The 57,671-nt window shown below is 71.1% G+C and carries 39 protein-coding genes (2 of these 39 running past the window's edge); 29 read left to right on the forward strand and 10 right to left on the reverse strand.

Annotated features, from left to right (window positions below; genetic code table 11):
* Positions 1 to 419, reverse strand: the 5' portion of a protein-coding gene (locus G4D86_RS28355) for a DUF4126 domain-containing protein (RefSeq protein ID WP_163997182.1). The gene continues 379 nt to the left of window position 1, outside the view; the window shows 419 of its 798 coding nt (coding positions 1-419); it begins with the start codon at positions 417 to 419; its stop codon lies off the left edge, out of view.
* 3 nt (positions 420 to 422) lie between these two features.
* Positions 423 to 1,121 (reverse strand): hypothetical protein, encoded by a 699-nt coding sequence (locus G4D86_RS28360; RefSeq protein ID WP_163997183.1) that lies wholly within the window; start codon positions 1,119 to 1,121, stop codon positions 423 to 425.
* Between the two features lie 225 nt (positions 1,122 to 1,346).
* On the opposite strand from G4D86_RS28360, the gene G4D86_RS28365 reads away from it, so the two are divergent.
* The gene (locus G4D86_RS28365; protein ID WP_205519774.1) at positions 1,347 to 3,134 is read left to right on the forward strand and encodes a sigma 54-interacting transcriptional regulator; all 1,788 of its coding nucleotides are present in this window, start codon (positions 1,347 to 1,349) and stop codon (positions 3,132 to 3,134) included.
* Between the two features lie 20 nt (positions 3,135 to 3,154).
* Here the strand turns inward: G4D86_RS28365 and G4D86_RS28370 are convergent, their stop codons facing one another.
* Entirely contained in the window at positions 3,155 to 4,555 is a 1,401-nt protein-coding gene (locus tag G4D86_RS28370) for an alpha/beta fold hydrolase (RefSeq protein WP_205519776.1), read from the reverse strand.
* A gap of 482 nt (positions 4,556 to 5,037) precedes the next feature.
* On the opposite strand from G4D86_RS28370, the gene G4D86_RS28375 reads away from it, so the two are divergent.
* The gene (locus G4D86_RS28375; RefSeq protein ID WP_163997184.1) at positions 5,038 to 5,868 is read left to right on the forward strand and encodes a ThiF family adenylyltransferase; all 831 of its coding nucleotides are present in this window, start codon (positions 5,038 to 5,040) and stop codon (positions 5,866 to 5,868) included.
* Here G4D86_RS28375 and G4D86_RS28380 read toward each other — a convergent pair.
* Together G4D86_RS28380 and G4D86_RS28385 are read right to left on the reverse strand one after the other, a co-directional pair.
* Positions 5,837 to 6,283, reverse strand: coding sequence for a DofA protein (locus tag G4D86_RS28380; protein WP_163997185.1), 447 nt, complete (start codon positions 6,281 to 6,283; stop codon positions 5,837 to 5,839). The two genes, G4D86_RS28375 and G4D86_RS28380, sit on opposite strands and share 32 nt — an antisense overlap.
* A 338-nt stretch (positions 6,284 to 6,621) precedes the next feature.
* Positions 6,622 to 9,123, reverse strand: coding sequence for an acylase (locus tag G4D86_RS28385; RefSeq protein WP_338050622.1), 2,502 nt, complete (start codon positions 9,121 to 9,123; stop codon positions 6,622 to 6,624).
* Between the two features lie 181 nt (positions 9,124 to 9,304).
* On the opposite strand from G4D86_RS28385, the gene G4D86_RS28390 reads away from it, so the two are divergent.
* The 13 genes from G4D86_RS28390 (at position 9,305) to G4D86_RS28450 (ending at position 29,360) form a co-directional block, all read left to right on the forward strand.
* Positions 9,305 to 9,949: a CDP-alcohol phosphatidyltransferase family protein gene (locus G4D86_RS28390; protein ID WP_163997187.1), complete on the forward strand. Its 645-nt coding sequence runs from the start codon at positions 9,305 to 9,307 to the stop codon at positions 9,947 to 9,949.
* 162 nt (positions 9,950 to 10,111) lie between these two features.
* Positions 10,112 to 13,078: a choice-of-anchor D domain-containing protein gene (locus G4D86_RS28395; RefSeq protein WP_163997188.1), complete on the forward strand. Its 2,967-nt coding sequence runs from the start codon at positions 10,112 to 10,114 to the stop codon at positions 13,076 to 13,078.
* A 134-nt stretch (positions 13,079 to 13,212) separates the two neighbouring features.
* Positions 13,213 to 13,599 carry a hypothetical protein gene (locus G4D86_RS28400; RefSeq protein ID WP_163997189.1) on the forward strand — a complete coding sequence of 129 codons (387 nt, stop codon included), beginning with the start codon at positions 13,213 to 13,215 and terminating at the stop codon, positions 13,597 to 13,599.
* A 132-nt stretch (positions 13,600 to 13,731) separates the two neighbouring features.
* A complete protein-coding gene (locus G4D86_RS28405; protein ID WP_205519784.1) occupies positions 13,732 to 16,227 on the forward strand; it encodes a serine/threonine-protein kinase in 2,496 nt (831 codons plus the stop codon).
* A gap of 20 nt (positions 16,228 to 16,247) precedes the next feature.
* The gene (locus G4D86_RS53900) at positions 16,248 to 18,608 is read left to right on the forward strand and encodes a serine/threonine protein kinase (protein WP_163997190.1); all 2,361 of its coding nucleotides are present in this window, start codon (positions 16,248 to 16,250) and stop codon (positions 18,606 to 18,608) included.
* 222 nt (positions 18,609 to 18,830) lie between these two features.
* A complete protein-coding gene (locus G4D86_RS28415) occupies positions 18,831 to 19,355 on the forward strand; it encodes a MerR family transcriptional regulator (protein WP_163997191.1) in 525 nt (174 codons plus the stop codon).
* Between the two features lie 45 nt (positions 19,356 to 19,400).
* Positions 19,401 to 19,892 carry a sigma factor-like helix-turn-helix DNA-binding protein gene (locus G4D86_RS28420; RefSeq protein WP_163997192.1) on the forward strand — a complete coding sequence of 164 codons (492 nt, stop codon included), beginning with the start codon at positions 19,401 to 19,403 and terminating at the stop codon, positions 19,890 to 19,892.
* Between the two features lie 105 nt (positions 19,893 to 19,997).
* On the forward strand, positions 19,998 to 21,542 hold the full coding sequence (purH, locus tag G4D86_RS28425) for a bifunctional phosphoribosylaminoimidazolecarboxamide formyltransferase/IMP cyclohydrolase (RefSeq protein ID WP_163997193.1): 1,545 nt from the start codon (positions 19,998 to 20,000) through the stop codon (positions 21,540 to 21,542).
* A gap of 3 nt (positions 21,543 to 21,545) precedes the next feature.
* Positions 21,546 to 24,569 carry a zinc-ribbon domain-containing protein gene (locus tag G4D86_RS28430; RefSeq protein ID WP_163997194.1) on the forward strand — a complete coding sequence of 1,008 codons (3,024 nt, stop codon included), beginning with the start codon at positions 21,546 to 21,548 and terminating at the stop codon, positions 24,567 to 24,569.
* A gap of 1 nt (position 24,570) precedes the next feature.
* Complete coding sequence (purD, locus tag G4D86_RS28435; protein ID WP_163997195.1) at positions 24,571 to 25,836, forward strand: phosphoribosylamine--glycine ligase; 1,266 nt, start codon at positions 24,571 to 24,573, stop codon at positions 25,834 to 25,836.
* Positions 25,833 to 26,942 (forward strand): LptF/LptG family permease, encoded by a 1,110-nt coding sequence (locus G4D86_RS28440; RefSeq protein WP_163997196.1) that lies wholly within the window; start codon positions 25,833 to 25,835, stop codon positions 26,940 to 26,942. Before purD ends, G4D86_RS28440 begins: the two co-directional genes overlap by 4 nt.
* Positions 26,939 to 28,054 carry an LptF/LptG family permease gene (locus G4D86_RS28445; protein ID WP_163997197.1) on the forward strand — a complete coding sequence of 372 codons (1,116 nt, stop codon included), beginning with the start codon at positions 26,939 to 26,941 and terminating at the stop codon, positions 28,052 to 28,054. Before G4D86_RS28440 ends, G4D86_RS28445 begins: the two co-directional genes overlap by 4 nt.
* A 1-nt stretch (position 28,055) precedes the next feature.
* Positions 28,056 to 29,360 (forward strand): O-antigen ligase family protein, encoded by a 1,305-nt coding sequence (locus G4D86_RS28450; protein ID WP_420821867.1) that lies wholly within the window; start codon positions 28,056 to 28,058, stop codon positions 29,358 to 29,360.
* Here G4D86_RS28450 and G4D86_RS28455 read toward each other — a convergent pair.
* Entirely contained in the window at positions 29,334 to 30,440 is a 1,107-nt protein-coding gene (locus G4D86_RS28455; protein WP_420821868.1) for a glycosyltransferase family 4 protein, read from the reverse strand. The genes G4D86_RS28450 and G4D86_RS28455 overlap by 27 nt on opposite strands.
* A gap of 103 nt (positions 30,441 to 30,543) precedes the next feature.
* On the opposite strand from G4D86_RS28455, the gene G4D86_RS28460 reads away from it, so the two are divergent.
* The 3 genes from G4D86_RS28460 (at position 30,544) to G4D86_RS53905 (ending at position 39,059) form a co-directional block, all read left to right on the forward strand.
* The gene (locus G4D86_RS28460; RefSeq protein ID WP_163997198.1) at positions 30,544 to 31,686 is read left to right on the forward strand and encodes a glycosyltransferase; all 1,143 of its coding nucleotides are present in this window, start codon (positions 30,544 to 30,546) and stop codon (positions 31,684 to 31,686) included.
* Between the two features lie 219 nt (positions 31,687 to 31,905).
* On the forward strand, positions 31,906 to 33,300 hold the full coding sequence (locus G4D86_RS28465) for an undecaprenyl-phosphate glucose phosphotransferase (protein ID WP_163997199.1): 1,395 nt from the start codon (positions 31,906 to 31,908) through the stop codon (positions 33,298 to 33,300).
* A gap of 218 nt (positions 33,301 to 33,518) precedes the next feature.
* Positions 33,519 to 39,059 (forward strand): GspE/PulE/PilB domain-containing protein, encoded by a 5,541-nt coding sequence (locus G4D86_RS53905; RefSeq protein ID WP_163997200.1) that lies wholly within the window; start codon positions 33,519 to 33,521, stop codon positions 39,057 to 39,059.
* 83 nt (positions 39,060 to 39,142) lie between these two features.
* Here G4D86_RS53905 and G4D86_RS28475 read toward each other — a convergent pair whose 3' ends face one another.
* Positions 39,143 to 41,929: a vitamin B12-dependent ribonucleotide reductase gene (locus G4D86_RS28475; RefSeq protein WP_163997201.1), complete on the reverse strand. Its 2,787-nt coding sequence runs from the start codon at positions 41,927 to 41,929 to the stop codon at positions 39,143 to 39,145.
* A gap of 605 nt (positions 41,930 to 42,534) precedes the next feature.
* Here G4D86_RS28475 and G4D86_RS28480 point away from each other — a divergent pair.
* The 6 genes from G4D86_RS28480 to G4D86_RS28505 all read left to right on the forward strand — a co-directional run bounded on the left by G4D86_RS28480 (position 42,535) and on the right by G4D86_RS28505 (position 48,826).
* Positions 42,535 to 42,876: a (2Fe-2S) ferredoxin domain-containing protein gene (locus G4D86_RS28480; RefSeq protein ID WP_163997202.1), complete on the forward strand. Its 342-nt coding sequence runs from the start codon at positions 42,535 to 42,537 to the stop codon at positions 42,874 to 42,876.
* A 180-nt stretch (positions 42,877 to 43,056) separates the two neighbouring features.
* The gene (locus G4D86_RS28485; protein WP_163997203.1) at positions 43,057 to 44,853 is read left to right on the forward strand and encodes a glycosyl hydrolase family 18 protein; all 1,797 of its coding nucleotides are present in this window, start codon (positions 43,057 to 43,059) and stop codon (positions 44,851 to 44,853) included.
* Positions 44,854 to 44,975: 122 nt separating this feature from the next.
* Positions 44,976 to 46,070 carry a hypothetical protein gene (locus G4D86_RS28490; protein WP_163997204.1) on the forward strand — a complete coding sequence of 365 codons (1,095 nt, stop codon included), beginning with the start codon at positions 44,976 to 44,978 and terminating at the stop codon, positions 46,068 to 46,070.
* Positions 46,071 to 46,104: 34 nt separating this feature from the next.
* A complete protein-coding gene (locus G4D86_RS28495; RefSeq protein ID WP_420821869.1) occupies positions 46,105 to 46,695 on the forward strand; it encodes an RNA polymerase sigma factor in 591 nt (196 codons plus the stop codon).
* The gene (locus G4D86_RS28500) at positions 46,692 to 47,567 is read left to right on the forward strand and encodes a tetratricopeptide repeat protein (protein WP_163997205.1); all 876 of its coding nucleotides are present in this window, start codon (positions 46,692 to 46,694) and stop codon (positions 47,565 to 47,567) included. The genes G4D86_RS28495 and G4D86_RS28500 overlap by 4 nt, the downstream gene beginning before the upstream one ends.
* The gene (locus tag G4D86_RS28505) at positions 47,564 to 48,826 is read left to right on the forward strand and encodes a DUF7305 domain-containing protein (RefSeq protein WP_163997206.1); all 1,263 of its coding nucleotides are present in this window, start codon (positions 47,564 to 47,566) and stop codon (positions 48,824 to 48,826) included. The genes G4D86_RS28500 and G4D86_RS28505 overlap by 4 nt, the downstream gene beginning before the upstream one ends.
* On the opposite strand, the gene G4D86_RS28510 is transcribed toward G4D86_RS28505, so the two are convergent.
* The 3 genes from G4D86_RS28510 to G4D86_RS28520 form a co-directional block, all read right to left on the reverse strand.
* The gene (locus G4D86_RS28510; RefSeq protein WP_163997207.1) at positions 48,778 to 49,656 is read right to left on the reverse strand and encodes a ferritin-like domain-containing protein; all 879 of its coding nucleotides are present in this window, start codon (positions 49,654 to 49,656) and stop codon (positions 48,778 to 48,780) included. The genes G4D86_RS28505 and G4D86_RS28510 overlap by 49 nt on opposite strands.
* A gap of 216 nt (positions 49,657 to 49,872) precedes the next feature.
* Entirely contained in the window at positions 49,873 to 50,583 is a 711-nt protein-coding gene (locus G4D86_RS28515; RefSeq protein WP_163997208.1) for a Bax inhibitor-1/YccA family protein, read from the reverse strand.
* Between the two features lie 98 nt (positions 50,584 to 50,681).
* The gene (locus G4D86_RS28520; RefSeq protein ID WP_163997209.1) at positions 50,682 to 52,154 is read right to left on the reverse strand and encodes a phosphonate C-P lyase system protein PhnG; all 1,473 of its coding nucleotides are present in this window, start codon (positions 52,152 to 52,154) and stop codon (positions 50,682 to 50,684) included.
* A 208-nt stretch (positions 52,155 to 52,362) separates the two neighbouring features.
* Between G4D86_RS28520 and G4D86_RS28525 the strand changes: the two genes are divergently transcribed.
* From G4D86_RS28525 to G4D86_RS28545, 5 genes are all read left to right on the forward strand, one after another.
* Entirely contained in the window at positions 52,363 to 54,015 is a 1,653-nt protein-coding gene (locus tag G4D86_RS28525) for a thiamine pyrophosphate-binding protein (protein ID WP_163997210.1), read from the forward strand.
* Between the two features lie 82 nt (positions 54,016 to 54,097).
* Positions 54,098 to 54,532 carry a hypothetical protein gene (locus G4D86_RS28530; protein ID WP_163997211.1) on the forward strand — a complete coding sequence of 145 codons (435 nt, stop codon included), beginning with the start codon at positions 54,098 to 54,100 and terminating at the stop codon, positions 54,530 to 54,532.
* Between the two features lie 275 nt (positions 54,533 to 54,807).
* The gene (locus tag G4D86_RS28535) at positions 54,808 to 55,305 is read left to right on the forward strand and encodes a hypothetical protein (RefSeq protein WP_163997212.1); all 498 of its coding nucleotides are present in this window, start codon (positions 54,808 to 54,810) and stop codon (positions 55,303 to 55,305) included.
* Positions 55,306 to 55,381: 76 nt separating this feature from the next.
* Positions 55,382 to 55,975, forward strand: a complete 594-nt coding sequence (locus tag G4D86_RS28540; RefSeq protein ID WP_163997213.1) for a hypothetical protein — start codon at positions 55,382 to 55,384, stop codon at positions 55,973 to 55,975.
* 10 nt (positions 55,976 to 55,985) lie between these two features.
* Positions 55,986 to 57,671, forward strand: the 5' portion of a protein-coding gene (locus tag G4D86_RS28545) for a tetratricopeptide repeat protein (RefSeq protein WP_163997214.1). The gene runs 48 nt beyond the window's last position; the window shows 1,686 of its 1,734 coding nt (coding positions 1-1,686); the start codon lies at positions 55,986 to 55,988; the stop codon falls past the right edge of the window.

Raw genomic sequence — 57,671 nt, forward strand, 5'->3', positions numbered from 1 at the left:
TACGGGTGGAACAGCTCGGACTCCAGTTGATCCACGCTCTGCTGCAGCCGCTGCCGCATCGACAGCGTGGCCACCGCGATGCCCGCGCCCACGGCGCCCACCGCCCACGGAGACAGCTGTCCCGTCTGCACGCCCATCGACGCGAGCGCCACCATCGCCCCGCTCCCGGCGCTCAGCGCGAGCTGCGCCGACCCCAGGAACATGCGCAGGTCCCCGTCCCGCTGGGTGTACATCTCGAAGGCGAGCAGAGTGACGAAGATGCCCATCGCCTCGGGGGTGGCCATCCAGGCCATGTCCGCGGGCAGCACGAGGAAGCGGAAGTGCGCGGCCAGCGCCAGCAGCAGCAGGCTTCCTCCCGCGCGCGTGCCGGATGCGCTGCTCAGCCCGATGAGCTGTGAAATCAGTGCGAACGAGAGCATGGCTCAGCTCCCCACCGGGGCAGCGAGGAACGACTGGAGGAGCCCCAGCTTCTGGAACACCCACCACAGCAGCGCCACCGAGGCGGCCGTGAAGGCGAGCAGCGTCAGCAGGAAGCCCACGAGCAGCGCCACCTCCCAGCCCGCCAGGGGGATGCCCCGGGCCTCGCGCTCCGTCTGCCAGCCCAGATAGCGGCGCGCGAAGATGCCGGCGGCGGCGACCTGGCCCGTGCTCAGCACCACCTTGGCCAGGGCTCCGAAGCCGGGGACGAACGTGAGCAGCTCACACAGCATGATGGACGCCGCGAGGAAACACGCCGCCGCCAGACGCAACGTCAGGCGCGACACCTGCCGGCGCTGGGGCGTGAGCAGCTGGAGCGCCGGCTGCACGAGCGTCGCGCGAATCCAGAAGAGCGCGGCCAGCAGCAGCAGGGACGTGAGCAGCGGGAACCAGCTCGCCGCCAGGCTGGCCACGGCGACCACGGCCACCGCGACCCACAGCCGCGCCGAGGCGCGCTCGGAGGCCAATTGGTGCAGCATCTCCCGGTCCGCAGGGCTCGGGAGCGTCTGTTCGCCGCACCCGGGACACGGCCTGCCTCGCAGCACGGCGCCGCCCGGGATTTTCTCGGCGCAGCGGCGGCAGCGGCCGCCCAACAGCAGCGCGAGCTCGTGCTCCTCGCCGCCGGAGACCGCGGTGGCACTCATCGTCACGGTGACTTCCCCCTCAATTCCAGCGCCTGCGAGGTGTAAACGCTACTGGCGGGGGATTGTCTCTCCAATGGGACACCCCGGCTGCCCCACCCACGCCGGGTGTCGGAAGCCCCGCCCGGTGAAGCGCGCCCTCACCCGGCGCGCGAGTGATAGGTGCTGAATCCTCTTTCGCGGCAATTTCCCGTCAGAGCTTCATCTTTGAAGTAGAGTACGTCAGCCATGACGCGGCCTGTGTCCGCCTACGCTCCTCGAAGCGAGCGCAAGCCGTTGTACGTGAAGGTGGTGACGCAGCCCGCGCTCCATGGGTGCTGGGCCGTCAACATCAGCGACACGGGCATTGGCCTCGTTGCCACTCCGCGTGACGTCTCGGAGGGGCCGCGCGAGGGCGAGGAGGTGGAACTGTCCTTCTCGCTGCCCGACTCGGGAGAGCACATCCGCGTGCTCGGGGACGTGCGGTGGCGGCATGACGCGTCCGGGATGGTGACGTCGCTCGGGGTGGTGTTCCGCGCCTTCGAGGGCTCGGACCGCGTGAAGCTGGCGCGCTACCTCACCACCACGCACATCCAGGTGGTGGTGGCGTTCGCCAGCGAGCTGGAGGCCCGCGGGGTGCGCGCGGCGATGGAAGGGCAGGCCACGCCCCACTTCGCCTCCCACGTCGACGAGGTCCACACGCTGCTGACGCGAGGCGATGCCGCCGCGCTGCTGGTGTGCGGGCACGACGAGGAGCAGGCGCTGGCGCTGGTGCAGTCGCTGGCCCTGCGCCGCGCGGAGCTGGATGTGTCCGGTGGCGGGCCGCCGAGCGACCTCGCCTCGCGCATCGTCTACTGCGCGCCCGCCGCCCCGGAGCGGCTGGTGGCCCTCTTCAACGCCGGCCGCATCTTCCGCGCCCCCGGGCCCCACCCCACGCCGGAGGCGCTGCGCCAGGCGGTGCTGGATGCGGGGCGCGAACACGGCGTGCGCACCGAGCAGTGGCGCATGGCGCTGGAATTGGAGCGCAACCTGCTGCGCGAGCGGGCGCTGAGCCAGGCGCTCCCAGCGGCCCCGGGCGGCCGGGGCGCGGACGAGGTGGGCTTTCGCAGCGGGGCCATGCAGCGGGTGATGGAGATGGTGCGCCTGGTGGCGCCCCACCGCGTGGCGGTGCTGCTGCAGGGCGAGACGGGCACCGGCAAGGAGGTGCTGGCGCGCATCCTCCACCGGCTCAGCGGGCGCGGGGACGTGTCGCTGGTGGCGCAGGACTGCGGTGCGCTGTCGGAGACGCTGCTGGAGAGCGAGCTGTTCGGCCACGTGAAGGGCGCCTTCACCGGCGCGGTGGCGGACCACCCGGGCCTGTTCGTGCTCGCCAACGGCGGCACCATCTTCCTGGACGAAATCGAGAACACCACCCCCAACCTCCAGGCGAAGCTCCTGCGCGTGCTGGAGACGGGGGACGTGCGCCCGGTGGGTGGTCCCCAGGTGCGCCACGTGGACGTGCGCGTGGTGGCCGCCAGCAACAAGGACCTGGGCGAGGAGGTGCGCGCCGGCCGCTTCCGCGCGGACCTCTTCTACCGGCTCAACAGCTTCACCATCGACATCCCGCCCCTGCGGGACCGGCCCGAGGACGTGCCCGAGCTGGCGCGCTACTTCCTGGAGCTGTTCAACCGCGTCCTCAAGCGCTCCGCCAGCGGCATCGCTCCAGACGCGGAGGACGCGCTCCGCGCCCATGCGTGGCCGGGCAACGTGCGCGAGTTGCGCAACGTCATGGAGCGCGCCGTGCTCCTGTCCCGCCCGGGCGAGGTGGTGACGCAGCGGCTCCTACCGCCGGTGCTGGGCGCCACGGTGCCGGTGCGCAACGAGCACGCCGGGGACGGCTCGCTGCGCGCGCGGCTGGAGCGGGTGGAGCGCGAGCTCATCCGCGAGGCGCTGGAGCGCCACGGCGGTGTACTGCGGCGCGCGGCTGTGGCGCTGGGCATGGACCCGGTGACGCTGGGCCGCAGGGCCCGGCGCCACGGCCTCTGGAAGGCGGACTAGCTTTCCGCCCTCGTCGGGCTTCAGTGCGCCTTCACCCACTGGAGCAGCGGCTTCCACACGCGCTCCTGCGCGTCGTCCGCGAGGAACAGGTCCGCGTGCCCGTAGTCGAGGGCGCGGGCCGCCTCCGGCAGCGTCCGCGCCGTGAGGATGGTGACGTCCTGGCTGCCCAGCAGCGTGAGGGTGTGCTCGCCATAGCGGCCCACGCCGCCCGCGGCGCCCACGTACAGCACCGGCACCTTCACCTTGTCGAGGTTGTCGTCGTACGGCACCGGCAGGCCGCACGCCCACGCCTCCGTCTCCACCACCTCGTTGAGGCTCTGGTACGGGGCGGCGCGCTGCGCGTACTCGTAGAGGTAGGCCTCGCGGGTGAAGGTCAGCGTCTCCGGAAGGCCGAGCGCGTCCGGCATGCCGGCCATCAGGTGGTAGCCCGGGGTGATGGCCTTGAGCGGCGCCAGCAGCGCACCCGTGGCCGCCGCGGAGACGATGGCCGCCTTGCGGTTGGTGGGCTTGCCGGTGCCGGGGCCGAACACGTCCTCGGGCAGCAGCGGCGACGGCGCGTTGGGCGCCGTGGCGGCGAACTGGCCGAGCAGCTGCAGCGTGACGCCGGGCGCGGGGCCCAGGAGGCCGCCCTCCACCCGGCCCGACTGCCGCGCCGCCTTCAGCGCCGTGTAGCGCTCACACGCAAAGACCTGCTGCTGCGCGTCCTGGGGCGCATAGCGCAGCACCATGTCCACGGGGATGAAGCCATCCACCTGGCGCAGTCCGCGCGGCAGCTTCGCGTCCAGGTTCATGTATGCGTACGCCACCGCCGCGCCCCGGCTCCAGCCCATCAGGTGCATGGAGCCATTGCCACCGCTCCCGGTGATGAGCCGCAGCGCCCGCGCCACGGTGAGGCCCGTGCCCACGTCCTGCGCGTGCGTGCCCAGCGTCCAGTTCGCCATGAAGGAGAAGTCCTGCGTCTCCAGCGGCACCCCTGCCCACCGCAGGTCGATGCCCCACACGTCCACGCCCTCCTTCGCCAGGAAGGCGGCGATGGAGCGGTCCGCCGGCACCTGCGCCGAGCCCACGCTGGAGAGGAAGGCCGCCTCGAAGCCCCACCCGTCGCCGTGCACCATGAAGACGGAGCGGTTCGTGCGCGCCGGCCGCCACGGGCCGTCCTCGCGCACCACGCGGTGGAGGGTGATGAAGTCGAACGCGCCCGGGCCCACGCGAACCCGCAGGCGGTAGTGCGCCACGTTGCCGAACAGCACCTCGCGCGCGTCGGACCAGGCCGGAGCCTGCTTCGCGTCCACGCCCTGGAGCGTGGCCTCCGCGGAAACAATCGGGAGCGACTCATCAGACGGGCCAGCCAGCCCTGTCTCACCACCACAACCCAGCGTCACACCGGCCAGCGAGACACAGAGAATGAACAAGAAACGCATACAGACCTCGAATCAACGGAAGGGGTTCGGAGGAAGCTGACCGCCGGCCCGGCGCTTCCCCTGCTGTGTCGCCCTCCGAGCAGAATCCAAGCCACCCCCCAAACCCTTGGATTCCCAGGAGTGCTTTCCAGACGTGAGCTTCATGTGTGAAGCCCACTCTGGATCGAACCCCTGACATGCCCTGCCAGGTACGGGACTTCCGAGCCTGCTTCACCACTGAAGCGGGCACGTCACCCGTGCGGCACCTCGCGCGAGCGAGTGGCCGCCGGCAGTGCATGGACTGGGGGCGATGAGCGTGCGCCACTAAACACAGGAGGGAAGAACCAGCAAGGACGGATTAGTCCCCGAGGACGGCACGCCTGCCTGGGTCCTGACAGCACCGGAGGACGTGAAGGGATGCTGAACACCCGAGTCTTTTCTGCCCTCGCACCTCCGAGGGGAACAGGCGCACATGGGAGGTGTAGCGCTACCCGGGAGGCCCCATGGTGGAACCACGTTTCCAGCGCAACCTCGGTGTCATCGGTCCTGCAACGATGACGCGGCTCTCACACACGCACGTGCTCGTCGCGGGCGTGGGCGGGGCGGGAGGACAGTGCGCGGTGGACCTGGCCCGGATGGGGATTGGCGTCCTCACGCTCGCGGACTTCGACACGTACGAGCGGCACAACATGAACCGGCAGGTGGGCTGCTTCGAGAGCACGCTGGGCCAGTCCAAGGTGGAGGTGGTGGGGCGGATGTGCCTGGACATCCACCCGGACCTGCGGCTGCGGCGGGTGCACGAGGGCATCACCGGAGACACGGCGGAGGCGGTGCTCGCGGGCGGCGCGGGGCTGCCGCCGGTGGACTACGTGGTGGAGGTCATCGACATCGCGGGCGCGCTCGAGAAGCAGGCGCTCCACCGGGCGTGCCGCGCGCGCGGCGTGCCCATCATGACGGGGCTGATGCTGGGCTTCGGCGCGGCGCTGCACGTCTTCCAGCCGGACGCGCCGCACTACGAGGAGCTCTACATCCTGCCGGACGGCCGCATCGACCTGCCGGCCATCATCCCCCACCTGGGCAGCTACATGCTCCAGGAGTACATGGACGCGTGCTACCAGGGCACGGGGCACGCGCCCACGTGCGTGGTGGGCGCCACCACCGCGGCGGGGATGATGGTGAGCGAGCTGATGCGCGGAGTGATGCACGGGCCACGCGCCATGGTGTCGTGGCCCGAGTACCTCTACGTGGACTTCTTCGACCACCGCTACGTCCGGGCGTCGCTGAAGCCCCGCCGGCCCCAGCTCACACCACGCCGCGCGTCCGCGCCTCGTTGATGACCTTCACGCCGTCCACGCCCAGGCGCTTGCTCAGGTACGGCGCCACCATGTCCGCGTGCTTGTGCACGCGGTGGTACGCCTCGTCGTAGGTGCGCGTGACGAGGTTGATGCCGGAGATGATGACCCGCTGGAGGTTGTACTGCAGGTCATTGCCCTCGACGATGGCGTGAATCTCCGAGAAGAGCGGCCGCGCGTCCGACTGGAGGTTGGACAGGTGGCGGCGCTGCTCGGTGTTGGGCACGGACGACTTCGGAGACAGGCTCGCCACCAGCACCAGCGGCGGCTTGAGCTCCTCGTACACGTCCCGCATCTGCGTGAAGACGGTCCGGATTTCCTCGTGGCTGGGAGGCGCCTCCCAGCGGAGGAAGAAGACCCTGTCGATGATGGCTGTCTTGAAGACCGGAGTTCCCATGACGTCTCACTGCTCCTTCGCGCAAAAAGACCGGAAGCTCCCGGTCCCCCTCTCACCCGCAAACGCATGACGCTGGCGGGCGGTTCTGGGGCGCATGGTGCGCGTGGCGTAGGCGGACGGAATCAGACCCCGGGGCCGGCATCTGCGGCAGGACAGAGCAGGCCGCTCCGGCGTCTTCCAGCGTCGAAGGCGTCGGTATTGGAGCGGGTTGCGATGTCGGGGAGTGGATGCTCGCGGCGGCGCATGGCGCCCGTCATCGCGAGCGGCCCCACGCAAGCGCGGGGCCGGTACGACAAGGCCGGGGCCCCGCCAGTGAAGCGGCGGGGCCCCGGGAAACGTCAGTTACCGGAGATGGTGATTTCCTCGCCCGGCGCGGCGGCGACTTCCGCGTCCGAGAAGAGGATGGGGCGCCACTCCTTGTTGGAGAACAGGCGCGTCTGGTCCGCGAAGTACGGCGAGGTCGGGTCGCTGCTCTCGCTGTACGTCAGCACCGCGCGGCCCTTGGGGCCCTGGTCGGTGAACTCCATCGCCATGATGAAGCTGCTGCCGTTGTTGACGATGTAGCCGTTGGCGGTGAGGCCCGCCTGGGAGAAGAGCGCGCCCTGCGGGGCGGTGGGGGCGGCCTCCTCGGCGGTGGACTTGAAGGTGCCGTAGCCGACGACGTTCGCCGTGCCGTCGTAGGCGGTGCCACCGTGGATGGGGATGCGCTCGCCGGCGACGCGCGGCGAGTACTGCACCTCGCCCAGCGACTTGTCCACCGCGATGCCCGCGCGGTTCAGCGCGTCCACCGCCTGCGCCAGCCGCGACAGCACCGTGTCGGCGCCCGTCTCGGGCGCGGGGACCAGCGTGTTGGGCGTGGTGAGGGGGTGCGCCGGGTCGAAGGGCACCGCGTAGAGCGTGCCACCGTTGGTGTGCGTGCCGCTCGTGCCGGTGGCGGCGAACTCACGGAACAGCACGGCGCCCACGCTGTTGGTGTTGTAGAGGCCGTCCCAGTTCTTCAGCACGGTGCACCCCGCGCTGATGTCCACCGTCTTGGTGGTGGTACCGCTGGTGTAGGTGATGTTCGTCTTCCCCGTGCAGCGCTCGACCAGGCCGTCCCGGAGCAGCTCCGCCGTCATGCTGCGGTTGCTGAGGATGGCGTTCTCCAGCTCGGTCCGGTTGAACTTGCCATTCGCACCGGACGCGCCGTCCGCGCGCACCTCCATGAGCAGCTCCGCGTTCATGCGCGTGCGCGGGCTCTGGCCCGAGGCCTCGAGGCCGTGCAGGGGCGAGAAGCCCGTGAGCGGCGCGTTCGGGTTGGCCAGCCAGTAGCTGTCGTTGGCGTTGAAGACGAAGTCGGTGCGGTCCAGCTTCGGCACCTTGCTGAAGGGCACGAGGCCGGGGCTGCGGGCCGTGTCGGCGTCGGTCTGCCACTCGTTCTGCGAGTTGCTGCCGTCCAGCAGCACCAGGCCCAGGCGGGACCAGGCGCCCGCGGCCAGCGGGTCCGCGCCTGCGCCGGGGGCGATGCTCGCGCGCCAGGCCTGGATGGCCTCGGCCTTCAGGTTGGGCGTGGGCGTGGCGTCCGTGTACCAGACGTTGCCGTCCTTATCCGCCGCCATGGTGTTCACCCAGGGAATGCCCTGGACGTCCTCGTAGACCTTCTTGAACTCCGCGAAGCTCTTCGCCTTGTCCATGCCCAGGAACTGCGCCGTCAGCGCGGTGTTCTCCAGGTTGGCGTCGCGGAAGGTGTACGCCTGCTGGGTGGTCCAGTCGAGCAGGCCGGGGACGGTGATGACCGGGCCGTAGTGGCTCGTGTACATCGTCCGGGTGACGCTGGTGATCGAGCCCTCGGGCAGCTTCACCTGGATGGTGATGGAGTGCGCGGTCATCTCGCGCTCGCCGCCGTCGTACTTGTATGTGGTGGGCTTGCCCGCCGCGAGCGGCAGCTTGTACAGCGTCATGCGCTGGCCGGAGGAGAACGTGTGCGTCCAGGCCACGTTCTCGTTGAAGCCGATGAGCACCGCGGGCACGCCCAGCAGGCCCACCCCGTAGACGTTCAGCTGGCCCGGCACCGTCAGGTGGCTCTCCCACAGCTTGAGCTCACCCTCCCAGGGGAAGTGCGGGTTGGCCACCACCATGCCGCGGCCGCCCTCGGACTTGTCCTTGCCCAGGGCCCAGCCGTTGCTGCCCACCTCGGACATCTCGGGGCGCGTCACCTTGAAGCTGCCCGGCGCCGGGACGCCCACGCTGCCGCCGCCCGTGGCCGGTGGCGTGGCCGCGGCGATGGCGAGGATGAGCTGGTAGCTGCTGGCCGCCAGGCCCACGCTGATGTGGTACGCCAGCAGGTCCTCGGGGGTGATGGGCTTCACCCAGGCCGCGCCCGTGCAGGGCTTGGGCAGGCTGGCCGCCGGCGTCTCCGACACGTAGCGGTTGAAGCCCGCCGCATAGCCGGTGAGCAGTGCCTTCAGGTCGTCCGGCTGGTTGGGGAAGCTGGCACGGGCCTTCGCAGGCAGGTCCAGCAGCCGGTACGCGAAGTCGCTGCCCGCGTAGAGGCTGCCGGCGCCCTGGCCCAGGTAGCGGGCGCGCTCGCCGCGCACCTTGAGGATCTGATCCGCCAGGATACAGACATGGTTCTGGGCGAAGGCATAGCCCTGGCCATAGCCCAGGCTGCCCATGTCCTTGCCCGTGATGTGGGGGATGCCATGGGCGGTGCGGCGGATCTTCGCCTCGTACGTAGGCGTCGTCGGGATGGGATCCGGGTCCGTCGGATCTTCCTTGTCATCGCACGCGGTGACGAAGGCCAGGCTCAGCCCGGCGAGGAGGGACAGCTGCCAGCGGGTGCTCCGAGTTTTCAGGGGCACTCCGCGCGGATGGGGCGCAGGAGAGGTTGAGTTCATGACAGTGTTCGAGCGTAGGGAGGGGTGGATCGCAACGTCAAAAGTTTTCTGGGAATGGACAATTTCCCGCCCCAGCGTACCAGACGTGACTTCCGAGCACGAGGCGACGGGCAGTGAAGAACGGGTGTGCTAGGAGAACCCGCATATGACGACCGAGCCGCAAGGTGCCCGCCGTCCGCGCCGCCACTTCTCGATGATCCGCACGTTCGTGCTGGCCGACTTCGTGACGCTGGGCAACGGCTTCGCGGGAGCGGGGGCCATCCTCGCCGCGATGCAGTTCCTGGCCTCCGGGGAGCGGGGCTGGCTGTGGCTGGCCTTCGGGCTGATGCCCATGGCGCTGCTCCTGGACTTCCTCGACGGGCGCATCGCCCGGTGGCGCTACAAGAAGTCGCCCCTGGGGGCGGACCTGGATTCACTGGCGGACGTCATCTCCTTCGGCATGGCGCCGGCGGCGCTGGGCTTCGCGGTGGGGATGCGCGGCGCGCTGGATGTCGCGGTGCTCCTCTATTTCGTCGCCTGCGGCATCAGCCGGCTGGCGCGCTTCAACGTCACCTCCGCGGAGCTGGCGGACGCGTCGGGGAAGGTGAAGTACTTCGAGGGCACACCCATTCCCACCAGCCTCGCGCTCGTCATGGTGCTGGCGGCGGCCACGTGGATGGGGCGCATCGGTCCGGACCTGCTCGGCGGGGTGTGGGATATGGGCCCGGTGTCGCTGCACCCGCTCACCCTGCTGTACGCGGCGAGCGGCAGCGCGATGATCAGCAAGACACTGCGAATCCCGAAGATTTGAAACCGGACATGGGGCCCCCATGAGGCTCCGGTTTTCCCACCCGTGGGTGGTTGCCCGCCCTGGAGTGGGTGCCTAGCTTCGCCACCGATCCGTCCGACCTCCACCATGTGGGGAGAGCGGCGGTCATGGGCGATGGATGGTTGTGGGGAAGGGGTGGGAGCCATGACGGGGCGCTGGGGCTTGCTTGCCCTCGCGGTGGTGGGCTTGCTGGCCGGGTGTGCGGACCGGGACCGTTCGTCCCTGGCTGACGGACGGCTGACGGCTACGCCTGGCGGGGTGGACTTCCAGAAGGTGGCCATCTTCGATGCGCGCGAGGCGGAAATCTCGCTGCGCAACGTGGGGCGTGCGCGCATCAACGTGAACGAGATCTGGGTGGAAGGGCCCGAGGGCTCCTACCTGGCGGAGTTCACCCATGAAGGGCCGCACAGCCTGCAGCCGGGGAGCGCGTGCAGCCTGAAGGTGCGCTTCGCGCCGCCGAAGCCGGGGGCGCTGCCGGCGATGCTGGTGGTGCGCTCGGACACGCGGATTGAGCCGCTGCTCAAGATTCCGCTCAGCGGCCTGGGCGTGGCGGCGTGGGCGGAGGTGTCGCCGCGGCGGCTGGACTTCGGCCGCATCGAGGCGGACTCCACCAAGACGCTGTTGGTGAAGCTGGCCAACCCCACGGAGATGGCCGTGGAGGTGACGCCGCGGCTGGTGGGCGCGGACCGCGACGAGTTCAAGATTGAACCGGTGACGCTGGCGGCGGGGGAGAGCCACGAGGTGCCGGTGACGTTCAGCCCCGTGCGCGTCGGCAAGAAGCAGGTGGCGCTGGCGGTGTCGCCGTGCCGCGGCTGCGCGGACGTCCCGGTGCAGATTGCCGCGGAGGCGCTGGAGCGCGCCGTCGTGGCCGAGCCGGAGATGGTGGACTTCGGCGCGGTGCCGGTGGACCGCGAGTCCTACCGCGAGTCGCGCATCCACAACATCAGCACCGAGCCGGTGACGGTGACCCAGCTGACGCTGGAGGGGAAGGACGCGTCCTTCAGCCATGCGAATGCGGGCTTCCCGCTGGTGCTCCAGCCCGGCGAGGTGCGCGGCTTCCAGCTGCGCTACAGCCCGGACCACCAGGGCGCCGCGCAGGACAACGCCCTCTACCATGTGGAGAGCCGCCGCCACCCGACGCTGCCGGTGGGGCTGCGCGGCTACGGCGGCGCGGCGGAGCTGTGCGTGTCGCCGCTCTCGTATGACTTCGGCAGGCAGCCGCTCGGCTCGAAGACGCGCGTCATCGTCAACGTGAAGAACTGCGGCTCGTCCAACGCGGGCGCGCTCACCCTCAACACGCTGGCGTGGCAGCCGGCCCAGGGCGGCGAGCCGCAGTTCAACCACACGCCGATGGCCATGCCGCACACGCTGCGGCCCGGCGAGGAAGTGAACATCGCCGTGTTCTACGAGCCCACGCGCGCGGGCGCGGCGATGGGCTCGCTGGTGATGACCACCAACGCCTTCTCCGCGGCCACGGTGCAGATGGACTTCCGCGGCCAGGCGGAGCAGCACGCGCCGTGTCAGCTCTCCGTCACCCCGCTGGCGCTGGACTTCGGGACGGTGCCGCCGGGGCAGGGCGCGGTGCTGGGCGTGAAGCTGGAGAACAAGGGCACGGACCTGTGCCCGGTGAAGAACATCCAGCTGCGTGACGACGGCGGCGGCGTGTTCGGCATGCCGGGTGGCGCGCTGTACGGCGGCATCATGTATCCCGGTGACTGGTTCAGCTTCATGGTGTCCTTCGCGTCGCCTCCGGCGGGCGGCCAGTTCATCGGCATGCTGCAGGTGGAGCAGATGGACCCGGCCAACCCGGTCATCCTGGTGCCGCTGCGGGCCAACTCGCAGGCCGCGTGCCTCGTGGCCTCGCGCCGCTACCTGGACTGGGGCGTGGCGCGCCGCGACTGCCCGCCCGAGCCGCTGGAGGTGAACTTCCTCAACGCGTGCACCGCGCCGGTGACGGTGGACAACGTGTCGATTGGCCCCGGCACCACGGACTCCGAGTTCGCGCTCCAGAAGGTGCCGGACCCCATTCCCTTCACCCTGCTGCCCAACGAGGGCTTCACGGTGGGCGTGGAGTACTTCGCGCAGGTCAACGGCCTCAACGTGTCGCCGCTGTACGTGGCCTCGAGCGACTTGCCGGAGCCGCTGCTGGTGCCGCTCATCGGCGAGTCCTCCAAGCGCGTGGAGAAGACGGACCTCTTCGTGCAGCAGGACGTGAGCAAGGTGGACGTCCTCTTCGTGGTGGACAACACGGACTCCATGGCCGTGGAGCAGACGCGACTGGTGGACGCGGTGCCGACGTTCGTGAACACCGCGGCGGAGAAGAACGTGAATCTGCACGTGGCCGTCACCACCACCGGCATCCAGACGCAGCCCCAGCCGAACCCGGCGGACAACTGCCCGGGTGGCGCGCTGGGCGGTGAGGCCGGCCGCTTCTTCCCGGCGGACAACAGCTTCAACCGCCTGCTCAACAGCGGCATGCCGGACCTGGCGACGCAGCTGCAGCGCAACGTGCAGGTGGGCAAGTGCGCCGAGGTGGAAGAGGGCTTCGAGGCCATGCGCCGCGCGCTGTCCCGGCCGCTCGTGGACAACGTGGACGACGCGCGCACCAGCCTTCCGCGCGACGGCAACGCGGGCTTCCTGCGCGATGCGGCCGCGCTGGTGGTGCTCTTCATCAGCGACGAGGATGACCACTCGCCGGACGCGGTGGAGACCTACGTGCAATGGGCGCAGCAGCTCAAGGGCGTCAACCAGCCGCAGCGCGCGACGTTCTACGCGATTGCTCCTCCCGAGGACGGCTGCGACACGGCGGGCGGCGCGGGCACGCGCTACGCGGAGGCCACGGCCCGCACCGGTGGCGAGGTGGTGAGCGTGTGCGCCCCGGACTACCGGCCGCTGCTGCGCGCGGTGGCGGACAAGGCCTTCTCCGCGCAGACGCGCTTCCCGCTCAGCGAGGTGCCGGAGCCGGGCACCGTGGCCGTCACGGTGGATGGTGCTCCGGTGACGACGGGCTGGACGTACGACGGCGGCACCAACAGCGTGGTGTTCGCCAACGTGCCGGGCCCGGGCGCGAAGATCGCCATCAGCTACCGCCGCTCGTGCGCCGCGCTGTAGGGCAGGCGAGCAATCACGAGGTGTAGCGCAGTCGATGGGCCGGTCATCCGGCCCTCGACGTTCATGTCAGTCCCGGGTGCTACAGGTCTGCACTTGCCTGTGCGAATGACCAGAAAATTGGAGGGTCCCTCACGGTGTGTACCCTGAGGTCGTACCCGTTGCTGCCGAGGAGGCACCCGGTGAGCTCCCGTGATTCCGAAGGAACGATGACGACCGCGGCCCGCGCGCCGGTGCGCGCGCCCGGACTGCGCGTCATCCGGGGCGAGGGGCAGCGGAGAGAAGAACCGCTCGCTTCCCGGGATGCCGTGGCGCGGGTGTTGATGGAGGCGGGCGCGGACATGCTGCTCCGCCGCATCAGCCCGGCGCGGGCGCAGGAAATCGAGCGCAAGGTGGACCGGGTGCTGGACCTGTTCGACCGGGTGGATGTGGCCCCGGTGCTGATGCCGGTGCTGAAGCGGCACCTGGACGAGCTGGAGGCGCTGATGCGGGAGACCCGCGAGGTACGGGCCGCCCGGCGGTAACCGGCAGGTCGGGTCCGCAACGTCGTTCGGACGTTTGACCCCTCTGTCCTGTGCGCTTACGCTCGGGACCTCTCCGCGTTCGGACCCCGGGGCCACGGTTGGTGGCAGGCCAGGGGGAGCGGTCAGGTCGCCGTGTCAATCGAAACCTATGGCAGGTACCAGCTCCTGAAGCGTCTCGCCACGGGCGGGATGGCGCAGATCTACCTCGCGCGCCGCCCGGGCCCCGACGGCGAGAAGCTGCTGGTCGTGAAGCGGATCCTCCCGCACCTCACGGAGAACGACGACTTCGTGAAGATGTTCCTGGATGAGGCGCGCATCGCCGCGCGGCTCAACCACGCGAACGTCGTGCAGATCTTCGACCTGGGCGCGCAGGACGACTCGTTCTTCATCGCCATGGAGTACATCCACGGCGAGGACCTGCGGAAGCTGTGGAGGCACTCCGAGTCGCGGGGAATGCCACTCCCGGTGCCGCTGGTGTGCCGCATCCTCATCGAGGCGAGCGCGGGCCTGGACTACGCGCACAAGCGCACGGACCCGACGACGGGGCGGCCGCTGGGCATCGTCCACCGCGACGTGTCCCCGCAGAACATCCTGGTGACGTTCGACGGCGGCGTGAAGGTGGTGGACTTCGGCATCGCCAAGGCGGCGGACCAGGCGACGATTACGCGCTCCGGGGTGCTGAAGGGGAAGTACTCGTACATGTCCCCGGAGCAGGCGGCCGGGCTGCGCGTGGACTGCCGCTCGGACATCTTCGCTCTGGGCGTGGTGCTGTACGAGCTGCTCACCGGGATGCGCCTGTTCAAGCGCACCAGCGACATCCAGACGCTGTCGGCGGTGTCCGAGTGCCGCGTGCTGCCGCCCTCGCAGGTGACGACGCGCGTGCCGCAGGACCTGGACGCCATCGTCCTCAAGGCGCTCGCGAAGGACCCGGCCGACCGCTACCAGGAGGCGGCGCAGCTCCAGGCCGCGTTGGAGGCATGGCTGGCCGCGAACCGGCAGCCGTCGTCGCCCGCGCACCTGTCCGCGTACATGAAGGAGCTGTACGCGGAGCGGCTGGCCGCGGAGGCCCGCTCGGGCGAGGTGCAGGTGGAGGACTCGGAGGCGCCTTCGCCGCCTCCGCGCGCGGACGCCTCGTCGCGGCGCACGGGCCTGCGTCCGGCGCCGCGTTCCGGTCCGGTGCCGGAGGACGCCACGGCCGCGCTGCGCCCTCGCCCGTCGCGTCGCCCGGAAGCAGAGCCCGAGCCGGAGCGCCCCGCGTCCCGGACGACGGGAGCACGGCGCGTGGTGGAGTCGGCCTCGGGGGAGCGCCCCTCTCGCGCGGGAGTGGGCGTGGTGCCGCCGATGCCGCCTCGCGTGGAGGAGGAGGCGCCGACGCTGGATGGCCGCGCCGCCACGCGGGGGACGCTGACGGACGTGAAGCTGGACGTGGAGCCCCTGCCGCCGGTACCGGACGTGCGCCCGGCGTCCCGGGTGCCGACGCCCCACACGGGCCGGTTCGAAGCGGGCCCGCCGTATCCCATCCACGTGGAGGAGGACGGCCCCACGCTGGCGATGCCGGAGGTGCGCTCCTCGCGCATCGTGCTGCCCGTCCCCGTGGAGAACGAGGCGGAGGAGGACGCCCCCACGCTAGCGATGCCGGAGGTGGTGCGCGCCTCGCGCGTGGTGGTGCAGGTGCCGCAGGACAACGAGGCGGAGGAGGACGCGCCCACGCTGTCGCTGGGCCTGTCCCGCCCGGCCCGGGCTCCGCAGACGCGCACGGACACGGCCATCCCTCCGGGGGCGCAGCCGCGGCGCTGGGGGTGGATGGCAGGAGTGGGGATTGCGGGGGTCGTCGCGGTGGCCGTGCTGCTGTGGGCCTGGCCGAAGACTCCGCCCGCCACGGTGCGGCTGGAGACGCTGCCGCCCGGGGCCACCGTGGTCTTCAACGGCCAGCCGCTCGCGGAGAAGACGCCGCTGGTGCTGCCGCCGGTGCCGGCCGGGCAGTACCCCGTCGAGGTGAGCCGGGACGGCTACGAGGTCTTGCAGACGACGGTGGAGGTTCCGGCCACGGGCGCGGCGTCCGCCGGGCTGCTGCGGCTGGTGCCGGTGGCGCCGAAGCCCGCGCCCGCTTCGCCTCGCGGGGAGGCTGTTCCGCCGCCCGGGTCGACGAGGACGGGGGCTCCCGCTCCGGTGCGGCTGCGGGTGGAGACGGAGCCCGCGGAGGCGCTCGTCTTCGTGGACGGCCAGCCGCAGGGAGACGCGCCAGCCGAGATGTCCGTCGCGCCGGGGCGCGAGGTGGCGGTGCGGGTGGAGGCGGCGAGGCACCATCCGCTGGTGCGCGCGGTGATGGTGGGGACGGGGCCCGAGCAGGTGGAGCGCTTCGTGCTGGAGCCGGACCCGCGGGCGACGGGCGCGAGCCCCGGGGCGCGGAGCCGCTCGGGCATGGCCCGGGTCCGCTTCGCGGTGCAGCCCTGGGCGCAGGTGACGTGCAGCGGGAAGCGCCTGGGCGAGACGCCGTTCGACGTCGTCGAGCTGCGGGTGGGCACGCATGACTGCCGGTTCTTCAACCCCGAGCTCAAGAAGACGCTCAACCGACGTATCGAGGTAAAGCCCATCGACCTCAACGTGGTGAACGTGAAGTTCGACTAGGCCCACCTCCGGATGCTCCCTTGACGCTCGAAGCCGGCACCCACATCGGCAAGTACGTCGTCCGCCGCAAGCTCGCCGAGGGCGGGATGGCGGAGATCTACCTGTGCACGGCCCGGGGCGCTGAGGGCTTCGAGAAGGAGGTCGTCATCAAGCGGGTGCGCGCCTTCCTCGCGAGCGACCCGGAGTTCGTCGGGATGTTCATCGCCGAGGCGCGCCTGGCCTCCCGGCTCAACCACGCCAACGTGGTGCAGATCTTCGACTTCGACAAGCACGAGGACACGTACTACCTGGCCATGGAGTACGTGCGCGGCTGCTCGCTGTGGGAGCTGCGCAAGCGGTGCAAGGAGTTGATGGAGCCGGTGCCGCCGGTGATGGTGGCGCACATCGGCGTGGAGGTGGCGCGCGGGCTGCACTACGCGCACCGGGTGAAGGTGAACGGGCAGCCGCTGGACCTGGTGCACCGGGACGTCACCCCGCACAACGTGCTGCTGTCCTACGACGGCGCGGTGAAGCTGACCGACTTCGGCATCGCCAAGGCGGGCAACAAGCTCACGCAGCCCGGCGTGCTCAAGGGCAAGTTCGCGTACATGTCCCCCGAGCAGGCCCGCGGCGAGGCCGTGGACGCGCGCACGGACATCTTCGCGCTGGGCGTGGTGCTGTGGGAGATGCTCACCGGCGGGCGGCTGTTCGACGGGGACTCCGAGGTGGCGGTGCTGCGCGCGGTGCAGCAGAGCGCCATTCCGCCTCCGGCCCGCCTCAACCCGGACGTGCCGGAGGACCTGGACGCCGTCGTCGTGCGCGCGCTGGACCGGGACCCGGCGGCCCGCTTCCAGACGGCGGGGGAGTTGGAGCGCGCGCTGGCTCAGTGCGTGCTGAAGCACGCGAAGACGGTGGACGACACGGACCTGAGCGTCTTCATGCGGCGCCTGTTCCCCACCACCCTCACCCAGGCCATGCCCACGGTGCAGGAGCGGACGCACGTGGAGGACGCCCCGGTGCCTCCCGGCGCCGACGTGCGCGTCCAGGTGCCGCGAGAGCCCACGGCGGTGATGCCGGGTGTCTCGAGCGGGCGGGGCGTGGCGGTGGCGCCCACTCCGGACGAGGACATCAACGCGCCCACCTACGTGCTGCCGCGCCGGGACGAGGCGGACGCCGCGCTGTCCGTGCCGCTGCCGCCCATGGCCACGCCGATGATGCCGCTGCCGGCGGTGGCGTCCTCGCCGGTGTCCCGACCCATGCCGCCGCTGGCCGCGCCCATCGCCACGGTGCGGCCGAGCCGTCCGGAGGGCACTCCCGCCGTGACGGGGGAGGGGAGTGACGCCGGGGTGCGGAGTGGTACGCCGTCCAGTGGCAGGTCGTCGAGCGAGCTCGAAGGGGTGTCTTCCGTTGAGGGCAAGAGGCCGAGTCCGCCGGAGGGGGTGGCTTCCGTCGGTGGCAGGAAGCCCAGCCGGCCGGAGGGCGTTTCGTCCGTTAGTGGCAGGAAGCCCAGCCGGCCCGAGGGCGTTTCGTCCGTCAGTGGCCGGAGGCCGAGCCAGCCCGAAGGCGTGTCCTCCGTTGGAAGGAACGTTCCTTCCGTCGACCCGGGCGTCGGTGCGTCCTCGCTGGAGGACTCTTCGGACGACGAAGCACCGGACACAGTCTCGTCGACCGAGCCGGAGGGACTGGAAGCGCATGGCGCCGCCGAGGCTCCGGCCCCGGCGCGACGCGCTCCGTCCGGGGGCCTTCCCGCGTACGCACCGGGCCCGGTGAAGCCCGCGGCCCGACGCCGCCCGCTGACCCTGGCCCTGGCAGCGGCGGTGGGCCTGGCCGTCCTGGGCGGCGGCGTGGCGGTGATGCGCTTCCGCGCGGAGTCGGCGTCCACCGGGAAGACGGCTCCGGCTTCGGGCAGCGAGGGCTCCGCCAGGGCCGCGCCGGGGACGGGTGGGACGCCGCCCGCCGGAACCTCGGGCACGGCCACCGCGCCGGAAGTGAAGGCCGACGTGCCCGCCCAGCCTTCCGCCACGGAAAGCGCCGCCGTGGCCGCCAGTGGCGACGGAAGCTCCGGCTCCGACACCGCCGAGGTGGACGGGCTGAAGCGTGAGGAGGCGCTCGGCACCGAGCCCCGGCCCACCGCCGGAGACTCCCGGCCCGCCGCTTCCGACGCCCAGGACAGTCAGCCGGCCGCGTCCACCGGTACGCTCCAGGTGCGGGCCTCGCCGTACGCCACCGTCTTCATCAACGGGAAGCGCATGGGCGAAGTCTCCGGGCGCGCCACCTACAAACTCGCCCCGGGCACCTACAAGCTGCTCTTCGAGCACCCCACAGGGGGCAAGCGCTTCGACGTCACCATCGCCGCCGGGACGTCGGTGCTTCGCGAGTTCCGCGCGTCCAGGGCCCACTGAATCGTCATCCACTGAACGTTGCCGGAAGCCCCGGGGCCGCGCTCCCTCCGCGCCGCCCTGAATGGTCGCTCATGGCCTCCTGAGCGCGCCGCCGGCGGCCTTCCGTCACCCCGGCTCCGGGCCGCACGAATCGTCGTGTGTCGATCAGCCCTGTAGCGGTCCACCTTGACCTTTGCGATCGGCTCTGGCACTCAGTGGCCCCCATTCAGTAGCCTATATTCAATGGAATCGATGGACCTGCTGGCTCCCGACGAGATTGCTCGGATCGAGCGCGAGAACGCGGGCGGCCTGCCCGCGAGCGCCATCCTGGAAATCTTCCGGCCTCGGGGCGTGCGGCTGTCGGAAGCGACGTTCCGCAAGTACGTCCAGGCGGGGTTGCTACCGCGCAGCCGCCGGGTGGGCCGCAAGGGGAAGCATCAGGGGAGCCGGGGGCTCTACCCGGTGGAAGCGGTGCGCCGCATCAATGTCATCAAGAAGATGATGGCGGAGGGGCACACCCTGGAGGACATCAAGCGCTCCTACGTCTTCCATGCCAACCACATCGACCAGCTGGAGCGGGACCTGGCGGGTCTATTGAACGGGTTCCAGGAGGAACTGGGGGACCGCGCCTTTGGAGGGGAGCACCGTCGTACCCTCGAGGTGGAGTTGGCAACCCTGAGGCAAAGAGCGCAGGATCTGGTCCGGGATGTGGCCCGGCTGGGCAGTGCAGTAACCGCACGCGAAGACGAAACCATCCGTTCGCAATAAGATGCCGGCCCGGAACCGGGTAGACTGGCCTCACGTGGAGGGGACATGTCGGAAGTGAAGCAACTGCAGGAGGAGGGCGGGGACCAGGAAACGGAGCAGGCGCAGGAGCGCCGCCGTTCCAAGACGATGTCGCGCAAGGAGATGGCGCGCGACCTGCGACGGCGTCGTCTGACTGGTCAGGTGGACCCGGAAGAGGCGGACCTGCTGAAGCAGATGGACGACACGCGGCCGCGCACCCGCGCGGATTGTGTGAATGGCCCGCGCCCGTGCATGTTCGTCTCCTGCAAGCACAACCTCTATCTGGACGTGAATCCGGAGACGGGGTCCATCAAGCTCAACTTCCCCGACAAGGAAATCTGGGAGCTCGAGCACACCTGCGCCCTGGACGTGGCGGAGAAGGGTGGAATCACGCTCGAGGAGGTGGGTGAAATCATGAACCTCACCCGCGAGCGCATCCGCCAGGTGGAGACGCGTGGCCTCATGAAGCTGCGCGAGGCCACCGAGGCCGAGCCCCCGGTTTCGGCCCGCAAGCCCTGAAGAACCGGGCGGCTTCCGCCCGTCGACGAAGGCCGACGTGTTGCGTTGACACCCCTGGGGGTGGTTGCTACTACCGCGCCGCTCCCCGCACACCGAGGCCCACACGTGCTGGCTCTCCTCAGCGTTTCCGACAAGCGCGGTCTGGTCCCCTTCGCCCAGGGCCTCGTTCGCCTGGGTTTCCGGTTGCTCTCCACCGGAGGCACGCTGGAGGCGCTCAAGGGCGCTGGCGTCCCGGCCACCAAGGTGTCCGAGCACACGCAGAGCCCCGAGATTCTCGGTGGCCGCGTGAAGACGCTGCACCCCCGCATCCACGGTGGCCTGCTGGGCCGCGTGGACCTGGAGAGCGACCGGGCGGAGATGAAGGCGCACGGCATCGAGCCCATCTCCCTCGTCGCGGTGAACCTGTACCCGTTCCGCCAGACGGTGGCCTCGGGCGCCGCCGAGGCGGACGTCATCGAGCAGATTGACATCGGCGGGCCGGCGATGGTGCGCGCGTCCGCGAAGAACTTCCGGCACGTCGCCGTCGTCGTGGACCCGGACGACTACCCCGCGGTGCTGGCGGAGCTGGAGCAGCAGAAGGCGGTGGGCGAGGAGACGCGGCGCAAGCTGATGCGCAAGGCCTTCGCGCACACGGCGGCCTACGACGCGTCCATCTCCGCGTGGCTGGCGGGTGGCGCGGGCGAGCCCTTCCCGGGCGAGCTGTCGCTGGCGTACCAGAAGGCGCAGGACTTGAGGTACGGGGAGAACCCGCACCAGCGCGGCGCCTTCTACCGCGAGCACTCCGCGCCGTCCGAGCCGACGGTGGCCTTCTCCAAGGTGCTGCAGGGCAAGGAGCTCTCGTACAACAACATCCTCGACCTGGATGCGGCGCTCGGGCTGCTGCTGGAGTTCCCGGAGAAGCCCTGCGCGGTCATCATCAAGCACAACACCCCGTGCGGCGTGTCGGTGGATGACGTGCTGGTGAAGGCGTACCGCACGGCGCGCGCGGTGGACGAGGTGTCCGCCTTCGGCGGCATCGTCGCCCTCAACCGCGAGGTGGATGAGGCCACCGCCCAGGCGATGGCGGAGACCTTCCTGGAGGCGGTCATCGCGCCGTCCTACTCGGCCGCGGCGCTCCAGGTGCTGGCGGCGAAGAAGAACCTGCGGCTCCTGGAGGCGGGCCCCGCGCTCGCCTCGCCGCAGGCCCGGCCGAGGGCCCAGCTGGACGCCCGGAGCGTGTCTGGCGGCCTGCTCCTCATGGACCGGGACGCCGTCGAGCCCCCGCTCAGCTGGAAGGTGGTCTCCAAGCGCGCGCCCACGCCGGAGGAGGAGCGGGCCCTCCGCTTCGCCTGGAAGGTGTGCAAGCACGTGAAGAGCAACGCCATCGTGTTCTCCTCGGGGGACCAGCTGCTCGCGCAGGGCGGCGGCCAGACGAACCGGGTGGACTCGGTGCGCATCGCGATGAAGCGCGGCGGCGAGGCCCTCAAGGGGAGCGCCGTGGCCTCGGACGCCTTCTTCCCCTTCCGGGACGGCCTGGACGAGGCCGCCCGGGCCGGTGCGACATGTGTGGTCCACCCTGGCGGCTCGGTCCGGGACGCGGAGGTTATCGCCGCCGCGGACGAACATGGGATGGCCATGGTGCTGACGGGAGTGCGACACTTCCGTCACTGAGTCATGCGCATCGTCTGTCAGAAATGCGCGGCCGCCTATGCGATCGATGATCGACTGATCACCGCCAAGGGCGTTCGCGCGCAGTGTCCCCGTTGCCGGCACCTGCAGCTCGTCCGGCGCGATCCCACGGCCGCGCCCGCAGCTGGCGCGCCGGCTCCCACGCCGCAGCCCGCGGCGCCCGCAACCCCGGCTCCTCCCACTCCGGAGGCAGCGCCCGCCGCCGCCCCGGCCGCGGATGACCTCTTCGGCGACTTCGGCTCGCCGCCGCCCGCCGCCGCCGCGCCGCCCCGGCCCGCGCCAGCGGCTGCTCCACCCCGGCCGGCGGCCGCCGCGCCGCCTCGTCCCGCGCAGGGGGGCGGTGGCGCACCGGGCTCGGACCTGTTCTCCGACTTCGGCGCGATGCCGTCTCCCAGCCCCGCGTCCGCGCCGCCGGTGGACCCGTTCGCGGCCCCCGGCCTCGCGTCACCGGCCGCCTCGGGTGCCGCCGCCGCGGAGGACCCGCTGCTCGACTTCCTCGGGCCGCCTCCCTCCGCGCCTCCCGATTCGGTGACGCGTGTGCCCGCGACGCCCGTGGTGCCTCCGCCCGGTGGTGCCTCCGCCCCGCGCGCGGCGTCCCCCGCCGCCTCAGCCGGGAAGCCGGCCACGGCCGGCTGCCGCTCTTGTGGCAAGGCGCTGACGGACTCCTTCGACCAGGCGCTCGGCATCTGCGATGCCTGCCGGCAGCGGCAGCCTGCCGCGGCGGCGTCCCCGGGCCCCGCGCCCGCGGCTTCGGAGGGCGCGGACTTCCTGCCGCAGATGACGACGCTGGAGGCGGGCTCCGCGTCCGCGTCTCCGCTGCCGCCCGAGCCTCGAAGCGCTCCACGTGCCTCCGCGGCCCCCGCGCTGGGCGCGGAGCCGAGGAGCAACAGCAGCCCGCGCATCCCCATCAGCACGGACATCATCCCCGACATGGGCCCGGAGCCCCGCAGCGGTCCCCGCGCGGCCGCGCCGTCCATGGGGCCCGAGCCCCGCAGCGGCGCGCGCAACTCCACCATCTCCGCGGTGCGCACGGGCACCGCGCAGCTTCCGTCCGTGGGCCGCGCGTCCGGTGGACGGCGGGGCGTGCTCGCGGGGGTGCTCGCGGTGGTGCTCCTCGGCGGTGGCGCCGGGGCGTACTTCCTCTACGCGAAGCATCAGGAGGGCGTGCGCCGCAATGCGCAGCCACCCGCGCCGCCGCCCGTCCCGGAAGCGGTGCAGGCCTCGCTGTCGCGCTGGAAGCTGAAGTACCTGGAGGAGCTCACCGGCACCACCAGCGCGGAGAAGCTGACGGAGGGGCAGCAGCAGCTCGCCCGGGACGAGCGCTTCGCGTACGGCGAGGCGGAGGAGTCCTTCCAGCAGGCGCTGCTCCTGGACCCGCAGAGCGACGCGGCCATCGCCGGCTACGTGCAGGCGCTGGCGCTGGGGCGTGGCTCGGGCATGGATGACGCCACCTTCCAGGAGGCGAGCGCGCTGGTGGAGGCCGCGCAGACGCGCTCCGGCCGCACGGCGCCGCTGCTGCTGGCGAACGCGAACCTGCTGCTGTCGCGCTCGCGGCAGCCGGAGCGGATGGAGCAGGCGCGCAAGCTGGCCGAGGAGCTGCTGGCCCTGTCCGACATCTCCGACGCGCAGAAGGCGGAGGCACACCTGGTGCTGGGCCGCGCCTTCCTGTCCACGTCCCGCGAGCTGGCGCGCACGCACTTCGACGACGCGCAGAAGTTGGCCCCGGACCTCAAGCGCGTGGCGTACTACCGCGCGCTGGCGCACGAGTCGGCCGGTGAGTACTCGCTCGCGCTGGACACGCTGCGCAAGCGCCTGGCGGCGAACCCCGGGGACTGGGACAGCCTGGCGGCCACGTCGCGCATCTACCAGGAGGTGGGGGAGCACGGGGAGGCGCGCAAGCTGTACGAGGCGCGCGTGAAGGCGGACGCCACCGAGCTGCGCGCGCTGCTGCCGCTGGCCATGCTGCGCTACCAGTCGGAGGACAACCCCACCGCCGCCGTGCGCGAGCTGCGCGCGCTCCTGAAGAACCGCTCCCGCTACGACAGCCCCGAGGTGGCCGAGGTGCTGGTGCACCTGGCGTCCGCGCAGCGCTCCGCCAACGACGCGGACGGGGCGGCGAAGTCCGCCGAGGAGGCCCTGACGCTGGTGAAGGGCCTGCCCGAGGCGCACCTCCAGGTCTTCCTGGTGGCCCTGGGCCGCCGCGATGCCGCGCGGGCGCGGGAGCACTTCACGGGCTTCCGGGGGCGCCTGGACGACGCCGCGCTGGAGAAGGTGCTCGAGGGCCGGCTGCTGCTCCTGGAGAAGAAGCCCGCCGAGGCGGTGGAGCGCTTCCAGGAGGCGGTGCGGCTGGATGGGCGCAGGCTGGATGCGCAGTTGCTGGCCGGCGTGGCCTCCGCGAGCGCGAAGCGGCGGGACGACGCGTTCCGCGCGCTCAACCCGGCGCTCCAGTCGGACCCGATGCGGCTGGCGCCGCGGCCGGTGGCGACGCGCTTCTGGCTGCGGCCTCGCGACACGGTGGAGGGCGTGGAGGGTGCCATCCTCGCGCTGGCCGAGGGGCCGGAGGACCCGTCCCCGCTCCTGTACGAGGGCCTGCTGCGCTTCCACCAGGGCGACGTCGACGCGGCCGAGCGGCACTTCCGCGACGTGCTGGAGGTGGACGCGAACAACGCGGCCGCGCTCGCGTACCGCTCGCTCATCGCGCTCAAGCGCGGCAACACGTCCGAGGCGAAGGCCCTGGGCGCGCGCGCGGCGGAGGAGGGCCGGCAGATGCCCATCGCCCACCTGGCGCTGGGGCTCGCGCTGGCGGACTCCCGGCAGGTGGAGCCCGCCAAGCGCTCGCTCCGGGACGCGCTGCAGCTGGCGCCCGGGCTGTTGTCGGCGCAGGCGCGGCTGGCGGAGCTGGAGGCGCCCCAGCGGCGCGACGTGGCACGAGACACCCTGGTGCGCGTGGTGGGGTTGGACCCGTCGTACCTCCCCGCCAAGCGGATGCTCTACCAATTGGAACGGTGAGGTGGATGTGAAGGTCCTGCTGCTCGGTTCCGGAGGCCGTGAGCACGCGCTCGCGTGGAAGCTGTCCCAGAGCCCCCGGCTCACCCGGCTGCTGTGCGGCCCCGGCAACCCGGGCACCGCGCGGCTGGCCACCAACGTCCCGGTGCACGCCGAGGTGCCGGACGAGGTGGTGGCGCTGGCGAAGCGCGAGGCGGTGGACCTGGTGGTGGTGGGGCCGGAGGCGCCGCTGGTGGCGGGCGTGGCGGACGCGCTGGCGAAGGCCGGCATCCCCTGCTTCGGCCCGGTGGCGGGCGCGGCCCTCATCGAGGGCTCCAAGGCCTTCGCGAAGGAAATCATGGCCGAGGCGGGCGTGCCCACCGCGGCCTTCCGCACCTTCACGGACGTGGCCCAGGCGGAGGCCTACGCGGTGGAGCAGGGCCGCATCGTCGTCAAGGCGGACGGGCTGGCCGCGGGCAAGGGTGTCATCGTGGCGCACGACGTGGAGGCCGCCCGCGCGGCGGTGCGCGCGGTGGGTGCCATGGGCGCGGCGGGCCAGACGATGGTCCTGGAGGAGCTGCTGGAGGGCGAGGAGGTCTCCGCCATGGCCCTGTGCGACGGCGAGCGCTACGTCATGCTGCCGCTGTCGCAGGACCACAAGCGGGTGGGCGACGGGGACACGGGGCCCAACACCGGCGGCATGGGCGCGTACAGCCCCGCGCCCTTCCTGACCGACGCGCAGCTGGCCGAGGTGGGGGAGCGCGTCGTCGCCCCGACGCTGGCCGTGCTGCGTCGGCGCGGAATACCGTTCCGGGGCGTGCTGTATGCGGGGCTGATGCTCACGCGCAGCGGGCCGAAGGTGCTGGAGTTCAACGCGCGCTTCGGCGACCCGGAGACGCAGGTGCTGATGATGCAGTTGGGCGAGGACCTGCTGCCACTGGTGGACGCGTGCGCGCGGGGCCGGCTGGAGCCTCGGCCGCTGGTGTCCAACCCGGGCGCTTCGGTGGGCGTGGTGCTGGCCGCGCAGGGCTACCCGGATGCGCCGAAGAAGGGCCAGCGCATCGACGGGCTGGACGCGGTGCCGGCGGACGCCATGGTGTTCCTCGCGGGCGTGGAGGCGAAGCACGGCGCGCTGGTGACGAGCGGCGGCCGGGTGCTGACGGTGTGCGCGCGAGGGGACAACCTCGCGAGTGCGCGTGAGAAGGCCTACGCGGCGGCGGAGGCGGTGCGCTTCGAGGGCATGCACTTCCGCCGGGACATCGGCGCGCGAGGGATGAAGGCCGCACCGTGAACCGCGTCTCTCGCTACCTGCTCAGGGAGCTGCTGGTGCCGCTCGGGGTGTGGGTGGCGTTCATGTTCCTGCTCCTGTTCGTCATGCAGTTCCTGCGGGGCACGGATGTGTTGCTGGGCTCCTCGGTGACGCTGGTGGACCTGGGCCGGTTGATTGCGTACCTGGCGCCGCACTTCCTGATGATGGCGCTGCCCATCGCCTTCCTGCTGGCCATCCTCCTGGGGCTGGGGAGGCTGGGAGAAGACCGGGAGCTGACGGCGCTCCAGTCGCTGGGCGTGGGGCCGATGCGGCTGCTGGCCGCGCCGATGGGCGTGGCCGCGGCGCTCAGCGCGCTGATGATCCTGATTACCTCCACCGCGCAGCCCTGGGGGCTCACCGGGGTGAAGGAATTGGTGAGCGAGGTCATCCGGAAGAACGTGGTGGGCGACGTGAAGTCCGGCGTCTTCTACGAGGACCTCAGTGACTTGACGCTCTACGCGGAGCGGGTGTCCCCGGACGGGCGGTGGACGAACGTGCTGCTGCACGACGACCGCGAGGCGAGCGCGCCGCTGCTAGTGTTGGCGCACCACGGGCAGGTGGGCGTGAGTGGCAAGGGCGAGGTGCTGCGCTTCGCCCTGGAGGACGGCGAGGTCCACCGCTCCGGGCGCGCGGGCGAGGACTACAGCGTCATCCACTTCGACAAGTCGGAGATCAGCGTGGGCGTGGGCGTGTCCATGGGCAAGCGCAGCCGCTTCACCTCAGCGAAGGAGGAGCTGACGCCCGTGGAGTTGATGCAGGCGGCGCATGACGCCGAGGCGCAGGGCGGAGACCCGCGCTCGTTCCGCATGGCGCTGCACAGCCGGCTGGGCAACGCGCTGGCGCCCATCGCCTTCGCGCTGCTGGGCACGCCTCTGGCCATCGGCCGCCGGCAGTCGGGGCGGGCCTGGGGCTATCTGCTGACGCTGGGCGGCTACGTCCTGTACTACCTGCTGAGCCGCGCTTTCGAGCAGATGGGGCAGAAGGGGAAGCTGCCGGTGGAGTTGGCCGGGCAGCTGGCCAACGTCATCTTCATGCTGGTGGGCGCGGTGGCGCTGTACCGCGTGAACCGCTCGGGGACGGTCCGGTGAAGGGCACCCTCTTCGGCTACGTGCTGCGCACGTACCTGCGCTTCGCCCTGGGCATCCTCACGGGGCTGGTCGTCATCTTCGTGGTGGTGGACTTCGTGGACCGCGCGAAGTCGTACACCGGGCCCGGCTGGGTGGAGGCCGCGGCGAAGCTGTATGCCTACAAGGCGTTGGTGTCGGTGCAGCAACTGGGGCCGGCGGCGCTGCTGCTGGCAGCGGGGACGGCGGTGTCCGCGCTGCGCAAGCAGGGTGAGGTGACGGCCATCCGCGCCCTGACGTTCGGCCCGTCCGCGCTGTACGTACCCATCCTCGTCTGCTCGCTGTCGGCGTGCGTGGGGCTGGTGGCCTTCGACGAGTGGGTGGCGACGCACGCGGGACGGCGGGTGGATGAAATCACCACCCAGCGCTTCAACCGCGGAGGCGACTGGCGCTTCTACTACACGCCGAAGCAGTGGTTCCGGCGGGGGGACCGCATCTTCTTCCTCCGCTCGGGCAGCGCGCAGGACGGCTTCCGTGACGTGTCCATCTTCACGGTGTCGAAGGACTTCGAGCTGCGCCAGCGCCTGGACGCGGCGGAGATGCACTCGCAGGAGGGCACGCGCTGGCGACTGGTGGACGTGGTGGACCGCAGCTTCCCCGGTGGGGGCCGCACGTCCGTGAAGCAGCTCGCCGAGGCTGAGTACGACCTGGGCGTGCCGGCCAATGTCTTCCGCATCCGCCCGGGCCGGCCGGAGCAGATGCGCGTGGCGGAGCTGCGGGAGCAGATTGCCGCGCGCAAGGAAGTGGGGCTCGCGACGCGCCAGTTCGAGCTCGCGCTGCACAACCGGTTCGCCTATCCCATGGCGGCGTTGCCCGCGGCGCTGCTGGGCGTAGGGTTGGCGCTGCGGACCAATCGCCGCGGTCACCTGACTGCGGCCATCATCGAGGGGCTGCTCACGGCGGTGGCCATGTGGGGGCTGATGGTGGTGTGCCGGACGCTGGTGTTGACGGAGCGGCTGTCGCCCTTCGTGGCCGCGTGGATGCCCGCCTTCCTCCTGATGCTGGTGGCCGGAGCGGTGTGGCTGCGGCGCGAGGGATTGCTGCACCTTCCTCGCGGCCGGGTGCTGGTGAGATAGCGTGTCGACCCCCATGGCCTCCGCTCCTCCGCCGACGGTGGATCTACGCCTGCGCCGCGCGGTGGCCGGGGTGCTCGTGTTGTGGGCGGTGGGACTGGTGCTGGCGGAAGTCGTGCTCCAGGTGGCGGCGGGCGCGGCAGTGCTGCTCGCGGGCGTGCTGGTGGCACGGAAGCGACTGCGGCTGGCGCCTGACGTCCGCGCGTACGTGGTGGCCAGCCTGGCGCTATGCGCGTGGCAGCTCGTGTCGCCCGCGGTGGCGTTGCTGACGGGCGCGGCGCAGAAGTGGCCGCGGGGCTCGCGCTATGGGCAGGTGCTGGACACGGTGGCGGGCGCGGCGGTGGCGTGCATCGGCACGGTGGGCGTGCCGTGGATGCTGCTGGCGGCGGTGGTGGCGGGCGGGTGGCTTCTGGCCGCGGCGCTGGGCCTGTTCCAGAACCGGGTGAAGTGGCCATGGGAGCCGCCCGCGTTCCTCAAGCTGAGCGTCTCGCGCCTGCATGAGAACTTCGGCACGGAAGCCTCCCCGCGCTATGCGGCAGGAGGCGTCTTCTTCCACCGGCTGCGCTTCGCGCACGGAGCCATCGCCGCGCTGGGGCCGGCGCTGGCGGTGCTGGGCGGCTCGGAGGTGGCGCGGCGCCGGGCCGTGGCGGGCGTGGTGGTGCTGGGGATGTTGGTGTCCATCTACAACGCCTTCGCGCGGGCGGCGCTGGGCGCGGCGCTGATTGTCAGCGTGGTGGCGCTGCTGCTGCTCGTGCAGGGTCGGGCGCGCCGGGTGGGGCTGGCGTTGCTGGCCGTGGTGGTGGTGGCGGTGCTGGTGTCACCCGCATGGCGCGCGCGGCTGGGGAAGGCGGTAGGCAACGTCTACGGGGGCGAGCGCGAGCTGGCCATGTCCGTGGGGTGGATTCTGGTGCGCGAGCACCCGCTGACGGGCGTGGGCTTCGGCAACCACCGGCCCGCGGCCATGGCCACCGCGGCGCAGACGGGCATCAACGACTTCCTGGCCACCGACTCGCACAACCTCTGGCTGACGGCCTGGGCGGAGACCGGGCTGGTGGGGCTGGTGCTGCTGGCGGGCATGCACGGCCTGCTGGGACGGGCGCTCATCCGCCGCCACCGCGCGGGCTCATTGGCGGCCACGGGCGCGCTGCTGTCGTTCGTGGGCTTCCACGTGCTGTCGCTGGTGCACTACCTGCCGTTCCACTCCAGCGTGCACCTGTCCTTCGCGCTCGTGTGGGGACTGGGGCTGTGCGAGGGCAGTGGCGTGCTGCGTGATGGGCCCGACTCAACCGCCACGAGTGCTCGGAGCTGAAGGCGCCTCCAGCACCCGCCGGTACACCGCGAGCGTGCGCCGCGCGCAGTCGTCCCAGGTGAAGCGCGCGGCCCGCTCGCGGCCCAGCTCAATCAACTCGCTCCGCAGCACGTCGTCCCGCAGCACGCGCAGCGTCGTCTCCCGCCACGCCACCGCGTCGTCCGGAGGCAGCTTCAGCGCCGCGGCGCCCACCACCTCCGGCAACGCCGTCGCATCCGCCGCCAGCACCGGGCAGCCCGTCGCCATGGCCTCCAGCGCGGGCAGGCCGAAGCCCTCGTACGTCGACGGCAGCAGCAGCGCCGAGGCCGCGCCGTAGAACAGCGGCATGTCCGCCTCGGGCAGTTCCTCCAAATCCAGCACGTTCTCGTGCAGCCCCAGCTCGTGCGCCACCGACCCCTTGCCCGCCAGCAGCACCACCGGCACCGGCAGCTCCGGCGCGATGTGCTTGAGCAGCTTCAGGTTCTTGAAGCGCTTCGCGTTGCCCACCGCCGCCACGTAGCGCGCGGGCAGCTGGTACCGCTCGCGGAAGGCCTTCGCCTCGCCCGGCGTCGCCGGCTGGAAGCGCGCGTCCACGCCGTTGTAGATGACTTGAAACCGGTACGGCGACAGGTGGAGGTACTTCGCCAGCTCCTCGCGGGAGAACTCCGACACCGTCACCAGCGCCGACGCCCGCTTCGCCCGCGGCCCCACCACCATGCGGTAGTAGAGGGACTGCACCGGCGTGTACTGGTCCGCCAGCGCCAGGTGGTTGGCGTCGTGCAGCGTCGCCACCAGTCGCCCGTCCCAGAACAGCGGCATCGAGAACGAGGTGGCGTGGAACGCGTCCGGCTTCAGCTTCATCAGGTCCGCGACCAGCGCGGGCTGCTCGAAGGGGGAGAGGAAGCCCGCCCGCGAGCGGTGCAGCGGCATGGGCGGCGTCAGGTCTCCGAGCCCGTCCGGCAGCCCCTGGGGCGCCACCAGCGCGGTGAAGCGCAAGTCAGGCGCGAGCGCCGGCATCCGCCGCGCCAGTTCCAGCGCGTACCGTGCGATTCCATGCAGCCGGCCGCGCACCATGCGCAGGTCGAGGAGGACGTGGGCCACGGCCCTCGGCGTACCACACGTGGGGCCCTCTTGGGGGGCAGGCGGGCGAGCGGCCCATCAGTCCTTTCGGAACCGCGCACTCCGGATGGTAGAAGCCCCTCCCGTGAAGGTCGCCCTGGTCCACGATTGGCTCGTCACCCACCGCGGGGGAGAACGCGTCCTCGACGCGCTCTGCGAAGTCCTCCCGGACGCGGACATCTACACCCTCGTCCACAAGCCCGGCAGCCAGTCTCCGGCCATCGAGTCCCGCCGCATCTTCACGTCCTTCCTCCAGCGCATCCCCGGCATCCACGCGCGCTACCGGCACTTCCTTCCGCTGATGCCGCGCGCCATCGAAGCCCTGCGCCTCCAGGACGACTACGACCTGGTCCTCTCCTCCAGCCACTGCGTCGCCAAGGGCCTGCGCACCCCGCCGGGCACGCCGCACCTGAGCTACGTGCACGCGCCCATGCGGTACATGTGGGACCTCTTCGACGACTACTTCGGCCCGGGCCGCGCGCGGCTGCCCGTGCGCGCCGCCGCCCACGCGGTGCGGCCGTGGCTCCAGCGGTGGGACCGTCAGACGGCCTCGGGCGTGCACCGCTTCGTCGCCAACAGCCACCACATCGCCGGGAAGATTCAGCGCTTCTGGGGACGTGACGCCTCCGTCGTCCACCCGCCCGTGGCCCTGGAGCGCTTCGCCCGGCAGCCGCTGGAGGGAGGCGGGCAGGGCGGCTACTTCCTGTGGCTCGGCGCCTTCGCTCCGTACAAGCGGCTGGACGTGGCGCTGGAGGCGTTCCGTGAGTTGGGCGCCCCGCTGTGGGTGGTGGGCACGGGCCAGGAGGCTTCGCGCCTCATGTCCGGGCCGGTGCCGCCGCACATCCGCTTCCTCGGCAACGTCAGCGACGACGCGCTGCCGGGCCTCTACCGCGACGCCCGCGCGCTCATCTTCACGCCCGAGGAGGACTTCGGCATCACCCCGCTGGAGGCCCAGGCCACCGGCCGCCCCGTCATCGCCTACGGCAAGGGCGGCGTGCTGGAGACGGTGACGTCGCGCACCGGCCTCTTCTTCTCCGAGCAGACGCCCGCCGCGCTCGCCGCCGCCGTGCGCCAGTTCGAGGCGTGGGAGCCCGGCTTCCGCCCCGAGGACGCTCGCTCGCAGGCCGAGCGCTTCAGCCGCGCCGCCTTCCAGCGCGCCATGCTCGCCGAAGTGGAGGACCTCCTCAGGCTGGGGAAGTCCTCCCCAGCCCGCGCCGCCGGGGTGTGACGCCGCTGTCAGTCGCCCCTCCAGCTTCCGTGGCCCGACACCGTCTCCCACCTCACGCTGTGGGGGAGGGGTCACTGCAACCCATTGGTTTCACGCGTTTTCCCGTGCTAGGACACGCGCCCGTCACAGGGTGTTGGGCAATTCACGTGCTCGTCGTCATGGGGTGCGAGTCTTGCAGCGGGGTGGGCCGCCCGTTGACCAGGTTACAGGAGTCCCGCGGTGTTCAGTCGTCTCCAGCGGTTCTACACGTCCATCAAGATTGTCGCGGACATGGCGATGCTCGCGGTGGCGTTCGGCCTCGCGTACGCCACGCGTTTCTCCGGCCTGTTCCCCATCACCGAGGGGATTCCGCCCTGGGACGACACGCTCGTCTCGCTGCTGATGGTGTTGTTCATCTTCCCGGTGACCTTCAAGCAGTCGCGCCTGTACGCGACGAACCGGGCGCGCACCAACACGGGTGAGGTGTTCGAGGTCTTCAAGTCCACCATCACCGCGACGCTCATCCTGGTGGCGGCGACGTACTTCGCGCGCGAGCGCTACTCGCGCCTCACGCTGGTCATCTTCGTCGGCTACGCCTTCGTGCTGGTGACGTGCAACCGGCTCTTGTTCCGCTGGGTGCTGAGTGAAATCCGCCGGCGCGGCCACAACCTCAAGTCCATCCTCGTCATCGGCGCGGGGGAGCTGGGCCAGCGGGTCATCGAGACAGTGGAGGGCCACCGCGAGCTGGGCTTCCGCGTGACGGGCGTGCTCACGCTGCGGCCCGAGAAGGTGGGCCAGTACGTGGGCGGCGTGCGCGTCATCGGCCACGTGGACTCGGTGAATGCGACGCTGGACGCGCAGCCGGTGGACCAGGTCATCATCGCGCTGCCCCTGGAGGACCAGGCGCACGTGAAGCGGTTGATGGAGCAGCTGGCGCTGCGCACGGTGGACGTCCGGGTGGTGCCGGACCTGTACCAGTACATCACCCTCTACGGCGGCCTGGAGGAGTTCGGCGGGCTGCCCATCATCCGCCTCCAGGGCGACCCCATGGAGGGCTGGAGCCGGGTGGCGAAGCGGGCCTTCGACATCCTCTTCGCGCTGGTGGCCATCCTCATCACCTCGCCGCTGATGCTGGCCACGGCGCTGGCGGTGCGGCTGAGCAGCCGCGGCCCCGTGCTCTTCCGCCAGGAGCGCATGGGCATGGACGGGCGCACCTTCCCCATCCTCAAGTTCCGCACCATGCGCGTGGACGCGGAGCACTCCGGTGCGATGATGGCCTGCCCGGGAGACACGCGCCGCACGTCCATTGGCACCTTCCTGCGCAAGTACTCGCTGGATGAACTGCCCCAGTTCTTCAACGTGCTGCTGGGCGACATGAGCCTCGTGGGCCCGCGCCCCGAGCGCCCCGTCTTCATCGAGGAGTTCAAGCGGCAGATTCCGCGCTACCACCTGCGTCACAAGGTGAAGGCGGGCATCACCGGCTGGGCGCAGATCAACGGCCTGCGCGGGCAGACTTCCATCCAGAAGCGCATCGAGTACGACCTGTACTACATCGAGAACTGGTCCCTGCTGATGGACCTGAAGATTCTCGTGCGCACGGCGCTCGGCGGTTTCCTCTCGAAGAACGCGTACTGAGCGACTTCCCGGCGCGGCTGTAGCGAAGCTCCGGGAGGCCCTGGCCGCGGCGCTCGCCTGGAGTGGGGCGTGGTAGGCAGGCGCCCCCTGAAGACTTCACCGGGAGCATCTGCGGCGCTGCGGGGTGTGCGGGCCGGCGAGCAGGCGTGGAGAAAGGGCGGTGCCGAGGCCTCGGGGGGAGGTGTGCGGGGCAGGAAGCCGTCTACAATCGGCGCGGCATGGCCGAAAAGCTCGGGGCACTCCTGGTCCGCAAGGGCCTCATCACGCAGGCGCAGCTCGACGAGGCCCTCAAGGCTCAGCTCATCTACGGTGGGCGGCTGGGCACCAACCTCGTCGAGCTCGACATCATCGACATCGACACGCTGGCCATGGTGCTGGGGGAGCAGTCGCGCTACCCCATCGCCCAGGAAGCGGACTTCGAGGCGGTGACGGACGCGACGCTGGCGCTGCTGCCGGCCGCGCTGGCGGAGAAGCACCAGGCCTTCCCTCTGGGACAGGAGGGGCGGCGGCTCAAGGTGGCCATGGTGAACCCCATGGAGCTGAGGGACACGGACGCGCTCAGTTTCGCAACCGGGTTGCGCATCGTCCCGTATGTCGCGCCCGAGCTCCGGGTGTTCCACTACCTGGCGAAGCGCTACGACCTCAAGCGGGAGTCGCGGTACATCCGGCTCGAGCCGACCCGGCGCCCGGCCCAGGCCCAGGCCGCGCCGGCTCCCGCGAGCGCGCAGCGAGTGCCCGCAGCTTCGCTGCCCCCCGCCCCCGTGCGTGCCGAGCCGTCGTCCGACGGAATCTTCGGTGGGCTCGCGCCGGGCCAGTACCTCAGCGACGACGCGGAAGCGGACGCGGGTGAGCCGGCCGAGGTGCGGTGGGCGCCGGCCGCTTCCGGCAATGACCACCTCTCGGGCTACCTGCCTCCGCCCGCGCCGCCGGTGGCGATGATCGACCTGGGCGAGGATGGTGAGATGCGCGTGGCGTCCCCGGTGGTGGCCGGGCCGCCGGTGCTGACAGCGCAAGGGGATGGCCGGCCTCCGGCGCCTCCGCAGCTCATGCCCGCGGACCATGCTCGCGGTGCACAGGGCGCCCCGGGGGGCCGTCCCTCCTCGCCGCCGCGGCTCACTCCGCCGGAGCTGCCACGGCTGGAGACGATGCCTCCGCTCGAGCCGGAGGCCGAGCCGACGGAAGAGCTCGATGTGCTGGAGGACGGAGTCCTGGAGGAGGAGGCTCCGGTGGTCGCGGGCGTTGCGTCCGGGCCGCCGGTGTCGGGCGCCGCGATGCAGTCGGAGTTCGTGTCCGGAGGAGGTCGGCCCGGTGCAGCGCCTCGGCTGACGCCCCCGGAGCTGCCGCGGGTGCAGGGGCCTCCGCAGCTCGCGCAGGCCGAGGGCCTCCGGGCCACGCCTCCTCCGTTCGGGCAGGCGCAGGCCGCGCCTCAACGACTGGCCGCTTCGGTTGGAAATGCTCCGGCCGCCGAGGCGCCTGTCGTCGTGGCGGGCTTGCAGCCGCCGGGGCTGGTCGCGCGTCAAGCTGGAGGGCCGCCGCAGCCTCCGGGGATGAACCGTGCTCCGCAGGCTCCCGCGACGCCTGCTCCGATGCCGCCGCATGCGGCGGGGCCGGCGCGGCCCATGCCTCCGCAGGGCGGGCCCGTTGGGATGGAGGGGCCTCCGGGGATGGTGGCGAGACCCGCCGCGGCTCCGGACATGGCCGCGGTGCCGCCGGGAATGACGGGCGCCGCGCGGCCTCCGTCGAGGACAGGACTGCCCGCGGTGCCAGGGCCGCAGGGGGCCGTTCCCCCGGGCATGGCGCGTCCGCCGGCTCCGCCTCCGGGCCAGGCGCCGCAGCAGCCCGTGGCTCCGCAAGGCGCGGCGCCGCGTCCTCCCGGAGTGTCGCAGCCTCCGATGATGGCGCGGCCCACGCCTCCGCCGGGAGTGGCCGCGCCGCAGCCTCCGGGCATGGCGCCCAGGGGCATGCCGCCCGCGATGGCGCAGGGCGGGGTGATGCCTCCCCAGGCCATGGGACCTGTTCCTCCGCACCCCGCGAATGCGCCCATGGCGCCTCCGCCTGGAGCGAGACCCCCGCACGCCGCCGGGCCCGTGCCTCCGCAGCCGGGTGCTCCCATGGGGCCGCCTCCGGGAATGATGGCGCAGGGCGCAGGGCCCATGCCTCCGCAGCCGGGAGCCCCCATGGGACCGCCTCCCGGGATGATGGCTCAGGGAGCGCGGCCTCCGGCGATGCCGGGCGCACCGATGCCCCCGGGCGCCGCACGGCCCCCGATGCCCCCGGGCGCGATGATGCCTCCTGGTGCGGGCGGGCCTCCGATGCCTGCCCAGGGAAGGCCGATGGCTCCGGGGATGATGCCCGGGGCTCCGGTTCCTCCGGGAGCTCCGATGGGGGCGCATCCGGGAATGCCGCCGCGCCAGGGTCCTCCTCCAGGCGGACCGGTGTCTCCCGCGGGCGTCCGTGGGCCCGGCATGCCTCCGGGGCCGCAAGGTCCGGGCATGCCGATGGGCGGGCAGCCCATGCCCCCGCGCCCGCCCCAGGCGGGCATGGCTCCTCCGATGCCGCCTCGGCCCGGAGAGGCCCCGCCGGTTCGCGTGTCCGGTCCGCCGATGGGCATGCCCACGGCGGCGCATCCGGGAATGCCTCAGGTGCCGCCGGGGATGTCGCCCGCGGCTCCGAGGTCCCTGGAGCCTGCGCCGGTGGCACACGCAACCTCGGCGCCCGCTTCGGAACAGCGCGAGCTTTCGCACGGCGCGGACCTCGCCGTCGCTGCAACCTCCGAGGGGGTGGAGGACGTCGCGGCGCGCGTGCAGGTCGCGGCGGTGCAGGACGCGAACCTGTCGCAACCCGAGGATGAAGGCGCTTCGGCGGCCTCCTTGCCTGTGGGGGAGGCTGCTCCGGAAGAGGTGCTCGCGGGTGAAATCCTGCCTGATGAGCCCGCCGCTGCCGCGGTTGCGGAGGCCGGAAGCACCGGCAGCGCGAGCATTGCGCCCGAGGTCTCGGCTCCTGCCGACGCCAAGCCCTCTGCGTCCATGGCTGGTGCGCAGACCTCCGAGGTGCTCGCGGCTTCTGTCGCCAGCGCGGAGCCCGTGATGATGGGCCTCGCGGGGCAGGGGACTGCGCCCGTCGCGGGGCACGCGGAAGCGTCTGCTCCGAGCGCTTCCGACAGCGCCACCGTGGCGCCTTCCGCGCCGGTGCTCGACCTCGCTCTCACCGACCCGGCGACGCAGCTGCCGACCGACGAAGGCGCTCGCGCATCCGAGTCGTCCACGCACATTCTCGCGGCTGGCAACGACGCCGCCCCGGTGACTGCCAGGATGGCGGTTGTCGGCGCGGCAGCAGTGGCCTCTGCGAGCACTCATGCGGCAGCCGGCGAGGATGCCGTGCTCTCCGCAACCCAGACCGAAGTCTCCGCTTCCTCCGTGGCTGCTTCCACCCGTGGCAGCGAGGATGCGGCGCCGGCGTTGTCCGAGGCCACGACTCCGATGGCCGCCGCGCATGCCGAGCCGCACGAAGCGGCAGGCTCCGTCGAATCGCCCGTGGCTGCTCCGAGCGGTCTGAACGAAGTCGCCCCGGCCGAGCACACCACGGCCTATGGCTTCGCTTTGCCCGCGGATGAGCTCGGCGAAGAGGACGAATCGCGAAGTGCGGCGGCCCGTCTGTCTCCTGACTTGGGGACGCTGGACGGGGGCGGCGCTCCTGCTTCCGTGGCGGCGACGGAGGCTGCGGACCTCACGGATGCACGGGTCGAAGCCTCACTGTCGCTCCGAGCCGACACCGAAGCTGACGGCTCGGCGTCCAGCCCTGGCGCAGCCGCGCCGCTGGTTGCGCGGGCCCAGCCGGGAATGCAGCAGAGCGAGGCGCTCAACGACGCCATCGACACGGCGGATGCAGGCGCTGCCTCCACGAAGACCGCATTGGCCTCGGCGGACGCAGGCTTCGAGCCGGCTGTCGCCGCCCACGCGGACGCGGAAGCCGCATCGGGCACCGTGCCGTCCCTGGCTCGCGACTCCGAGCCTGCCGTCGACGCCGCCGCAATGTCCCCGGTCAGTGCTTCCGCCGAGCACGTCGCCACGGGCCTCGTCCACACGGAGTCCGTGTCGCCCGCCTCGCCCGAGGTCCCTGCCACCGTCGAGCACGTTCGCCTCGACGCGGAAACGGGGGCGCACGCGGAACCCGCCGCTGTCGCTACGAGGCATGCCGACGCGGAGAGTGGGTCGCACGAAGTTCGCGCTTCCGACGACCGTGTCGCCGCGGCTCATGGCAACACGGAGACTCTGTCGCACGCAGCCCGCGCCACCGACGAGCACGCTGCGTCGGCCCGCGCCAATGTGGAGACCGCACAGCACGCGGACCGCACTTCGGTTGAGCATCCTGTCTCGGCCCACGCCCATGCAGAGTCCGCGTCGCACGCGGGCCACGCCGCCAACGAGCACGTCGCCCCGACCCATGCCCATGCGGAGACTGCGGGCCACCTTGCTAACGAGCACGCTGCTCCGGCCCATGTAGAGACCGCGTCGCACGCGGCCCCTGTCTCAGACGAGCATTCCGCTGCGGGCCATGCCCATGCGGACACCGCGTCGCACGCGGCCCCCGTCACCGACGAGCACGCCGCCTCGGCCCATGCGCATGTAGAGACCGCATCGCCCGCGGCTCCGGCCGGCGACGAGCACGCCGCCTCGGCGCATGCCCATCAGGACACCGCATCGCCCGCGGACCCTGCGCACGTCGCCACGGCCCGCCTCGACGCGGAAGCCGAGTCGCACGCAGCCCCTGCGCACGTCGCCACGGCCCGCCTCGACGTGGAGGCGGCTTCACACGCAAGCCCCGCCAACGTCACCCCCACCGCCACACTTCGCGTCGTCGCCGCTCCTGGCGCGACGTCGCCCGAGTCCCCCACCGACGCTCTCGCACTGGAGTCCGCGCCCGCGCCCGTGAAGGCCGCGTCGCGAGCCCCCATCGAGCTCGATGACCTCCCGGCCTCGCCCAACGACACGATGGAGCTCGCGTCCACCTGGGAGTTCGTCGGCTGGCAGGGCAGCGAGAGCAACGGCACCATCGGCCACACGGCCGAGTCGACCTGGGCGGACCGTGCCGTGGACCTCGACGGGCCCGCGGTCTCCGCCGCGCCCACCGAGCCCTCCGCGGGCGAGGTGCCGCTCGCCTCGGCCTGGGACTTCATCCCGCAGCCGTGGCAGCCCCCGGTGGATCAGTCCGAGCTCGTCAGCTCCCTCCTGGCCGCGGCCGGCGCGTCCACGGACACGCCGTCCTCCGGGCCCGCGGTGACGGCGGAGCAGGTCCTCGCGGCGTTCGACGGAGTAGGGACGCAGGGCACGCTCGGCAAGGTGCTGCTCGCGTACTGCGCGGGGCGCTTCCAGCGCGCCTTCCTCCTCGGTGAGAGCCTCGGCCTCGCGCGGGTGGGGCATGCCTGGGGCCCTGGTAGCGACAGCCCCGCTGTGTCCGCGCTCAAGGTGGACCTCGAGGCCCCGTCGCTGCTCACCGTTGCCATCGCGGCCGGTGCCGGCCCCAGCGTCTTCAACGCCCCGGTCAGCGCGCAGGACGAGGCCATCTTCTCCGCGCTCGGTGGACAAGCGTCCTCGCACCTGCTGGTCGCCACCGTCCGCAGCCGAGGCCGTCCCGTCGCCTTCGTCATCGCGGACCACGGCGCGGAGCCCGTCGACACCTCGGCGCTCGAGGAGCTCACCCGCGTCATCGACAAGGCCTCGGCGGCCTACGACCGTCTCCCCTCGGCGCGAGGCGCCTGACACGCAGGGCGGGGTGAAACGCAGAAGGGCTCCGGAGCGATTCGCTCCGGAGCCCTTTTCACATCAAGCGCGCAGTGCCCGGCTCAGCTGCAGCCGCTGGTGGCGCCGCAGTTGCCGCACTTGTAGCAGGCACCGCTGCGCACCATGATCGCTCCACACGTGTGGCACGGCGGGGCGTCCGCCTGGTTGAGCCACGTGGCGCGCAGCCCCGACACGGGCGGCGGCGTGGACACCACTTCGGCGGGCAGGGCCGCCTGCGCGGGCACCGCTGCCACCGGAGCCAGCACCGCGTCCTCCGACTCGTCCTGCTTCGGCAGGAACTTCAGCTCCAGCCAGCGGAAGATGTAGTCCGTAATCGACTTGGCGATGGGGATGGCCGGGTTGCCGGTGAAGCCGCTCGGCTCGAAGCGGGTGTGGCTGAGCTTGTCCACCAGCACCTTCAGCGGCACGCCGTATTGGAGCGCCAGGGACACGCTGGTGGCGAAGCTGTCCATCAGCCCGCTCACCACCGAGCCCTCCTTCGCCATGACGATGAACAGCTCGCCCGGCGTCCCGTCCTCGTACATGCCCACCGTCAGGTAGCCCTCGTGGCCCCCAATCGAGAACTTGTGCGTAATCGACCGGCGCTCGTCCGGCAGGCGCCGCCGCACCGCGCGGGGCTCGGGCTTCACGGCCGGCTGGACTGCGGGCTCGGCCGCCTTGGCCTGGGTGGCCTTCGCGGAGTCCTTCGACGTGTTGAGCGGCTGCGTGCGCTTGCACCCGTCGCGGTACACGGCGATGGCCTTGAGGCCGCGCTTCCATGCCTCCAGGTACGCCTTCTCGATGTCCTCCACCGTGGCGTTCGACGGCATGTTCACCGTCTTGGAGATGGCGCCCGAGAGGAACGGCTGGCACGCCTCCATCATCTGGATGTGCCCCATCCACCCGATGCTGCGCTGGCCACGCGCGGGCTTGAAGGCGCAGTCGAACACCGGCAGGTGCTCGGACTTCAGGAACGGGGCGCCTTCAATCGTCTCCTGCTTGTCCAGGTAGCTGATGATGTCCTGTGCCTGCGTCTGCGGGTAGCCCAGCTTCTCCAGCGCCAGCGGCACCGTCTGGTTGACGATCTTCAGCATGCCGCCGCCCACCAGCTTCTTGTACTTGATGAGCGCGATGTCCGGCTCGATGCCGGTGGTGTCGCAGTCCATCATGAAGCCGATGGTCCCCGTGGGGGCCAGCACCGTCACCTGGCTGTTGCGGAAGCCGTGCTCCTCGCCGAGCGCCAGCGCCGCGTCCCAGGCCTCCTTCTGCGCCGCGTACAGCTCTTCGCTCACGCCCTCGGGCGCGATGTTGTACGCCGCCTTGCGGTGCTTGCGGATGACGCCGAGCATGGGGTCCGCGTTCTTCGCGTAGCCGGCGAACGCGCCCTGCTTCTCCGCCAGGCGCGCGCTCATCGCGTACGCCTCGCCGCACATCAGCGACGTAATCGCCCCCGCGTAGTTGCGGCCGGCGGGCGAGTCATACGGCAGGCCCGTGGCCATCAGCAGCGCGCCCAGGTTCGCGAAGCCCAGGCCCAGCGGGCGGTAGTCGTGGCTGTTCTTTTCAATCCGCTCGGTGGGGTAGCGCGAGAAGCCGACGATGATTTCCTGCGCCATCAGCATGATGTCCACGGCGTGCCGGAAGGCCGTGACGTCGAAGTCGCCGTCGATGGTGCGGAAGTGCATCAGGTTCAGGGACGCCAGGTTGCAGGCCGAGTCGTCCAGGAACATGTACTCCGAGCACGGGTTGGACGCGTTGATGCGCGCCGTCACCGAGCACGTGTGCCAGCCGTTCACCGTGCTGTCGAACTGCAGGCCCGGGTCGCCGCTCAGGTGCGCGGCCTCGGCGATTTCGCGGAACAGGTCCCGAGCCCGGTACGTGTCCAGGGGCCGGCCGTCGCGCACCGCCCTCGTCGTCCACGCGCCGTCGCTGACCACCGCCTTCATGAAGTCGTCGGTGACGCGCACCGAATTGTTCGAGTTCTGGAAGAAGACCGACGAGTAGGCCTCGCCGTTGAACGACGGGTCATAGCCCGCGTCGATGAGGGCCCAGGCCTTCTTCTCCTCGGCGGACTTGCAGCGGATGAACTCGAGGACGTCCGGGTGGTCGACGTTGAGGATGACCATCTTCGCCGCGCGGCGCGTCTTGCCGCCGCTCTTGATGACGCCGGCGAAGGCGTCGAAGCCCTTCATGAAGGACACCGGGCCGGACGCGGTGCCGCCGCCGGCCAGCAGCTCCTTGCTGCCGCGGATGGTGGACAGGTTGCTGCCCGTGCCGCTGCCGTACTTGAAGAGCATGCCCTCCGTGCGCGCCAGCGTGAGGATGGAGTCCATGTTGTCCTCCACGCTGTTGATGAAGCACGCGGAGCACTGCGGCTGCGCCTCCACGCCCACGTTGAACCAGACGGGCGAGTTGAACGACGCCTTCTGCCTCAGGAGCAGGTGCGTCAGCTCCGCGTGGAACGTCTCGCGGACCGTGTCGTTGGCGAAGTAGCCGCCCTGCACGCCCCACTGGGTGAGGGTGTCCACCACGCGCGCCACCAGCTTGCGCACGCTCGTCTCGCGCTCCGGCGTGCCCGGCGTGCCGCGGAAGTACTTCGACGCCACGACGTTCGTCGCCAGCATCGACCAGGACTTCGGCACCTCGATGTTCTTCTGCTCGAAGACGGCCTTGCCGTCCTCGCCGGTGATGCTGGCGCTGCGGTATTCCCACGCCAGCTCGTCCGCGGGGTCCACCCCAGGCGTCGTGAAGAAGCGCTCCACGGTCAGTCCCGTAGCCGCCGCGCGCCCCTTTCGCCCGTTGCGTCGCTCCTTCCCGTTCACCGACGGCTTCGAGCTCAGCTCCTTGTCCATGTCGCCACCTCCGCGGGGGTTCACTGAAAGTCCAGGTGCAAAATTTTGCAAAATGCCAAGGCCGCGAGATCGCTCAGGATCCGGAGACTGCCCGCGGACACGTGCGGGTGACTCCGGAGTGGGCTCGCGAAGCGGTTTGAAGCGCGCAGAGGCGCCGAGAACTGTCTTTGGGATTGCCCGCCTGCCAGGCGGGCGGGCGGATCAATACGACGTCCGTGGCAATCCCGTCAAAGAAACCGCTGCCCCCATGAGTAGTGCCATGGAGTGTCATACACACCACCTATTGTGGCCACTGCCTGAAATGAAGGGCGTGCTACGGCTGGCTGCCTGCTTGTAGCGGCGCGCTGCGGGGGCCGACGATCTAGAGCCAAGCGGCTGCGCTAGCAACCAATGCTTTGCAGTGGCAAAGGACAGATGGCGAGTCATGTATCGTCACTTCGGCGCAAGCGACCGTGATCACTGGAAGACGTTTGCTGGGAGTCTGTGCACGAATCCTAGAGGCGCCAACCCGCCCAGCTAGAAACCGGCCCCCGGGGTCGGCGCGGGGCGGTCCGGTGGTGAACGGCGGCGTCGATTTCAGGTGTCTGTCGCGTTAGGAGGCGGACATGCCTCCTCCCTTCAAACGACACGTTTTCGTCTGCACCAACCGCCGCCCGGAAGGGAACCCCAAGGGGTGCTGCGCCAGCAAGGGCGCGGAGGAGGTGCGCGCCGCCTTCAAGGAGGAGCTCGACAAGCGCGGGCTCAAGGGCGGCATGCGGGCCAACGCGGCCGGGTGCCTGGACACATGCGCGTTCGGCGTCTCCGTCGTCGTCTACCCCGAGGGCACCTGGTACGGCGGCGTGAAGGTGGAGGACGTGCCGGAAATCGTCGACCAGCACCTCGTCAACGGCCGCCCCGTGGAGCGGCTGATGATGCCGTTCTCCCGCAAGGAGAAGGCGGAGAGCTGACGCCTCCACAACAAGCACCACGGACGCGAATCACCTGATTAACCCGATTAAATGACTGCGTGACTCCTTCGTGCTGAACCCGAAGAAAGTCCGCGCGGAGGTGGGCGGGTGCGTGGTGCCGGGACTCCCGAGTCCCCGGTCCGTGCCCTGCTGTCTTCCGACGCGGCGAGGAGCACACGCATGCGTCGCAGCAGCTGGGCCTGGGGCCTCATCGCCACCGCTCTGTCCGTTGCAGGGTGCAGTCCGGACGTCACCGCTTCCGAGTCCGCCGAGGAGTCCCGGCAGACGGCTCCGCTCGAAGCGGAGTGGGCGGCCGGCGTCTTCTATCCGGTGGGCACGCGCGTCACCTACGGCGGCCGCATCTACGAGTGCCGGCAGGCCCATACCTCGCAGGCGGACTGGACGCCGCTCGCGGTGCCCGCGCTGTGGCTCGACGTGGGGGCCTCGGGTGGAGGCACCGACGCGGGCACGGGCGGCGGCACCGACGCGGGCACCGGCGGTGACGTCATCGCGCCCACCGCGAACCTCAGCGCCAGCGCCACGCGCTTCACGGCGGCGGGCACGCTGACCCTGACGGCCACGGCCACGGACAACGTGGGCGTGACGAAGGTGGAGATTCTGCAGAACGGTGCGGTGGTGGCCACGGGCGGGCAGTACAGCCGCGCGTTCTCCGCTGCGACCCAGAACGGCACGTACATCTACGAGGTGCGCGCGTACGACGCCGCGGGCAACGTGGGCACGAAGTCGGTCACCGTCGTGGTGGAGCTTGGCGGCCCTCCTCCGGGCGGCGGCAAGCGCCTCATCGGGTACTTCACCGCGTGGGGCATCTACGCGCGCAACTACCAGGTGGCCCACGTTCCGGCCTCGAAGCTCACGCACATCAACTACGCGTTCTCCAACATCACCTCGGATGGGAAGTGCATCCTCGGGGACTCGTACGCGGACATCGACAAGGGCGGCGGCTGGCCGGGCGAGTGGGACGCCGGGCAGCTTCGCGGCAACTTCCGCGCGTTCAAGGAGCTGAAGCGGACGAACCCACAGCTCAAGCTCCTCATCTCCGTCGGCGGCTGGTCCTGGTCCACGTACTTCTCGCGCGTGGCGGCCACGGCGGCCTCGCGCTCGGCGTTCGTGAAGTCCTGCGTGGACCTCTACATCCGCGGCCAGTTCCCCGGTGTCACTCCGGCCAACGGCGCGGGCGTGTTCGACGGCATCGACATCGACTGGGAGTACCCCGTCAGCGGCGGCCTGCCGGGCAACATCTACAGCCCCGCGGACAAGCAGAACTACACGCTGCTGATGCAGGAGTTCCGCAGCCAGCTCAACGCCGTCACCGCGCAGACGGGCCAGGCGTACCTGCTCACCATCGCCTCGGGCGCGTCGCCGGACCTGCTCGCGAACCGGATGGAGACGAAGAAGCTGTCCGACGTGCTCGATTGGATCAACGTGATGTCCTACGACTACCACGGTGCCTTCGAGAGCACGGTCAACTTCCACTCACCGCTCAACCGCGTGACGGGTGACCCCGGCGCGGCGGATGGCTTCTACAGCGACGCGACGGTGGCGAAGATGCTGGAGCTGGGTGTGCCCGCGTCGAAGATCGTCCTCGGCGTGCCGTTCTACGGGCGCGGGTGGGGCAGCGTGGCCAACGTGAACAACGGCCTCTTCCAGAGCGGCGTCCCCACGAAGGGCACGTGGGATGACGGCTCGTCGGGGCTGACGGGCGTGTTCGACTTCAAGGACATCAAGGCCAACTACGAGCGCGCCGGTTCCGGGTACACGAAGTTCTTCCACCCGGAGAGCAAGGAGGCCTACGTGTACAACCCGTCCTCGCGCGTGTGGATTGCGTATGACGACCCGCAGAGCCTGGGCGCCAAGTCGGACTACATCCTGAGCAAGGGCCTGGGCGGCGCGATGTTCTGGGAGTTGAGCGGCGACGACGGCTCACTGGTCGAAGCGCTCTACCAGAAGCTGCACTGAGAGCGGCGCATTCCCGCGTCACCGCAGCGCGCGGGTCCGTGAAGGCAGACACGGACCCGCGCGGTTGCGCTCGTACTCCGTGAGGCTTCTGCCGTTGTCGGCCGGGCGCTAGGGTTCGCCGCATGTCATTGGCGGCGGACGTGCTGCTGCGGCGTGTGCTCGGGAGCGTCCTGCTGCTGTTGCTCGCGGGCCCCGCGAGGGCCTCCGAGCCGTGGAAGGCCGTGGCGCGCGTGGCCTCCTCCGAGGATGTGGCGTTGCTGGAGCGCGTGCGAGGGCAGAGCAGTGATTTGCCCGTGCTGCTCGTGGCGGAACAGGGCGCTCCACTCGATGGACCGCCTTCCGCACGGTGGCGTGCGGCGGAGGAACTCGCGGAACGTCACCAGGCCCGCGCGGTCCTCTGGTTCCTACGCGACGGGGACGACGTGCGTGTCCAGGTGGCCGAGCCCGCCAGTCGCCATCTCTTCGTGCGCACCGCACGCCTGGACGGCCAGCCGGGCTCGCTGGAGTGGTCCGCTGGCGCGGAGGCCCTGGCGCTCGCCGTCCGCTCCGCGCTGCGCGCCGTGGACCTGGGCGAGCCGCTTGGCGAGGTGGTGGAACCTCCTGCCGCTCCCTCGCTTGCGCCAGTGGAGACCGTGGAGGCTCCACCTCCGTCTGTTCGCGTAATTGCTGCACAGGCTCCGCTGCCGCCCTCGGGGCACTGGATGCTCGCGGTGGGCGTGCAGGCCGCGCTCGATGGGTATGCCCGGAGCGGTCATCAAGGCCTGTTGCTCGGAGCGGGATGGGAGGGCGATTCACTGCGCCTGGGGCTTCAGCTCCTGGCGGGACTGCCGGCCGGGCTGAGTGATGAGCGCACGCGACTCACCCTGGGACAGCATGCCGCGGTGCTGTGGGCGGACGTGCCCCTCGTGTCCACCGGTCCGCTGGCGTGCGCCGCCGGGCTGGGGGCGGGTGCGGTGGTCTTCACGCGCCGGACGGAGGCGCTCGCGCCAGAAGTCGACGCGGCTCCTTCGAGCACCCTCCTGGCCCTGCTCCTCGGCCCCAGATTCTCTGCCCGGTGGAGTCTGGCCACGCGGCTCGCGCTCGAAGCGAGCGTGTCCGCCGAGCTGCTCCTGGGGCGTCCCGCGTTGGGATACGGCATTGATGGAAACTTCGTGCCTCGTGGTGATGGGTGGGCCGTCAGACCTCGGGTGGGGCTGGTGATGGTGTTTCTTCCGTGAGCCCGATGACCCGATTCCGCCCGGTGAGCCCTCTATGTCGGAAATGAGGAGCTCGGGCTCATACGCAACCGTTGCCCCCCGCGAGGCGGAGGACCCTCGCATCCAGGCGGCCATCCAGGGACGGCGCGATGCGACCGAGTCCCTGTTGATGGAGTTGCTGCCGCGTGTGCGCAACCTGGTGCGCTACCTCGTGCGGGGGGACGCGGACGTGGACGACATCGCGCAGGAAGGGCTCATCGCCCTGATGCGCGGGCTGCCCACCTACCGGAGCGAGGGCCACTTCCATGCGTGGGCCGACCGCGTGGTGGTGCGAGCGACGTTCGCCTGGCTGAAGCGCGCGCGAGGCCGTGAGGCCCGGCACTCCGATGAGCCGATGGAGCTGGTCGCGGTGCCCTCGGAGGATGCGCAGCCGGACGAGTACGTCCATCGGCGGCACCTCGTGACGTTGCTGGACAAGCTCTCCACGGAACAGCGGCACGCGCTGGTGCTGCACCACGTGCTGGAGCTGAGCGTGCCGGAGATCTGCACGGAGCTCGGCATTCCATTCGAGACCGTGCGCAGCCGGCTGCGGCTGGGGCGGACGGCCCTGCGTGCGCTTGCGTCGGCGGGGGAGGGGGAGGGATGAGTTCGGTGCGAGAAGAGGGGGACGCGCTCCTGGAGGACCTGTTCGAGCCGCTCGATGGTGAGGCGGGCCCCGCGCGTCGCATCTCCCGGCAGAGGTCGGCGGCGCTCGTCATGGCCGCGCTGGAGGCTGGCAACCGCGAGGCACCGGCCCGTCCACGTGTGCCGGGGAAGCGGCCTCCGGTGTGGCTGGTGGTGGGCGCGGTGCTGTTGACCGGTGCTGCGGCAGCGGCGGTCTGGGCGCTGGCTCGGTCCGAGAGCGTGCCAGAGTCACAGATGGCGCAGTCACAGCCCGAGGCGTCACTGCCCGAGAGTGCGGCGGTGGCCCCCGCGCAGGCTGCGCGTGCCGAACCCCAGGCCCCGGCATCCGCTGCTGTTTCCACGCCGCGGGTTCCTGTCATGGCCACTCCGCTGGAAGGCCTGCCACGCGACAGCACACCCCCGACTGCTCGCAAGCAGCGGTCGGAAACGCCCACGCGAATCCCTCCCACCGCGGCGCCCGAAGACCTGCTGCGCGAGGCCAATGCGTTCCGGGCTGGTGGCAGGTGGAAGGACGCGGAGGCGCTCTACCTGCGCGTCATTCGCGAACAGCCCTCATCGCTGGCTGCGTACGTCGCGCGGGTCGCCTCTGGCTCGCTCCGGCTGGAGCACCTCGGGAATGCACGAGGCGCGCTGCGCCAGTTCCAGGAGGCCTTGCGCCTCCAACCCCAGGGCGTGCTTGCTCAGGAAGTCCGCCATGGAATCGCAGAGGCCTGGCGGGCGCTCGGTGACAAGGCGGCCGAGGCGCGTGCGCTGGAGGATTTCCTCACGCATCACTCCGACTCTCCGCTCGGCACCTCCGCTCGGGCTCGGTTGCGGGAGCTTTCCTCGCCATGAAGTTGCATCACACCTCCCGGTGGTGGCACGGGGTGCTCTGCGTCCTGCTGGCCAGCACCAGCTGCACCCGGAGCGACCTCGTGGCCACGATTCACTCGCGGGACGCGGGCACTTCGGATGCTGGCGAGGATGCTCCTCGAGAGGACGCAGGGCCTTCCGACAGCGGCACGCTTCCCGATGACTGGAGCACGTACTGCGCCGGGCAGGGGCCACCCATCGTCGTGGGCGACGCCGTCAGCGGGACACAGGTCTGCGGTGGGCGACTCGCCGAGCAGACCTTCCGCCAGGTGCTGTGTACCTGCGAAGGGCTTGCGCTCAGTGCCCGCATGGAAACGGATGCCTTCCGCGGCTCCGCCGGGCCGTACCTGCCGGGAGGGCAGGGCGGTGACGTCGGAGTGAACGGTGCCCTCAGCGCCAACGACTCCGTCTCCGTGGGCGGCACGCTGCGCGTGGGCGGCGCCGGAGGCATCCAGCTCGCGCGCACGCTCTCGGTGGGCGGCGGGCTCCACGGCGGTGGGCCCATGACAGGGAGCCCCGCCTCCGCATCCGTCACAGGAGACGCCCTCGTGCGCGGTGACGTGGCACTGGCCTCCCTCACCGTGGGCGGTCGCCTGACGGTGCCACCGGAATACAGCCTCGGTCCCGTGCAAGCAGTCGAAGTGCTCCGCGAGCCCGTGGGCCCCGTTACCCCCTGCGTCTGTGATGCCACGACCCAGGTCGACATCGCCGCGCTCATCGCCCACCACTCCGTGGACAACGACAACGCGGCCATCGGGCTGGACGCGGCGGCGCTGGAGGGCATCTCCGGCGAACGGACACTGGAGCTGCCGTGCGGGCGCTTCTTCCTCACTCGCATCGCCGGCACGGGCCGCGCGACGCTCAACGTCCGCGCCCGCACCGCGCTCTTCCTCCAGGGCGGCGTGGACCTCGGCGAGGGCCTCACCGTGGACGTCCAACCTCCGGGCGAGCTGGACCTGTTCATCGGGGGTGACGTCACGGTGGCGGGACCGCTCGTGCTGGGCTCCACCGCCATGCCCTCACGGGTCCGCGTCTACGTCACGCGCTCGAGCGTGCTCGCGCTCTCCGCGGGCAGCACGCTCGGCGGCAACCTCTACGCTCCCGGCGCGTGGCTCAGCATGAGTGGTGACGCGGACGTGTTCGGCTCCGTCTTCGTGCGGCACCTCGAAGCCTCCGGGCCCTTGCGCCTTCACTACGACGCGGACGTGCTCGAAGCGGGCTCCGGGTGTCCATCGCCCTGATGCGTACGGGGCTCCGGCTCGGATTCGCCCGCGGCGGCACTGCCTTGCAGGAAGCCTCGGGCGAAGTCGTCGCTCAGGAACTTGCCGTCGAACTCCTCCAGGCCCTTCATCTTCGCGAAGGTCTTCTGGAGGATGGCCTCTGGATCCATCCCGACCTGGTCGCCATGGTGCTTGAGCTTGCGCACCTCTCGGACGGCCAGGCGCACGAAGAGCCTCCACCACAGCTTCAGCAGGGCCGTCTTGAAGCGGCCCGAATGCGCCATCAGCGTCTGGACGCCGAGCCGGGTCCCGGCGATGTGCCGTGACTCGTCCTTCAACATCAGGCGGATCATCTCCTTGCCCGTCGCGTCGACGGCGTCCAGCTCCAGGGTGCGCTGGAAGATGGTGGCGGCCAGCGTCTCGGTGAAATAGGTCGCCAGAATCCAGCGCTCCACCGGCAGGGGGCCCCTCGTGGCCAGGAAGACTAGCGGATCAAACGCCTTCTGTTTGGCCGGGGGGGCGTTCAGCTTGTGCAGATAGGTGCGAAAGACAAACAGGTGCTTGGACTCGTCGTAGCACTGGGTGGAGTAGTAGGTCACCATCTCGCCGGTGTCGAAGAGGTGGGCGGCCTTGTTCATCAAGCGCTGGATGATTTCGAGGCCCTGCCACTCTCCCTCGTAGAAGTACTGGAGGATGTTGATCCAGCCTTCCTTGATGGCGCCCAGTTCGATGGGGCGGCTCCAGTCAATGGCCGTCTCGGGGTTCCAGTCCGTCGCGAAGGCGAGGCGGGACAGGCCATCCCAGGTCTTCGCGTTGGCCTTCTTCAGAGGGTCTGTCGGGCTGTTGTCCATGGCGCGCAAGCCAAGCCCGGATGGACGGGCGGGAGCGCTGAACCCGGAGGCGAGGAGGGAGGCCGAGTGCGCTGGCGGACAGACGGAGCGCTCGGAGCGTTGAGAACGCGAAGAAGGCGAGGCGGCGAAGCATGCCCGCACGAAACAGAAGCGGCGGTGCTGCCTCCGGAGAGGCCCGCACCGCCGCTTCATGAAACAGCCCGTGGCTCGCGACGGCTAGCGGCGCTTGCCGAGCAGCCGCATGAGGGCGATGAACAGGTTGATGAAGTCCAGGTAGAGCGTCAGCGCGCCGACGATGCTCACCGTGGCGGCGCTGCTGTAGCCCGTGCCGGCGTGCATCTCCCTCAGCTTCTGGGTGTCGTACGCCGTCAGGCCCGCGAAGACGAGGACGGACGCGCACGCCACCACGAAGGACATCGCGTCGCTGCGCATGAAGAAGTTGACGAGGCTGGCCAGGATGATGCCCGCCAGGCCCATGAAGAGGAACGTGCCCCACGAGCTCAGGTTCTTCTTGGTGACGGTGCCGTAGATGGCCATGGCGCCGTAGACGCCCGCCGTCAGGAAGAACGCCTGGGCGATGCTGCCCGCGGTGTAGATGAGGAAGAAGATGGACAGCGTCATCCCCGTGAGCGCCGAGTAGCCGAGGAACATCAACGCGGCGACCGCCCCCGACAGCCGGGGAGCCAGGAAGGACAGCCCGAGCACCACGCCGAACTGCACCAGCAGCAGGGGCATGCGCCAGCTGATGACCGCGCGCAGCAGCGGCTCGTTGCTGACCGTCACCAGGGCCATGATGGCGGTCACCATCAGCCCACCGAACATCCAACCGTGTACGCGCGTCATGAAGGCGCGCTGCGACTCCTGCACCAGCACGGTGTCGACCGGCGCGCGCTCAGCCGTCTGCCAACCGGAAGTTTCCCAGGCCATGGACTGTGATTCCTTTCATGCCGGGACGGGCCCGGCGGCGAAGCTCTTATAGCGTGTCCGGCCGCGTCATGCGCGTGCACCGGCCCGTGTGAAACCCCTTAAATGGCCTTCCATGCCAGCAAAAGCTTGGAGGCCACTTCCGAGGTGATGAGCGGTAGCACCCCGCCGCCGCCGACGATGTTGACGATCTCCGACATGGAGCCCCGACACACTCCGCCCCAGGCAGGCTGGCGAGCGAGCCCCACCGACGCATACGCCGAGTAGTCCACGAAGAAGGACGCGGGGAGCACCGTGCCGGTCGGCTCGCAGAGCAGGTGGTCCTCGGGCGGCGAGTCCACCACCTCCTGCACCACGAAGCCGCCGCCCGCGGGGTCCGCCGCGGCGCGCGCGCACAGCTCCGGCCAGCCCAGCAGCTCGCCGTAGGCGGCCTTCACGCGCTCCGTGTAGGGCACCGTGCCCTCCGAGCGGCCCAGGAACACGGCCTTGCCGCCGTAGTCCCACGCCCGCTTGAGGACGTAGCGCTTCGGGTCCGCGGCCACCAGGGCCACCAGGTCCTCGGTGCGCCCGCCGTCGGGGCCCACCGCGGGGCCCGGGCGGAAGACGCGCGTCCACGGCACCGAGGCCCGCACCGCCTCCAGCTCGTCCGCCGTGAGGCCCGCGGCCTCGGCGAGGCTCGGCTCGGAGAGCGCCTGCGACAGGCGCGCGAAGGTGGACTTCACCTCCACCTGCGAGGCGGGCGGATTCAGGAACACGGCCTTCTTCCCCGGCACCGTGCCCACGAAGTCCTCCACCCACGGCGAGGGCGTCTCCTCCAGCCGCCGCACGAAGAGGTGCCGGTACACGAGGTCGTACTTCTTGCCGCGCACCTCGAAGGCGTCGTCGCCGGAGACTTCATCCGGGTGCACCACGTCCGCGTCCGCGCCGTACTCGCGGAAGCGCTCGCACAGCCAGCGCAGCTCCGTGATTTGCGCGTCGTTGCGGCGGCACAGCAGGGCCACCGTGTCCGGCATCTTCCCGTTGCGCTCCGCCGCGTACCCGTCCAGCAGCGCGCGGTACAGCGCCAGCGCGTTGCTGCCGTTGAGGCTCAGCAGCGTGCCCAGGGCCTTCTCCGGGTAGCGGAAGTAGCGGCCCACCACCTCGATGAAGGTGCGCGCCGCGATGTCGGAATACCCCTGCATGGCGGGGATGGTGGCGTTGACCTCCAGCGCCCACGGCTTGCCGCCGGAGACGAAGTAGTCCACCCGCGTGGTGGCCAGGCGTGTGGCCTGGCGCCAGGTGCGCTCCGCGAGCGAGCGCTCGAGCGGAGACAGCGCGCCCAGCAGCTCCTGCGCGTCGGGGCCGTCCAGCAGCGCGCGCGCCATCTTGACGGTGGCGGACGACAGGCGGGCGGACAGCTCGGCGCGGCGGCGGATTTCCGCGGCGTCCAGCACCACGGGGGTGGCGGTGATGGGGATGGGCCGGGTGGTGCCGTCCTTCTGCGTCACCGCCAGGCCCCGCTTGTACGCGAGCTGGGCCAGCTCGGGCGCGATGTGGCGCGCCTGGCTCCGCAGCACGTCGATGAGCTCTTGCACGAAGTCCTGTCCTCGAAAAAACGCCCGGGCCTCCCCGGGGCGCCGAACCCTACGCCCACAGGGTTCACCGGTCCATCGGCCCGAGGACACCGGCTCCTTTCCGGGTGGTCTGCATGGACCCGGTTGCGCCACGATTGCCCTCTCGCTCGGGGGGCGGGCGACGGGTGGTGGCTTCACGCCCTCCGTTTTCCAAAGAGGAGGCTCGGACATGGGCATGGTCAGCGGTGGGCAGCTCGTGGCGCGGATGCTGAAGAAGGAGGGCGTGCGGCACGTCTTCACCCTCTCCGGACTGCACGTGGCCCCCATCTACGCCGCGTGCGTGGAGGAGGGCATCGCCATCATCGACACCCGGCACGAGCAGGCCGCCGCGCATGCCGCGGATGCGTATGCCCGGCTGACACGTGGGATGGGCGTGGCGGTGGTGACGGCGGGCCCCGGCGTGACGGACGCGCTCACCGGCGTGGCCAACGCGTACGCGGCCAGCTCGCCCCTGCTGCTGCTCGGCGGCGCGGCGCCCACCTTCAACCAGGGCCGCGGCGCGCTGCAGGAGATGGAGCAGGTGGACCTGTTCCACCGCATCTCCAAGTGGTCGGACCGCGTGCCCTCGCCGGAGGCGGTGCCGCACTACCTGGCGAAGGCCTTCCGCGTGGCGCTGTCCGGGCGCCCCGGGCCGGTGTTCCTGGAGCTGGCGTGGGACGTGCTCTGCAACGGCGTGGACGACGAGTCGCTGCGCATGCCGGAGCGCTACCGCACGGATGCGCGCGTGGCGCCGGACGCTCGCAAGGTGGAGGAGGCCCTCGCGCTGCTGCGCGCCGCGGAGCGTCCGGCCATCCTCGCCGGCTCCTCCATCTGGTGGGACGGCGCGTGGGACGCGCTGCGCGCCTTCGCGGAGCGGGCGCAGGTGCCCGTGTTCCTCAATGGCGCGGGCCGGGGCTGCCTGCCCGCGGGCCATCCGCTCTTCTTCCAGCACTCGCGCAAGGAGGCGCTGAGCGGCGCGGACGTGGTGTTCGTCATCGGCACGCCCTTCGACTTCCGCCTCAACTACGGCGCGGAGCCCACCTTCAGCGCCGAGTCGAAGATCGTCCAGGTGGACATCGACCCGACGGAGCTGGGCCGCAACCGGCCAGTGGACGTGGGGCTCGTGGCGGACAGCTTCAGCGCGCTCACCGCGCTGGCGGCCGGTGCGGAGCGCGCGCGGCGCGACACGCTGCTGTCCACGCTGCGCGAGGGCGAGGCGCGCCGGCAGGCCACCATCGACGAGTGGGCACGCAGTGACAGCACGCCCATCCACCACTACCGGCTCGCGAAGGAGTTGTCGGAGGTGGCCAACGCGGCGGGGCAGGACCCGGTGTTCATCGCGGACGGAGGCAACTGGGTGGCCATGGCGGCGAAGGTACTGGAGCTGCGCAGGCCCGGCCGCTGGTTGGACCCCGGGCCGCTGGGCTGCCTGGGCGTGGGCGCGCCCTTCGCGCTCGCGTCCAAGGTGCTGCACCCGGAGCGCACGTGCTGGGTGGTGCAGGGGGATGGCTCGTTCGGCCTCAACGGCTTCGACTTCGAGACGGCCGTGCGCTTCAAGCTCCCCATGGTGTGCGTGGTGGGCAACGACGCGGCGTGGGGACAGATTCGCCTGCCGCAGGTGCAGATGTTCGGAGAGGACAAGTCCCCCGCGACGCTGCTGGCGCCGACGCGCTACGACAAGGTGGTGGAGGCGTTCGGCGGGCACGGAGAGCTCGTGACGGAGCCGTCGCAAATCCGCCCCGCGCTGGAGCGGGCGCTGGCCAGTGGCACGGTGGCGTGTGTGAATGTGCTGCTGGACCCGGACGCGCCGGTGAAGTCGGGTGCGATGGGCTACGCCGTGTGATGCGCATGCGAGGGTATGACTTGCGCGGACCGCACGTATCGTTTACAAAACGCAATCCCGTATCATCTGGGAACCTGCTGACGTGCGCCCTTCCAACCGCCATCTGCCCATGAGCCTCGTCCGGTCGCGCCTGCTGGCGCTGCCGCTCGTGCTCGTGTGCGCGCTGGCGTACGTGGGGAACGTCATGCACTTCGCCCTCGTCCAGCACGCCACGTGCCTGGAGCACGGCGAGATGGTTCACGTGGAGGAGGGGAGCGCGCACGCCTCCGGGCAGGTCGAGGACTCCTTCGACGATGCCCGCGTCGCCTCCCGTCCGGACGTCGTCGAAGCGCACGAGGTGGACGCGCACTGCGTCCATGCCTTCTTCCGTCGTGAGGCCCTGCCTCCGGCGGAGGCCACCGCCGTCCTCCCGGCGGTATCCATCCGCTCCGCACCGGCGCTGGCGGTGTTCCGCTTCCATGCGGAGCCCGTCGCGCGGCTGCACCTCGCTCCCAAGGCATCTCCGCCTCGCGCGTGAGCGTCGGGAGCGCGTCTCCTCTTCACACGGCACGCTCGTGTCGTGTGGCGTCCGTCGACCCGTGAAGCCTTGCGTCCTCGTCCCGCCCCGCGCGGGGCGCGAGGACCGCTGCTCCATGCCGTCGCCGACTGACGCACTCCCGCGCCCACCGCATCACGCAGACGTCTGACTTTTCCATGCCCGCCGCGTGCGCGCTGGCACTGCCTTTTCTGGCGGTGTCCGGAGCGGCGTGGAGGCGTGGCGCAATCGCAGTCCAACCACCGTGGAGTCACACCATGAACAAGAAGCTCCTTGCCGCCCTCCTGATGTCCACCGCCCTGCTCGCCACCGCTTGCGGAGACGACGAAGAAGAGGAGGAGAGCGGCGACGTCGAGGGCTGCGAGCACCTCCAGGAGGGGCCGGCCGTCGCCCTCACCGCCACCACCACCGGCACGCCTCCGGCCGTGGGCAATGACCACCGCCGCTACGACGTCACCCTCGTGGACGGCACGGGCGGCAAGACGGGCTCCGTGTCCTTCGCCGCGGCCGAGGCCACCGACTACGTCTTCTTCACCAACGTGGACGTGCCGCTCGTCATCCGGAACTCCAGCGGCACCGTGGTGGACGTCGAGGAGCACACGACGAGCTCCGCCGAGTGCGCCGACATCAAGGGCCGCTACGTGGTTCCCCTGACGGTGGGCACCCATACCCTCACGTTCGGGCCCACCTCCACGGCGACCGTCTCACTGGTCATCGAGGAGTCCTCGCACGAAGGCCACGACCACGAGGAGTAGTCCCGCCACGACTGACGCGCCCGCGGGCCCTGGGCCGGTGGGCGTGTCAGGCCCTCTATCGAGTGAGGAATTGAAGATGCGTGCCACTTCTGTACTGCCCGACGAGTTGCGCCGCGAGGGAGCGCGTCTGTTCGACGTCTCCATGTGGTGTCTCGGCCGGGATGTGCGCTGCCCAGAGGGAAATCTCCTCCTTCGCCGTGGGCTCGTTCGCCACGCGCGTCCCGAAGGTGTCGAGGGGCAGAGCGCATACTCGATGGATATGCAGGGCGCGGGGCGTCTGGTGTTGTGGGGTTTCGGGGTGCTGTGTGAGTGCGGAGAGGCCGTCTTCGTTGCAAGGGACGGTTTTTCTCCGCGTCTGCTGGAAGCGACGCCTCCGAAATCTGCCTTTCGGGCGCAGGAATTAGGCCCGTGGCGCGAGCCCGCCACAGCGGAGCAGAATCGCGATGCTCGTGTCGTGCTGGTGTCGCTGGCCGGGTGGCTCGCCGGCCATGAGGAGTGGGTGGCGCGGGAGCTGGGGACTGGCTGGCGGCGCACGTGTCTGGAGGCGCGCGGGAAGGCATCTCCCGTCGCGGCGGATGCGCTGGCCGCGGCCTGGAGGCGTCTCGGTTCTCGCATCGGTGCACTGGATTCTGGATTGAACGCGTGTCTCGCCCCGGTCTCCGGGGCCTGAGGAGCACATCATGCTGGCGCGACTTCTTCGAGCCGACGAGCCGTCCGTCTACGTCCAGACTCCGTGGGAGGACGTCACGGACGAGGCACTGCCGCCTCCACCGCTGCGCGAGGGTCTGGGCAGTGCGCACCTGGACGTGCGCACCCGCGAGCCGCTGGCGCAGGCGTACTTCGACCAGGGCCTGCGGCTGTTGCATCTGGGCTGGGGCTCGGAGGCACGCCGCTCTTTCGCCGAGGCCGCGCGGAGGGACTCCGAGCTGGCCATGGCGTGGTGGGGCCTGGCCCTCACGCGAGGCGCTGGAGCCCGCTTCGCCGGTCCTCGCGCGGAGGCCATCCGCCGCGCGCTGGCGCTGAGCGAGGGCACCACGGACCTGGAGCAGCGCTACGTCGTCGCCGCCAGCCTGCTCGCGGACAAGGGGCCCTCCAACGGCCGCCATGCCTTCGTGCGGGACATGGAGTGCCTCGTGGACCGCTACCCCGAGGACGGCGAGGCGCGGCTGCTGCTGGCCGGCTTCCTCGTGGACGGCTACGAGGCGGACGGCCGCCCCGGACAGGGCCAGCCCTATGCACAGGCCCTGCTGCGCGAGTTGCTGCGCACGCACCCGGACCACGCGGGCGTGCACCACGCGTGGGTGCAGGCCATGCTGCACAGCGCGCGGCCCGAGGCGGCGCTGGAGAGCGCGCGGAAGCTGGTGGAGCTCGCCCCCGCGGCCAGCCCGGCGCTGCTCACCGCGGGCCGGTTGCTGCAACGCGTGGGACTGGGAGACGAGGCTCGCCGAGCCCTGGAGGCCGCGGTGGCCGCGGACGATGCGTACCTCGCGAGCGAGTCGCTGCCCTCGCGCATGGCCCCGAGCGCGGAGACCGCCATGCGCCTGCTCAGCCAGGGCTGCGCGGAGGCAGGGCGGTACACCGAGGCCCAGTCCTGGGCCCGGCGCCTGCGGCACCGCGTGGAAGGGGCGGGGAGCGAGCCGCAAGCGGTGCTCTTCGCGGCCCTCGCCATGGTGTCCGCGCACCTGCGCTTCGGCTTCTGGCGCGCGGCGGCGGACGTGCCCATGGAGCTGCCGGACTCCGCCACGCTGGCCGACCGTGCGCTGCGCGACGGCGTGCGCCACTACACGCGCGGCCTGAGCGCGCTGGAGTCGGGCCGGCTGCCGGTGGTGGAGCATGCGTGCGAGGCGCTCGATGCGCTCCATCCGCCGCTGTCGGAGGAGCGCCGCTCGGAGGGGCGTGCCCTCTGTCCGCGCGACGTGGCCCGGGTGGTGGAGGTGGCCGCGCAGGAGCTGCGCGGCGCGCTGGACGCCCGCCGGGGCGACATGGGCCGCGCCGAGGCCACGCTGACGCGCGCCCTGCGCCTGGAGCGCCGCCTGCGCGCGGCCGGCCCCATGCCCTTCTCACGTCCCGCGCGCGAGGCACTGGCCCGACTGCGGCTGCACTCGGACCGCGAGGACCGGGCGCTGGAGCTGTCGCGGACGTTGGTGTCGGAGCGGCCCGGCTGTGGCCACGCCCGCCTGCTGTCCGCCGAGGTGCTGGTGGCGGTGGGCGCGTGGGAAGAGGCGGTGGCGGCGTTCACCGCCTTCCTCGACTGCTGGCGCGACGCGGACGCGCACCTGCCGGAGTTGCGTCGCGCGCGCCTCTTCATCGCCGGGCGGGGCCGCGTGCTGCGGCTGGTCCGCCCGTCGGAGCTCGCGGTCGCGCCG

The sequence above is a fragment of the Pyxidicoccus caerfyrddinensis genome, assembly GCF_010894405.1.
Classification (GTDB): Bacteria; Myxococcota; Myxococcia; order Myxococcales; family Myxococcaceae; genus Myxococcus; species Myxococcus caerfyrddinensis.

Bases quoted from the DNA above. Each gene is read 5' to 3' on its own strand.
- G4D86_RS53905 (WP_163997200.1), top strand. From the start codon at position 33,519: ATGGCCGAAAAGCTCGGGGCACTCCTGGTCCGCAAGGGCCTCATCACG.
- G4D86_RS28380 (WP_163997185.1), bottom strand. From the start codon at position 6,283: ATGGGAACTCCGGTCTTCAAGACAGCCATCATCGACAGGGTCTTCTTC.
- G4D86_RS28485 (WP_163997203.1), top strand. From the start codon at position 43,057: ATGCGTCGCAGCAGCTGGGCCTGGGGCCTCATCGCCACCGCTCTGTCC.
- G4D86_RS28365 (WP_205519774.1), top strand. From the start codon at position 1,347: ATGACGCGGCCTGTGTCCGCCTACGCTCCTCGAAGCGAGCGCAAGCCG.
- G4D86_RS28535 (WP_163997212.1), top strand. From the start codon at position 54,808: ATGAACAAGAAGCTCCTTGCCGCCCTCCTGATGTCCACCGCCCTGCTC.
- G4D86_RS28430 (WP_163997194.1), top strand. From the start codon at position 21,546: ATGCGCATCGTCTGTCAGAAATGCGCGGCCGCCTATGCGATCGATGAT.
- G4D86_RS28480 (WP_163997202.1), top strand. From the start codon at position 42,535: ATGCCTCCTCCCTTCAAACGACACGTTTTCGTCTGCACCAACCGCCGC.
- G4D86_RS28500 (WP_163997205.1), top strand. From the start codon at position 46,692: ATGAGTTCGGTGCGAGAAGAGGGGGACGCGCTCCTGGAGGACCTGTTC.
- G4D86_RS28515 (WP_163997208.1), bottom strand. From the start codon at position 50,583: ATGGCCTGGGAAACTTCCGGTTGGCAGACGGCTGAGCGCGCGCCGGTC.
- G4D86_RS28525 (WP_163997210.1), top strand. From the start codon at position 52,363: ATGGGCATGGTCAGCGGTGGGCAGCTCGTGGCGCGGATGCTGAAGAAG.
- G4D86_RS28495 (WP_420821869.1), top strand. From the start codon at position 46,105: ATGTCGGAAATGAGGAGCTCGGGCTCATACGCAACCGTTGCCCCCCGC.
- G4D86_RS28375 (WP_163997184.1), top strand. From the start codon at position 5,038: ATGGTGGAACCACGTTTCCAGCGCAACCTCGGTGTCATCGGTCCTGCA.
- G4D86_RS28370 (WP_205519776.1), bottom strand. From the start codon at position 4,555: ATGCGTTTCTTGTTCATTCTCTGTGTCTCGCTGGCCGGTGTGACGCTG.
- G4D86_RS28420 (WP_163997192.1), top strand. From the start codon at position 19,401: ATGTCGGAAGTGAAGCAACTGCAGGAGGAGGGCGGGGACCAGGAAACG.
- G4D86_RS28360 (WP_163997183.1), bottom strand. From the start codon at position 1,121: ATGAGTGCCACCGCGGTCTCCGGCGGCGAGGAGCACGAGCTCGCGCTG.
- G4D86_RS28390 (WP_163997187.1), top strand. From the start codon at position 9,305: ATGACGACCGAGCCGCAAGGTGCCCGCCGTCCGCGCCGCCACTTCTCG.
- G4D86_RS28505 (WP_163997206.1), top strand. From the start codon at position 47,564: ATGAAGTTGCATCACACCTCCCGGTGGTGGCACGGGGTGCTCTGCGTC.
- G4D86_RS28395 (WP_163997188.1), top strand. From the start codon at position 10,112: ATGACGGGGCGCTGGGGCTTGCTTGCCCTCGCGGTGGTGGGCTTGCTG.
- G4D86_RS28490 (WP_163997204.1), top strand. From the start codon at position 44,976: ATGTCATTGGCGGCGGACGTGCTGCTGCGGCGTGTGCTCGGGAGCGTC.
- G4D86_RS28510 (WP_163997207.1), bottom strand. From the start codon at position 49,656: ATGGACAACAGCCCGACAGACCCTCTGAAGAAGGCCAACGCGAAGACC.
- G4D86_RS28475 (WP_163997201.1), bottom strand. From the start codon at position 41,929: ATGGACAAGGAGCTGAGCTCGAAGCCGTCGGTGAACGGGAAGGAGCGA.
- G4D86_RS28540 (WP_163997213.1), top strand. From the start codon at position 55,382: ATGCGTGCCACTTCTGTACTGCCCGACGAGTTGCGCCGCGAGGGAGCG.
- G4D86_RS28415 (WP_163997191.1), top strand. From the start codon at position 18,831: ATGGAATCGATGGACCTGCTGGCTCCCGACGAGATTGCTCGGATCGAG.